Genomic DNA, 40,381 nt, shown 5'->3' on the forward strand with positions numbered 1-40,381 from the left:
TGTCAACCAGCCGAACGCGGCAGCCAATTAGGCTAGTTGCAAGCCCACGACTTTAGCCGTTGGGTAGTTGACTCCTTTAAAGTGGAATATGGTAAAATAAAAACTATAAATTTACCAATGTGATTGAGTGACTATGCGGAAGGAGAATGGTTCATGGAACAAAGACGTTTTCATGTTGCAGTCGTAGGAGCAACTGGCGCAGTTGGCCAACAAATGGTGCAAACGCTCGAAAATAGAAATTTCCCAGTCGGAAAGCTGACATTATTATCATCAGAACGTTCAGCAGGAAAAAAAATGCGCTTTCGTGGCGAAGAAATCGAAGTGCAAGCCGCAAAACCGGAAAGCTTTGAAGGGGTGGATATCGCCCTGTTTAGCGCAGGCGGATCTGTCTCCAAAGCATTGGCACCGGAAGCGGTCAAACGCGGGGCAATCGTGATCGATAACACGAGCGCGTTTCGTATGGAAGAAAACGTCCCGCTCGTTGTCCCTGAAGTGAACGAAAATGATTTAACATGGCATAATGGCATTATCGCCAATCCGAACTGTTCAACGATCCAAATGGTCGTTGCGCTTGAACCGATTCGCCAAGCGTTCGGTCTAAAAAAAGTGATCGTTTCCACGTATCAAGCTGTATCCGGCGCCGGGGTGCAGGCGATTGAGGAATTAAAGGCGCAATCGAAAGCGGTGTTAAACGGTGAGCCGGTGACACCGGAAATTCTGCCAGTAAAATCGGACCGTAAACATTATCAAATTGCTTTTAATGCCATCCCGCAGATTGATAAATTCCAAGAAAACGGCTTTACATTTGAAGAAATGAAAATGATCAATGAAACGAAAAAAATTATGCATATGCCGGAGCTGCAAGTGGCAGCAACATGTGTGCGCATCCCGGTCATTAGCGGCCATTCGGAATCCGTATATATTGAAATTGAAAAAGATGGGGTCAGTGCAGACGACATTAAAGCGGTATTAAAAGATGCTCCGGGTGTCATTTTACAAGATGACCCAAGCGAACAAGTATATCCAATGCCAGTTGATTGTGTTGGCAAATACGATGTGTTTGTCGGACGAATTCGCAAGGATTTAGATCATGACCGGGCGTTCCATTTATGGGTCGTATCTGATAATTTACTAAAAGGCGCGGCATGGAATTCCGTGCAAATTGCGGAAAGTTTAATTAAACTAGGGATTGTAAAATAAATAGAGAAGCGAATTACATCGAGGTGTTAACATGAAAATCATTGTTCAGAAGTTTGGCGGCACATCCGTCCGTGACGGACGCGGGCGTGATTTTGCACGCAAGCATATTGAAAAAGCGCTTGAAGACGGCTATAAAGTAGTTGTTGTCGTCTCGGCGATGGGGCGAAAAGGAGAACCGTATGCGACGGATACGCTCCTTAGCCTCATCGGCGGGGCTAACAATTATGTCACGAAGCGCGAACAAGATATGCTAATGGCGTGCGGTGAAATTATTTCTAGCGTTGTTTTTACGAATCTATTAAATAAGCATGGAATAAAAGCAACTGCGTTTACTGGCGCGCAAGCAGGTTTCCGAACGAACGATGATTATACGAATGCGAAAATTATCGAAATGCGGTGCGAACGCCTGCTTAAAGCATTGAACGAATACGATGTCGTTGTCGTTGCTGGCTTTCAAGGCGCGACAGAAAATGGCGATATTACAACGCTTGGGCGCGGCGGAAGCGATACGTCTGCGGCGGCGCTTGGTGCGGCGTTAAACGCCGAATGGGTCGATATTTTTACCGATGTCGAAGGGGTGATGACTGCAGACCCGCGCATTGTCGAGAACGCCCGTCCGCTCGATGTCGTCACGTATACGGAAATTTGCAATATGGCCTATCAAGGGGCAAAAGTGATTCATCCACGCGCTGTTGAAATTGCGATGCAGGCAAAAGTGCCGTTGCGCGTTCGTTCAACGTATTCCGATTCTTTAGGAACGCTTGTTACATCTGCTATTCGTTCGAAAAAAGGAAGCGATGTAAAAGAGCGGTTAGTCACTGGCATTACTTATGTTTCCAATATTACGCAAATTAAAGTACAGGCGAAAGAGGGACATTATGAATTGCAGTCCGATGTTTTTAAGGCGATGGCGAATGAAGGAATTAGTGTCGACTTCATTAACATCTCGCCAAACGGTGTTGTTTATACGGTTTCTGGTGAAATGACAGAGCGAGCGGTCGCTGCCCTTCGCCGTATTGGTTATGAACCGATCGTTACAACAGGATGTGCGAAAGTATCTACAGTCGGAGCAGGGATTGCTGGAGTCCCTGGAGTGACGGCAAAAATCGTTACGGCTCTTTCTGAGCAAGGAATTCAAATTTTACAATCAGCCGATAGCCATACGACCATTTGGGTATTAGTGAAAGAGGAAGATATGAAAAAAGCGGTGAACGCGTTGCATGATGCATTCCATCTTTCCGAGGAATCGGCAGAAGAGTACGATTTAAAATTGGAGTGAGGAGTGAGGGTATTGATCCAATTTGGCAAAATCGTGACAGCGATGGTAACGCCGTTTGATCATAAAGGAAATATCGATTTTGCAAAAACGACCAAGCTTGTCGATTATTTGCTCGAAAACGGAACAGATTCCCTCGTTGTTGCCGGAACGACAGGCGAATCGCCAACATTAACGACGGAAGAAAAAGTTGCTTTATTCCGTCACGTTGTTTCGGTTGTGAACGGGAGAGTTCCAGTTATTGCTGGGACTGGAAGCAACAATACACACGCATCGATTGTGTTGACGAAGAAAGCGGAAGAAGCTGGCGTCGACGCGGTAATGTTAGTAGCGCCGTATTATAATAAACCGAATCAAGAAGGGTTATATCAACACTTCAAAGCGATTGCCGAAAGCACGTCGCTTCCGGTGATGCTCTATAATATTCCTGGACGTTCTGTTGTGAACATGTCTGTTGACACGGTTGTTCGTTTATCGGAAATTCCAAACATCGTTGCTATAAAAGATGCGAGCGGCAATTTAGATACGATGACGGAAATAATCGCCCGGACGAGAGAGGATTTTCTGCTTTACAGCGGTGACGATAACATCACCCTTCCGGTATTGGCGATTGGCGGTGCCGGCGTTGTGTCTGTTGCCTCTCATATTATTGGCAATGAAATGCAACAAATGATTGCTGCTTTCGAAGCAGGGGAACTTGCCAAAGCGGCAAAACTGCATCAAAAGCTGTTGCCAATTATGAAAGGGTTATTTGCAGCGCCAAATCCTGTACCGGTAAAAACGGCGCTGCAGTTAAAAGGATTAGACGTTGGTTCTGTTCGTCTGCCGCTTGTCCCGCTTACCGAACAAGAGCGCATCGAGCTAATGAATTTATTAAATACATTATAAAAAAAGGAAAACCAATCCGCATAGGCGGATTGGTTTTTTGCTGTTATAAAGCGCTTCATAAATCATCTTGTATTCAAAATCTCCCATCAGTTATAATAAAATCAAGTGACTTTGAGCGGGTTAGTATCATCATAGGAGGACGTGACATTGAAAACGAAACAAGTAGAGAAAATAAGGATTTTTTCCCTTGGGGGAGTCGGGGAAATCGGTAAAAACATGTATGTGGTCGAGCTGGATGACGACATTTTTGTGATCGACGCCGGCGTCATGTTTCCTGAGGACGAGATGCTTGGGATTGACAAAGTGATTCCTGACATTAGCTATCTCATTGAACGCCAAGATCGCATTAAAGCAATTTTTTTAACCCACGGGCATGAGGAACATATTGGAGCCATTGCTTACGTGTTGAAAAAGATTACGGCGGTGCCGGTGTACGGAACAAAGCTTACGTTAGGATTGGCAGAATCGATTTTGAAGGAACAGGGGATTACAAACGCAAAACTAATCGAAATTCGCTCCGATTCGGAAATTTTGTTTGATAAAGCAAAAGTGACGTTTTTCCGAACGATTCATAGCATCCCTGATTCGGTTGGGATTAGCATTCATACATCCCAAGGCGCCATTGTCTATACGAGCGACTTTAAATTTGACCAGACTCCATATGGCAAAAATCGAGCCGATTTAGGGAAAATGGCGCAGATTGGCGAACAAGGAGTGCTTTGCCTATTATCCGATAGTACGAATGCGGAAAGACCGGGTTATACGGGATCGGACACGCTTGTAGCCCAGGAAATTGCCGATGTTATTTATAACGCGAATGGTCGGGTTTTTGTTGCTTGCTATGCGTCGAACATCACCAGAATTCAACAAGTATTACATGCAGCAAAAATGTACGGACGGAAGGTAGCGGTTGTAGGGAAAACGTTGCATAAAGTGATGGATATTGCTGTTCGGCTTGGATATTTACATCTTCCGGAAAAAGTGACTATTTCCATCCATGACATTGACCGCTATGATGACAAGGAACTTATTATTTTAACAACAGGCGGGCATGGCCAACCGATGAGCGCATTGGCCCGTATGGCTAAACAAGTACACAAGCAGGTCAACATAAAAGAAGGAGATACTGTCATTGTTGCGGCATCGGTGATGCCTGGATATGAATTAGTATTTTCAAAAACCATTGATGCACTGTATCGTGCCGGAGCGAACGTCATTTACCGCGAGAGAAAAGTGCACGTGTCTGGACACGCATGCCAAGAAGAATTGAAGCTAATGCTTAATTTAATGAAACCGAAATATTTTATTCCTGTTCATGGCGAATATCGTATGCAAAAAGCACACGCTAATCTTGCAAAAGCGGTTGGCATCTCCGAAGATAGGACGTTTTTGATTGACAAAGGTGATGTCATTGAATTTCGCAATGGAGTAGCGCGTCCTGGAGGAAAAGTTCCGTACGGCAACATTTTGATTGATGGTCTTGGCATAGGCGATGTTGGCAACATTGTTTTAAGAGACCGGCGTCTTCTTTCGCAAGATGGGATTTTAATTGTTGTCGTTACATTGAGCAAAGAGTCAAAAAAAATTATCGCTGGACCGGAAATTATTTCGCGTGGTTTTGTCTATGTCAGAGAATCAGAATCATTGCTTGATGAAGCAACAAAAATCGTTGCAAATATTGTGAATAAATGCTTGCAAACCTATATGATCGAATGGTCGTCATTAAAATCAAACATTCGCGAAGCATTGAGCCAATTTTTATTTGAAAAAACAAAACGAAAACCGATGATTTTACCAATTATTATGGAAGTATAATACAATCATGCTCAAAGTCAACGAACATGCCGATAGGAAATTTCTATCGGCATTTTTCTTTTCCAACTCGAGCATACTATATGTATGACGGAAAGAAAGGAGAATATGCATGGAAAAAGAGCGTTACATACAATCGGAATCAGAAGAAAACCAAGAAACGAAAGAGGAACAAGTAACAGCGGCGATTCAACAGCTAGGTCAAACAAACATTCCGCAAATGACGCCGGATACAAACATTCATTGTTTAACGATTGTCGGGCAAATTGAGGGACATATTCAACTTCCACCGCAAAATAAAGCGACGAAGTACGAACATGTTATTCCACAAATTGTCGCCATTGAACAAAATCAAAATATTGAAGGCCTGCTCGTTATTTTAAATACGGTAGGCGGAGATGTAGAAGCAGGATTAGCGATTGCGGAAATGCTTGCGTCCTTATCGAAACCGACCGTTTCTATCGTATTAGGAGGCGGTCATTCGATTGGTGTGCCGATTGCGGTTTCTTGTGATTATTCATTTATTACCGAAACGGCAACGATGACGATTCACCCTGTTCGATTGACTGGGCTGGTCATTGGCGTTCCGCAAACATTTGAATATTTGGATAAAATGCAAGAGCGAGTTGTTCGCTTTGTTACAAAACATTCCAAAATTACGGAAGAAAAATTTAAGGAACTTATGTTTTCCAAAGGGAATTTAACGCGTGATATCGGCACCAATGTTGTCGGCCCTGATGCGGTAAAATACGGACTTATTGATGAAGTCGGCGGCGTTGCTCAAGCGATGAACAAATTGCGCGAATTAATTGAACTGAACAAATCAGGGGAAAGGAAGATTGTCCAATGATTTTATATACGATCATGCCGGAACATCTTATCTTCCAAACTGCCAAGGAAGAATACGAAAAACGAACAATGGTATACTATGATGGAATTCCATTTCTTGTACAAAAAACGGAAACCAATGAATATGAAATTGTTCAAAATTTAAGTACGAATCCGCTTCATTTTTTAGAACAAAAATATGCACCAGGAACGAGATTTACGATTTCTTCCACAACATCGTAATGAATTCCATGTCCATTCGTGATATAATTAATAAACAAACGGAAAAAAGCAGCCAAGTATGGCTGCTTTTTTCCAATCTTTCAGTTTGTTTATTGGAGTGAATAGTTGTGGCAAAACGGAAACGACAGAAAAAATCAAGACGGTCAAAGCAACATTGGAAAGAAGCATTTCAATTTGAATTGCTTGGTCTTACGATGTTAGCGATTTCCGTCATCGCAATGGCGCGTCTTGGGCTAGTTGGAAAGACGCTCGTATTTATTGCGCGTTTTTTCTTTGGAGAATGGTATATGCTGCTGTTTGTAGCCTTATTTATATTGTCGTTTTATATCATTTGGAAGCGTGCATGGCCTTCGTTTACTCATCGCATTCTTCTCGGTTTATATATTATCGTTTCCGCGCTTTTATTACTAAGTCACGAAACGTTATTCGATTTGTTGTCCCGACGCGGGCAATTTGACCCTAGCATCATTCGAACAACATGGGAGTTGTTTTGGAACGAAGTGCGGGGAGAATCGGCGAATAATGATTTAGGCGGCGGGATGGTCGGGGCGTTTTTCTTCGCGGCAAGCTATCAATTATTTGATGAACTTGGAACAAAATGGATTTGTTTTTTTCTTTTTATCATCGGGGCTGTTTTCATTACCGGAAAATCATTGAGTGAAACAGTGGGAAAAGTGGTGATCATAATCGCTTCTTTTCTCAAGGAGCAATGGCTGGCGTTTGGTGCGGATATAAAACAGTGGGGCGGTAAAAAGCAGGGACGAAAACGGCAAAAAACAAGAACTCCACAACCCGACAAGCAGCATGACAGCACAGAAGAGGAGCCGATCATACAAGAAGGAGAAACGCTCTCTCCTCCGCCGATTATTTCTGATTTTACTGCCGCGCGTTCGAATGAGATAGAACAAGAACGAGAGCAGGAAAACGCAGAAGACATCGAGGAAGAGGCGTCTGGGCCGTTAGCGTTTTCGGAAATGGAAAATATTGATTATCAACTTCCGCCTCTTGAACTGCTCCATCTTCCAAAACAATCAAACCAAGCGAAAGATCATGCAAACATTTATGCAAATGCGCGCAAGCTGGAAAAAACATTTCAAAGCTTCGGTGTAAAGGCGAAAGTAACCCAAGTTCATCTTGGCCCTGCAGTAACGAAATATGAAGTATATCCGGACGTAGGGGTGAAGGTAAGCAAAATTGTTAGTTTGAGCGACGACCTTGCCCTTGCGCTAGCTGCAAAAGACATTCGTATTGAAGCGCCGATTCCCGGAAAATCCGCGATCGGCATTGAAGTTCCAAATGAAGAAATTGCGACCGTTTCTTTAAGAGAAGTGTTAGAAGCGATCGATCATTACAAACATGAAGCGAAACTATTAATTCCGCTAGGCCGTGACATCTCTGGCGAAGTTGTTGCAGCTGAGCTTAACAAAATGCCGCATTTATTAATTGCCGGGGCAACGGGAAGCGGGAAAAGTGTGTGCATTAATGGAATTATCGTAAGCTTGCTTATGCGTACAAAGCCGCATGAAGTAAAATTAATGATGATTGACCCGAAAATGGTAGAATTAAGCGTGTATAACGGAATACCGCATTTGTTGGCTCCGGTTGTGACGAATCCGAAAAAAGCGTCACAAGCGTTAAAAAAGGTTGTTCAAGAAATGGAAAGAAGATATGAATTATTTTCACATACAGGCACACGAAATATCGAAGGGTATAATGAATACGTGCAGCGCCATAATCAAGAATCGGAAGGAAAACAGCCGCTTCTTCCTTATATTGTCGTTATTATTGATGAGCTGGCAGATTTAATGATGGTTGCTTCTTCCGATGTAGAGGATTCGATTACGCGCTTGGCGCAAATGGCGCGCGCGGCAGGAATTCATTTAATTATTGCAACGCAGCGGCCTTCGGTTGACGTCATTACAGGTGTCATTAAAGCAAACATTCCGTCACGGATCGCTTTTAGCGTTTCTTCCCAAACCGATTCGCGGACTATTTTGGATATGGGGGGAGCGGAAAAACTGCTGGGCCGTGGCGATATGCTGTTTTTGCCGATGGGTGCTTCCAAACCGATTCGTGTCCAAGGAGCGTTTGTTTCCGATGAAGAAGTCGAAGAGGTTGTCGATTTTGTTATTTCCCAGCAAAAAGCACAATATTATGAAGAGATGATGGTCAGCGAAGAGAATGGTGAGAGCGAGGAATTTGACGATGAATTGTATGATGAAGCGGTTCGGCTTGTTGTAGAGATGCAAAGTGCTTCGGTTTCCATGCTGCAACGGCGCTTTCGCATCGGTTATAATCGTGCGGCTCGTCTCATAGATGCGATGGAGGCACGTGGAGTTGTTGGCCCCTATGAAGGAAGTAAACCTCGCGCTGTACTTATTCCAAAAGAAAATGTAAAAACATCATAGGGGAGCAGGCAAACTTGTTGCCTGCTCTTTTAAAAAATATATCACATTGAAAACGTTATCAATCGTTTTTTGCTTTTTTCGACAAAATTTTTATTTACTATTTATTTATCCCCAAAAAAATGGTATAGTAATCTCGAAGAGTCTACATGTCTAACGTCAGAGGTCTGATATCTGTTGAAATGAAAAATGGGGGATTTTTTCATGTCCATCAAGTCAGACAACCGTCACCTATATTTACAAGTGATTGATCGAATTAAGCGTGATATTGAAACAGGCGTGTATAAAGAAAAACAAAAGCTCCCATCGGAATTTGAATTAGCGAAACAACTAGGTGTCAGCCGTGCAACATTGCGTGAGGCATTGCGTGTTTTAGAGGAAGAAAACGTGATTATTCGCCGGCATGGTGTTGGAACGTTCGTCAATGCAAGACCGCTGTTTACATCGGGGATCGAGCAGTTAAGCAGCGTTACTGATATGATTCGGCAGGCAGGTCGAAAACCTGGAACGATTTTTTTATCTTCTTCCATTCAACAGCCGACGGAAGATGACATCCGGAGATTTCAATGTTCGGCGGACGATGACATTCTTTTGATTGAACGTGTCCGTACAGCTGACGGGGAGCCTGTTGTATATTGTATAGACAAAATTTTATGTAAATATTTACCAAAAGGAATTTCCTATGAGCAAGAATCCCTTTTTGAAAACTTACACAATCAGGCGAATCGCGATATTGCTTATGCTGTAGCTCGCATTGAACCGCTCGGTTACCATGAGAAAGTGTCGCCGATTTTGCAATGTGAGCCAGAAACTGCGCTTCTTGTGTTAAAGCAAATGCATTTTGATAAAAATGATGAGCCGATTTTTTATTCCATCAACTATTTCCGTTCTGACAAAATCAGCTTTCATGTACTTCGAAAACGCCTTAGTTTTTAAGGAGGTGACATCCATACATAGAAATATAGGGATGATTTTATAATAAGTAAGAAAGCACAACAATTTTTTTATGGATTAGGGGGTATTTTAATGAAAAAACGATTTGGACTCGCCCTTTCCCTTGTTTTAGCAGCAGGTACACTGTTAAGTGCATGCGGTGGACAAGGGGGGAATAATGCTGGTGACAAAGGCAAAGACACGTTTAGTGTTGCGATGGTAACAGACGTTGGCGGTATTGATGACAAATCTTTCAACCAATCTGCTTGGGAAGGTTTGCAAAAATTTGGAAAAGAGAATGGCTTGAAAAAAGGCCGAGGCGGTTATGATTATTTACAATCATCAAGCGATACTGACTATCCGACAAACTTAAATAAGCTTGTGCGCAGCGACTTTGATTTGATTTATGGAATTGGATATTTAATGGGAGATGCAGTAAAAGAAGTTGCTGAACAAAACCCGAAAAAGCATTTTGCGATCGTTGACACGGTTGTTGAACAACCAAACGTAGCTAGCATTACGTTCAAAGAGCATGAAGGTTCATTCCTTGTTGGTGTCGTTGCCGGCTTAACAACAAAAACGAATAAAATCGGATTTATCGGCGGCATGGAAATTCCATTAATTGAGAAGTTTGAAAGCGGATTCCTTGCAGGAGTAAAAGCTGTTAATCCGAAAGCGAAAGTCGAAGTGCAATATGCCGGTGCGTTTGACCAAGCGGATAAAGGAAAAGCGATTGCATCAAGCATGTATGCTTCCGGAGTCGATGTCATTTATCATGCCGCTGGCGGAACAGGAAATGGTTTGTTCTCTGAAGCAAAAGACTTGAAAAAGAAAGATCCGAACCGTGAAATTTGGGTAATCGGTGTGGATAAAGACCAATCGCCTGAAGGTGTTGTGAAAGTTGGCGGCAAAACGTATAACGTTACATTAACATCGATGGTAAAACGTGTCGATGTGGCTGTATATGACTTGGCAAAACGAGCAAAAGATGGCGATTTCTCTGGCGGAAAAACGCTTGAATATGGTCTTCAAGAAGACGGGGTTGGCATTGCGCCTACACAAGACAACATTAAGCCGGAAGTGTTAAAAGCAGTCGATGAATGGAAGCAAAAAATCATCAAAGGCGAAGTAAAAGTTCCAATGACTCGCAAAGAATACAAACAGTTTGAAGCATCCTTAAAATAATTGAATAAAAAGGCTAGTGGTTACGCTAGCCTTTTTATTCGCCAAAAATCATAAAATGAAAGGCTGCAATCGGATATTGCATCCTTCCATTTTATGATTTTACCTTGCTTAAGTAAGGAGTGAATTTATTTGGAATATGTTATTGAAATGTTGAACATTCGAAAGGTGTTTGGCAATTTTGTCGCAAACGATAACATTACATTGCAGTTAAAAAAGGGGGAAATTCATGCGCTCTTAGGGGAAAACGGAGCAGGAAAATCGACGCTCATGAACGTGCTGTTTGGCCTTTATCAGCCGGATGGCGGCGAGATTCGCGTAAAGGGCCAAAAGGTAAACATTACTGATCCAAACGTTGCGAATGAACTTGGGATTGGCATGGTGCATCAACATTTTATGCTTGTTGATACGTTTACAGTCACGGAAAACATTATTTTAGGCAGTGAACCGAAAAAAGGCGGAATCATTGATATAAAGCGCGCAGAACAAGAGGTACGCGAACTGTCGGAACGGTACGGTCTTGCGGTAGACCCGACGGCGAAAATCGCTGATATTTCGGTTGGCATGCAGCAGCGCGTCGAGATTTTAAAAACGCTATATCGCGGGGCGGACATTTTAATTTTTGACGAACCAACGGCAGTGTTGACTCCGCAGGAAATACATGAACTGATTCAAATTATGAAAAAGTTGGTGAAAGAAGGAAAATCGATTATTTTAATTACCCATAAGTTAAAGGAAATAATGGAAGTATGCGATCGTGTCACCGTTATTCGCCGCGGAAAAGGAATCGCTACTTTAAATGTTTCAGAAACAAATCCAAATGAGCTTGCCTCTCTTATGGTCGGCCGCGAAGTGCAGTTTAAAACAGAAAAAAAACCAGCACAGCCAGGCAAACCAGTGCTGGAAATTAAAGATTTAGTCGTAAAAGACGCGCGCGGCGTGGCTGCCGTCAATCATTTAGACTTAACGGTGCATGCTGGAGAAATTGTGGGTATTGCAGGGGTAGACGGCAATGGGCAGACAGAACTGATTGAGGCGCTTACAGGGCTTGTTAAGGTGGAATCGGGATCGATTTTGTTGAACGGCCGCGATATTACGAACCTTCCGCCGCGAAAAATTACCGAAGCAGGCGTCGGCCATATCCCGCAGGATCGCCATAAACATGGCCTTGTTCTGGACTTTCCAATTGGGGAAAATATGGTGCTGCAAACATATTACAAATCCCCATATTCGAAACGCGGAATTTTAAATTTTAAAGCGATTTACGACAAAGCGCGTCAGCTTATTGCCGAATTCGATGTGCGCACGCCGGACGAATTTACGAAAGCGCGCGCCCTGTCTGGCGGGAACCAACAAAAAGCGATTATCGGCCGGGAAGTAGATCGAAATCCAGATTTGCTTATTGCCGCACAGCCAACACGCGGTCTGGATGTTGGGGCAATTGAATTTATTCATAAACGTTTAATTGAACAGCGTGATCAAGGAAAAGCGGTGCTTCTTGTTTCATTTGAGCTAGATGAAGTCATGAATGTAAGTGACCGTATTGCTGTTATTTACGAAGGAAAAATTGTTGCCATCGTTGATCCGAAAGAGACGACAGAGCAAGAACTCGGATTATTAATGGCGGGAAGTAAACGGAAGGAAGCAGGTGTGTCTTCATGAAGTTGAGTGAACTTAAAAAATTTTTTGTTTCCGCATCGTCTGCCTTTGTTGTTCCTGTATTGGCCGTATTGTTAGGGATGATTGTCGGTGCGGTTGTAATGATCGCAAGCGGTTATAATCCGCTCGCCGGATATTCGTCTCTTCTATACGGTGCATTTGGCGATCCATATTACATTGGAGAAACGATTCGACAAACGACACCTTATATTTTAGCAGGTCTTGCAGTTGCCTTTGCGTTCCGCACCGGTTTGTTTAACATCGGTGTAGAAGGTCAGCTTATTGTTGGCTGGCTTGCGGCGGTATGGGTCGGTGTATCGTTTGAACTTCCAAAGGTCATTCACCTGCCGATGGCGATTTTAGCGGCAGCGCTGGCAGGAGCGATATGGGCGCTCATTCCAGGGATTTTAAAGGCGTATTTAAGAGTCCATGAAGTGATTGTTACCATTATGATGAACTATATTGCCCTTCATGTGACAAACGCTATTATTCGCTCTGTTTTATCGGATGAAGGGTTTAAATCAAAGCCTGTGCATGAAAGCGCATCGCTTCGTTCGGAGTTTTTAGAATCCATTACGTATCACTCTTCCGTACATTATGGCATTATTTTCGCGATCATCGGTGCGGTCGTTATGTGGTTTCTTCTTGAAAAAACGACAAAAGGATTTGAACTGCGCGCTGTTGGGTTTAACCAGCATGCTTCTCAATATGCAGGAATGAATGTAAAAGCAAATATTATTTTATCCATGATCATTTCTGGAGCATTCGCTGGAATCGCTGGGGCGATGGAAGGTCTCGGCACTTTCGGAAATATTTCCGTGAAAGCCGGTTTTACCGGTGTAGGATTTGATGGAATTGCTGTGGCGCTGATTGGCGGAAACAACGCATTTGGAATATTGCTATCAGCATTATTATTTGGCGCGTTGAAAGTTGGGGCGCTTGAAATGCCGTCAAGCGCTGGTGTGCCAACAGAACTAGTGGATATTATTATTGCACTCATTATTTTCTTTGTCGCGTCAAGTTATGTCATTCGTTTATTACTATCTCGTTTGAAAAAGGGGGCGGAATAAGTGAGCGTCTATGAAGTATTGCAAGTAATTATTCCTTCTGCCATTTTCTTTGCTGCTCCCCTTATTTTTACAGCGCTTGGCGGCGTATTTAGCGAACGATCCGGCGTTGTGAATATTGGTTTAGAAGGGTTAATGACCATTGGAGCATTTATTGGCATTGTTTTCAATTTAACGTTTGCTGATAAATTTGGAGCGCTTACCCCATGGCTCGCTTTACTCGTTGCGATGGTTGTCGGCACCATTTTTTCGCTGTTTCATGCCGTTGCATCTATTTCGTTTCGCGCTGATCAAGTGGTTAGCGGTGTGGCGATTAACTTTTTAGCACTTGGATTGTCGCTCTTTTTAGTCAAAAAAATATACGGAAAAGGGCAAACCGATCAGATTCAAGTTGGATTTGATAAAATAGACATTCCGGTATTAAGTGATATTCCGGTGATCGGGCCGCTCTTTTTCTCCAATATGTACATTCCATCATATTTGGCGATTATTTTGGCGTTTGTCGTATGGTATGTCATTTACAAAACGCCGTTTGGCCTTCGTCTTCGCGCAGTCGGTGAACATCCGATGGCAGCGGATACGATGGGAATTAATGTGACGAAAATGCGCTATATTGCCGTTATGATCAGCGGAGCGTTAGGTGGGCTTGGCGGTGCGGTGTATGCGATGATCATTTCGCGCGATTTCAGCCATGCGACGATTTCCGGGCACGGCTTTATGGCGCTTGCGGCGATGATTTTCGGAAAATGGCATCCGATTGGGGCGATGGGAGCGGCGTTGTTCTTTGGTTTGGCACAAAGTTTAAGTATAGTTGGAAAAACGCTTCCATTTTTAAAAGATGTACCAACGGTTTATTTGCTGATTGCTCCATATGTGCTAACGATTTTAGCGCTTGCCGGCTTTATCGGGCGCGCGGAAGCACCGAAAGCTTTAGGTACGCCTTATATTAAAGGAAAACGGTAAAAGACGTAATGAAAATCGTGAAAAAAGAACTCGATCGTAAAGTTCGAGTTCTTTTTTGCTTTTATTTGCATTTTATGTTTTGTGAAAGGTATATTGTTGATATGATGAACACAACATAAAAATATCGATAAGTTTACAAAGGAGGAGTTCGATTGATCAATGAAAAAATAACGACAATCCAAAACATGAACGTCCATACAATTCCGACCGATAAATATAAAACAAATACACTTGTATGGAAAATGAAAGCACCGCTTACAAAAGAAACGGTTACGTTACGCGCGCTTTTGCCGTATGTGCTTCAAAGCGGCACGGCGGAGTATCCAAGTGTGAAACAATTGCGCACATATTTAGATGAACTGTATGGCGCAACATTAAATGTGGATTTATCGAAAAAAGGCGAAAGCCATATTATTACGATTCGAATCGATGTGGCAAACGAAGTGTTTTTACAAGAGAAAATTCCGCTTCTTCGCAAAGCGCTCAAGCTGTTAAGCGATATTGTTCTTCGTCCCGCTTTGCAAGACGGCCGGTTTGTCGATCACATTGTCGCGCAAGAAAAGCGAGCGCTTAAGCAGCGTATTCAAGCCGTGTACGATGATAAAATGCGGTATGCCAACTTGCGGCTTATTCAGGAAATGTGCAAAGGAGAACCGTATGCCCTGCACGCGAATGGCGAGCTAGACGATGTGGATCGCATTACTGCAGAGCAGCTGTTTCAATATTATAAAAAAACGCTGGAAGAAGACGAAATCGATTTATACGTCATTGGTGATGTACAAGAAGAGACCGTATTGGAAGCAGTTGCATCGCATTTTTCACTGCCAAACCGCACGGTTCGCGCATCTGTGAGAGAAATAGTTTCAACTAAAACGCGTGATAAAGTAAATGAAGTGATCGAAAAACAAGATGTCAAACAAGGAAAATTGAACATCGGTTATCGGACGAATGTCACGTATGAAGACGATGACTATTACGCGCTCCAAATGTTTAATGGCATTTTTGGCGGTTTTTCTCATTCGAAATTGTTTATCAATGTTCGTGAAAAAGCAAGTTTAGCGTATTACGCCGCTTCGCGTTTAGAAAGCCATAAAGGGTTATTAATGGTGATGTCCGGCATCGCACCGTCCAATTATCAAAAAGCGTTGCAAATTATTGAAAAACAAATGGAAGCGATGAAAAACGGCGATTTTACCGATGAAGAAATCACGCAAACAAAAGCGGTTATTCGCAATCAATTATTAGAAACGATCGATACGCCGCGCGGATTGGTGGAAGTGCTTTACCATAACGTTGTCTCAAAGCGGAAACGGCCAATTGAAGAATGGCTATCAGGTGCAGATCGCGTATCGCGGGAGGAAATCGTGCGCGTTGCGGGCAAGGTCGAGCTCGACACGATTTACTTCCTGACCGGAATGGAGGGAGCGGAATAATTATGGAGAAAATTGTATACGAACAGCTGCAAGAACAACTGTTTTATGAAAAAATGGAAAACGGTTTAGATGTGTACATTTTGCCAAAAAAGGGGTTTCATAAAACGTACGCAACGTTTACGACCAAATATGGATCGGTCGACAATCAATTCATTCCGCTCGGAAAGACCGAGATGAAGCAGGTGCCGGATGGAATCGCTCACTTTTTAGAGCATAAACTGTTTGAAAAAGAAGATGGCGATGTGTTCCAGCAGTTCAGTAAACAAGGAGCATCCGCAAACGCCTTCACCACGTTTACGCGTACGGCCTACTTGTTTTCGAGTACAGCAAATGTGGAAAAAAATTTAGAAACGCTCATCGATTTTGTGCAAAGCCCATATTTTTCCGATCAAACGGTAGAAAAAGAAAAAGGAATTATCGGCCAAGAAATTCGCATGTATGATGACAATCCGGACTGGCGCGTTTATTTCGGCGTCATTGAAAGCTTGTATCAAAACCATCCGGTGAAAATTGATATTGCCGGTACGGTTGAAACCATTTCTCATATTACGAAAGAATTGTTATATGAATGTTACGAAACGTTTTACCATCCGAGCAATATGCTGCTTTTTATCGTCGGGCCGGTCGATGAACAAAAAATAATGCAGCAAATTCGCGATAACCAAGCAAAAAAATCGTTTCCGCAAGCTAGTGAGATTCAGCGCTTTGTGTACGATGAACCGAAAGAGAGAGCGGAAGAAAAGAAAGTCATTCCGATGCACGTGCAAACGAGTAAATGTCTTGTCGGAATCAAGGCGCCAACTGTTCACTCAGCCGGCAAAGAAAAATTAATTCATGAGTTAGCGTTCAATGTTTTGTTAGATTATTTATTCGGAAAAAGTTCGCCGCATTATGAACGGTTGTATCAGCTTGGGCTTATTGATGAAACATTTATGTACGATTATACAGAAGAGCGGGAATTTGGCTTTGCCATGGTCGGCGGGGATACGAGCGATCCAGATCGGCTTAGCGAAGAAGTGAAACAAATATTGTTGTCGTTTTCCGGTGATTCCATGACAGAATCAGAATTAGAGAGAGTGAAAAAGAAAAAAATCGGTGCGTTTTTACGCTCGCTTAACTCTCCAGAATATATCGCCAACCAGTTTACGCGATACGCATTTAACGAAGTAAGCTTGTTTGATGTTATTCCAGTATTACAATCATTAACGATCGAACAGATGGATCAAATTGCAAAACAATGTTTCCGCGAATCCCAAATTGCGGTATGCCAAGTTGTTCCAAAAGAAAGAAAGTAGCATCCTTCATTATGGAGGGTGCTTTTTTAGGGGGATTATCATGAAATATGCGCTTATTACTGGAGCAAGCGGAGGAATTGGGACAAGCATCGCCCGCCAACTTGCTTCTGATGGTTACGGGCTTTTTTTGCATTATCATCGCCGGTATGAACGAGTAGAAAAACTGAAAAACGAGTTAGCAAATGTCCATGTCATTCCTGTCCAAGCGGATCTTTCGGATGAAAATGGAGCAAGCATGCTTCTTTCTCAAATCAATCGTCCCATCGATGTCATTATTCATAATAGCGGAAACAGCTATTACGGTCTCATTACGGATATGAGCGATGAGCTTGTTAGGAAAATGGTTCAGCTTCATGTGACAAGTCCGATTTTATTGACGAAAAAACTACTGCCGCGGATGATTGCGAACAAGCGGGGAAACATCGTTGTTATTTCTTCGATTTGGGGACTTACAGGTGCTTCTTGCGAAGTCGTCTATTCCATGGTCAAAGGCGGACAAAATGCGTTTGTAAAAGCGCTCGCAAAAGAAGTGGCGCCCAGCGGAATTCGTGTGAATGCCGTCGCTCCAGGGGCCATTGATACAGATATGTTGCGCCGGTTCAGTGATGAGGAATTGCAATCCATTGCGGACGATATTCCGATCGGGCGTATTGGCACACCCGATGAGGTTGCGAAAACAGTGTCATTTTTGCTTTCCGATGCTGCTTCATACATAACGGGACAAATTATTTCCGTCAATGGCGGTTGGTACTGTTAAGTATATTTTATCAAAAAGCAGGCAAACTATCCTTGAAACGAAGATGAAGGAGGTTAAACATATGTCTGTATTAGATAACTTTGAACAATGGAAAGACTTCCTGGCAAATCGTCTTGAACAAGCGCAGCAACAAGGATTAAGCCAACAAGTGATTTCAGACATCGCTTATCAAATCGGTGATTACCTAGCAAAACAAGTAGATCCAAAAAACCCGGAAGAACGGTTGCTTGCGGACCTTTGGAAGGTTGCAGACGAACAAGAGCAGCACGCTATCGCCAACATGATGGTAAAATTAGTGCAACAACAATAACGTGTAGAGAGGGGTTCCCTCTCTTTTTTCATTCCAGTCCCTTTTCTGTTGCTTTTCCATTCGATATTATAGTAGTATGAATTTATCATAGGGAGCTTGTGCGGGCATTAAGGATGAGGGAGGAAAGACGGGATGGGGAAGCAAGAGTGGTATTTGGAATATGAGATACATATTAATCGCCCGGGTTTGTTAGGCGATGTTGCTTCATTATTAGGAATGCTGTCTATTAATATCGTTACGATTAACGGTGTCCGCGATTCGCGGCGCGGCATGCTTCTACTTTGTGATAATAACGAACAAATCGAACGATTGTCTACCATTTTGCAAACGATGGATAATATTACAGTGACGAAGCTGCGCCAGCCAAAACTGCTTGATCGCCTTGCCGTCCGCCACGGCCGCTACATTCAGCGGGATGCCGATGACAAAAAAACGTTCCGCTTTGTCCGTGACGAGCTCGGGCTGCTTGTTGATTTTATGGCGGAAATTTTTAAAGAGAAAGGCCATAAACTTATTGGCATCCGCGGAATGCCGCGCGTCGGCAAAACCGAGTCGATCGTTGCGGCAAGTGTTTGTGCGAATAAACGATGGCTTTTTGTATCCTCAACGCTGATTAAGCAGACGGTGCGCAGCCAGCTGATCGAAGGCGAATATAGCGAAGATAATATTTTTATTATTGACGCCATCGTGTCTACTCGGCGGGCAAATGAGAGACATTGGCAACTGATTCGCGAACTGATGCGCCTTGAGGCGACAAAAGTGGTGGAACACCCAGATATTTTTGTCCGCCATACTGAATACACTCTTGATGATTTTGACTATATTATTGAGTTGCGCCATGATCCAAATGAAGAGATTACGTACGATGTCATTGATCAGCCGTCACTGTTTGGAAACGATGTTTTTTCAGAATTTGATTTTTAATCAAAAAATGGAAGGTGTTTGTCGTTGACGGAACTAGGTAAACGTTTGAAGGAAGCAAGAGAAGCGAAAAACATTAGTTTGGACGAGTTGCAAGAGATGACGAAAATTCAAAAGCGCTATTTAATCGGTATTGAAGAAGGAAATTATGCGATTATGCCGGGGAATTTTTATGTTCGGGCGTTCATTAGGCAATACGCCGAAGCAGTTGGGCTTGACCCGGACGAAATATTTGAACAGTACAAACAAGATATTCCACAATCATATGATGAAGAAATCCCTCAGCAATTATCGCGAGTAAAAACGCGGCAACAAATTTCACCGAACAGCACGAAATGGTTAGATTTGCTTCCAAAATTGCTTATTGCTGCAGGGATTGTCGGCATTGCTGTTGTGATTTGGCTGTTTTTGCAACAAAATAACGCAGAGGACAAACCGCAAAATCAAATTGCCGGGGAGACGACGGAGGTAGAACGCTCGAAAAATTCACCGCTTGAAAAAGCGAAAAAAGAAGAAAAAGAGAAAAAACAAGAAGCTGAGGACAAACAACCAAAATCGGAAAAAGAAACGGAAAAATCACCTTCTTCAGCTGCGACGCTTACTGTTGTCGAAACACGCGGTAATTTATCGACAATCGAATTAACAAATACAAACGAATTTGTTATTGAATTGACATCAAAAGGAAACTCTTGGGTAGAGGTATATAATACAAAAGGCCACTCCTTTTTCAAAGGAAATTTAACGAACGGGCAAACGCAAACGTTTGACTTATCAGCAGAGGCGGAAGTGTTTGTAAAAATCGGGAGAACGCTCGATGTTGACATAAAAGTAAATGGACAACCTTTCACCTATCCAATGGACCCAAAAGACGAAGTATATCAAAAAATGAAATTTATCTTTAAAAAATCATAAAGTCATCTTTCCTGTAGATGGCTCTTTTCACATGTTTGCTAGCGGAGGTATTCAGAGTGAATTTACCTAATAAAATAACAGTAGCAAGAATTATGCTAATACCGTTATTTTTGATTGTCATGTTAGTTCCGTTTGGATGGGGCAGCGTGAAAATAGGAACAGACACGCTGCCAATTGCCCATCTGATTGGTGCGCTTATTTTCATTATTGCCTCGACAACTGACTGGATTGACGGATATTATGCCCGTAAATATCAGCTAGTAACTAATTTAGGAAAGTTTTTAGATCCGCTTGCGGATAAACTGCTTGTATCGGCAGCGCTCATTGTACTTGTTGAGCTAAAGGCCGCTCCTTCATGGATGGTGATCATCATCATTAGCCGTGAATTTGCGGTTACGGGGCTTCGGCTTGTGCTTGCAGGAGAAGGGGAAGTAATGGCTGCCAACATGCTTGGTAAAATTAAAACATGGACGCAGATTGTCGCCATTTCCGCCCTTCTTTTACATAATTTCCCTTTTTCTCTTATTTCATTTCCGTTTGCCGATTTAGCGCTTTGGGTTGCAGTCATTTTTACGATTTGGTCCGGATGGGATTACTTTTCGAAAAATAAACATGCTTTTTTGCATTCAAAGTAGAAAGATGTATGCAGTCAAACAAAGGGGGCATTTTCATTGAATGCGGAGATTATTGCTGTCGGCTCTGAGTTATTGCTTGGGCAGATTGCCAACACGAATGCACAGTTTTTATCTGAAAAGCTCGCTGAACTTGGAATCAATGTCTATTTTCATACCGTTGTAGGCGACAATGCCGGCCGGCTCGAACAGGCGGTAAGAGTGGCGCAGGCGCGTGCCGAACTCATTATTTTTACTGGCGGGCTTGGGCCGACGAAAGATGATTTAACGAAAGAAACGATCGCCCGCCTGTTAGGGCGCGAGCTTGTGATCGATGAGGAAGCGCTTCGTTCCATTGAAGCATATTTTGCCCGCACAAACCGGACCATGACAGAAAATAATAAAAAACAGGCGCTTGTATTACAAGGATCTACTATATTGAAAAACGAACACGGAATGGCACCTGGAATGGCAATTACGCTGAATTCAATTACGTATATGCTTCTTCCCGGCCCTCCAAAAGAAATGCAGCCGATGTTTCTCAAATATGGCCGACCGTTTTTAATGGAACAGCTTGGCCGTCATGAGCGCATTGAATCGCGTGTATTACGCTTTTTCGGAATCGGTGAGTCGCAGCTGGAAACAGACATTGAAGATCTTATTGATCAACAATCAAACCCGACGATTGCTCCGCTTGCTGGTGACGGAGAAGTAGCGTTGCGCTTGACCGCGAAACACCATTCCGAAATCGAAGCAAAAAAACTTTTAGATAAAGCGGAACAAGCGATTTTAGAGCGCGTCGGCCGCTATTTTTATGGCTATAATGACGAAACGTTGTTTAAAAAGACCGTGAAGATGTTGAAGGAAAAAAAGAAAACGATCGCGGCGGCAGAAAGCCTCACAGGCGGACTTTTCTTAACCGAATTAACGGCCATTCCCGGCGCTTCTCAAGTTGTCCGCGGCGGAGTTGTCTGCTATGCCAATGAAGTAAAAGAGAAAGTTCTTCACGTTCCTGCTTCTGTTTTGACAACAGATGGAGCAGTAAGCGAACGTTGTGCGCAGCTATTAGCGGAAAATGTCCGCACACTTTGTCATGCTGATATTGGCATCAGTTTTACAGGCGTAGCAGGACCAGACCCGCTTGAAGGAAAGCCAGTCGGCACTGTATATATTGGCATTTCCACCCCTGAAAACGAGACAGAAGTCTATGCCCTTGCATTACCCGGTCAGCGTGATGCGATTCGAATTCGTACCGCGAAATATGGTTGCTCCATTATATTAAAAAAATTGGCGGCTGCATATGAAGGGTAGCTGCCTTTCCTCTTTGATGTTCCCCCGCTTTTTATTTCATCACAAATGGAGAATGTTTCTATTTTCTCCACAAGAAAAACGAATGGACGTTCGATTTTTTTCTTGGCAACATCCCTAAAAAACGGTATAGTATAAGTAGTTGAGAAAAAGGAGGAGTTTGTTAGTGAATCAAGATCGTCAAGCCGCCTTAGAACAGGCGTTAAAACAGATCGAAAAGCAATTTGGAAAAGGCTCGATCATGAGACTTGGAGAACAAACAGACCGGAAAATTTCCACTATATCAAGTGGATCGCTTGCACTGGATATCGCTTTAGGAGTCGGCGGATATCCGCGTGGACGCATTGTTGAAATATATGGGCCTGAATCTTCCGGGAAGACAACAGTTGCGCTTCATGCGATTGCCGAAGTGCAAAAACAGGGGGGACAAGCTGCGTTTATTGATGCGGAGCACGCGCTTGATCCAGTTTATGCACAAAAGCTAGGCGTAAACATCGATGAGTTGTTGCTTTCCCAGCCGGATACAGGAGAACAGGCATTGGAGATTGCCGAGGCATTAGTAAGAAGCGGCGCGGTTGATATTATCGTTATTGACTCTGTTGCGGCGCTTGTACCGAAAGCGGAAATTGAAGGAGAAATGGGCGATGCCCACGTTGGTTTGCAAGCGCGTCTTATGTCACAAGCATTGCGCAAATTATCCGGAGCGATTAATAAATCAAAGGCAATCGCTATTTTCATCAACCAAATTCGCGAAAAAGTCGGAGTGATGTTTGGAAATCCGGAGACGACACCAGGCGGCCGAGCTCTAAAATTTTATGCTTCGGTCCGTTTAGAAGTGCGCCGTGCCGAACAAATTAAACAGGGCAATGACATGGTTGGAAATAAAACAAAAATTAAAGTAGTAAAAAATAAAGTTGCCCCTCCATTTAAAACGGCTGATGTAGATATTATGTACGGAGAGGGAATTTCCCGAGAAGGCGAAATCATCGATATGGCATCAGAGCTGGATATCGTGCAAAAAAGCGGTTCTTGGTATTCGTATAAAGACGAGCGTCTAGGTCAAGGACGTGAAAATGCAAAACAGTTTTTAAAAGAAAATCCGCATATCGCTGAAGAAATTGCACAAGAAATCCGTAGACATTACGGAATTGAATCGCCTTCTGTTTCGAACAACGCAAACGAGACGCAACAAGAGGAGCTTGGATTTTTAGAAGACTAAACCTAGGGAGGAAATGCTGTTTCCTCTCTTTTTTATTTTTTCTGATTTGTGACAGGGAGAAACTTCTATATCTTGACAATAAATTTTGCCACCTTTAAAATTAACATGTATATTTTATACAAAGAATCAGCCACGAAAGTCCGTGACTCCGGCTAAATGAAAGTGGCTCATGCACAAAACATGAATGTATTTTGGATTGAGCCAACTGTATAAAAACACTAATGATGTTTTTTTATTGTCTGTAAACATTTAGCAGAAACTGGAGCGCGTCCGCATGAAAAATGGAAAGAAAGTTCTCGCTTGATCGGCTTTAGCGGCGCATACGTTCGGCTAATGGGCGGATATATGTGTTGCTGATTTCGATGTCAGTAAGTATGGTACTGTATGTTGAAACGTTTGTAACAACGTACATGCCGACAGTTATTTCGAAATAATTTTATAGCAAGAGGAGGTGAAAAAAATGGGGTCAATCATCATCTCCGCTTTGCTTGCCTTAGTTGTCGGTGCCGTTGTCGGCTTTTTTATTCGAAAATCCATTGCAGAAGCGAAAATTGGCGGTGCACAAGCAGCTGCAAACCAAATCATTGAAGATGCGAAACGAGAAGCTGATGCGCTGAAAAAGGAAGCGCTTCTTGAAGCAAAGGATGAAATTCATAAACTTCGTACAGAGGTTGAACGTGAAATTCGCGATCGAAGAAGCGAGTTGCAAAAACAAGAAAACCGATTGCTGCAAAAAGAAGAAAATCTTGACCGAAAAGATGAGGCGCTGAATAAACGAGAAGCGCTCTTAGAATCGAAAGAGGAAGCACTGAATCAAAGACAACAACATATTGAACAGATGGAAAGCAAAGTGGAAGAGCTCGTTCAAAAGGAACAAATGGAATTGGAACGAATTTCTGGTCTAACACGCGAAGAAGCACGCCAAGTTATTTTGGAGCGTGTCGAAAAAGAGCTATCTCATGAAATTGCAATGATGGTGAAAGAAGCCGAGACCCGCGCGAAAGAAGAGGCGGATAAAAGAGCAAAAGCAATTTTATCGCTGGCGATTCAGCGCTGTGCGGCTGACCATGTCGCCGAAACGACCGTATCTGTCGTTAATTTGCCAAACGATGAAATGAAAGGCCGGATCATTGGTCGTGAAGGACGGAATATTCGTACGCTTGAAACGCTCACCGGTATTGATTTAATTATCGATGATACGCCGGAGGCAGTTATTTTATCGGGATTTGATCCAATCCGCCGTGAAACGGCTAGAATTGCTTTAGACAAACTTGTTCAAGATGGACGCATTCACCCGGCAAGAATTGAGGAAATGGTCGAAAAAGCAAGACGTGAAGTGGATGAGCATATTCGTGAAGTCGGCGAACAAACCACCTTTGAAGTTGGCGTTCACGGGTTACATCCGGATTTAATAAAAATTTTAGGACGCCTCAAATTCCGGACAAGCTACGGGCAAAACGTCTTGAAGCATTCAATTGAAGTGGCGTTTTTAGCCGGGTTGATGGCGGCGGAACTTGGCGAAGATGAAATGTTAGCAAGACGTGCTGGCCTCCTGCACGATATTGGCAAGGCGATTGACCATGAAGTGGAAGGAAGCCATGTTGAAATCGGTGTAGAATTGGCGACAAAATATAAAGAACACCCGGTTGTCATTAACAGCATCGCTTCCCATCATGGTGATACGGAGCCAACTTCCGTCATTGCCGTGCTCGTTGCAGCGGCTGATGCACTTTCTGCGGCAAGACCGGGAGCGCGCAGTGAAACATTGGAAAACTATATTCGCCGCCTCGAAAAATTGGAGGAAATCGCTGAATCGTACGAAGGTGTGGAGAAATCATATGCGATTCAAGCAGGTCGAGAAGTGCGTATTATGGTGAAGCCGGATATGATTGATGATTTAGAAGCGCATCGATTGGCGCGGGAAATTCGTAAACGGATCGAGGAGGAACTCGATTATCCGGGACACATTAAGGTTACCGTTATTCGTGAAACAAGAGCGGTAGAATATGCAAAATAAAGTGGCGATATTGCCACTTTATTTTTTTTATATTTTGTGCCAAACTTGAACTAGTTAGATTTCAGCTTAGAAAGGGATATACAATGAAATTTTTGTTTATTGGCGACGTTGTCGGTTCACCGGGAAGAAAAATGATAGAACAATATTTGCCAAAGTTAAAAGAAAAACATAAACCGAACATCATTGTCATTAATGGGGAAAATGCCGCAGGCGGAAAAGGAATTACGGAAAAAATTTATCGTACGTTTCTTGAGCAAGGCGCCCATGTCGTCACGCTTGGCAATCACGCATGGGATCAACGCGATATATTTGAATTTATCGATGATGCAAAGTCATTAATACGGCCGGCTAATTTTCCGGAAGGTGTCCCAGGAAAAGGGATTGTATATGTACAAGTAGAGCAAATGGAAGTAGCTGTTATTAACTTGCAAGGGAGAACGTTTTTGCCCGCCATCGATTGTCCATTTAAAAAAGCAGATGAGCTAATTGAAGAAGCAACCAGGCGCACGCCGATGATTTTGATTGATTTTCACGCGGAGGCAACAAGTGAAAAGCAAGCGATGGGTTGGTATTTGGATGGACGTGTTTCTGCAGTTGTTGGTACACATACGCACGTTCAAACTGCCGACGCTCGTATTTTGCCGAAAGGAACGGCGTATATTACTGATGTTGGGATGACCGGTCCGTATGATGGAATTTTAGGAGTGGATCGTGAGGCGGTGTTGCGGAAATTTTTAACCTCATTACCCGTTCGTTTTGAGGTAAAAGAGGGGAGAAGCCAATTAAACGCTGTGCTCATTGATATTGATGAGAAAACGGGACGAGCAAATAAGATCGAAAGAATTGTGATAAATGATGACAATCCTTATTTAGAATAGTCATTGTTTTAGGAATTTTTAAAAATACTTATAAACTTAGCAGGAATACTCGCTAAAACAGTGAATATAGTAACAGTAGAACTATTTTTGAGGAAATGAGGGAGGAGCTAGAAATGGAAATATTAAAAGTTTCAGCAAAGTCGAATCCTAACTCTGTAGCTGGTGCACTTGCCGGGGTATTGCGCGAACGCGGATCAGCAGAAATTCAAGCAATCGGCGCAGGTGCATTAAACCAAGCCGTTAAGGCAGTAGCTATTGCACGAGGATTTGTGGCACCGAGCGGCATGGACCTTATTTGTATTCCTGCATTTACGGATATTATTATTGATGGGGAAGAACGTACGGCGATTAAATTAATTGTAGAACCTCGTTAATAGTAGTAACGCTTTTATGATAGAAACATAACCTGTTTGTGCCTTCTATTGGAAGGCAGGCAGGTTATTTTACTTTATAAAGGGGGATATGTATGATTTTCGATGCGCATTGTGACGCACTGATGAAATTATGGATGGATCGGTCTTTATCGTTCCAAGATGGCAAAAGTCTTCATGTCACCTTTCCATCACTTCTAGAGGCGAAAATAAAAGTTCAATGTTTTGCCATTTACATACCGGAAACTGTTCCGGAAGAAGCGCGTTTTACGGTTGCGCTAGAAATGATAGACATTTTTTTTGAACAAATGATTGAGCGATTTCCAATGTTGAAATTTGTTCGTTCGAAACGCGATATTGACGCATTGGAAGAAAATGAAATTGGGGCGATGTTAACGCTTGAAGGATGCGATGCGATTGGGACAAGCCTTGTAAAATTAAAAACATTGCTTCGCCTTGGTGTCTCGTCTGTTGGACTGACATGGAATTGGTCCAATGCTGTAGCAGATGGTTCTTGGGAAGTGCGCGGTGCCGGATTAACGGAATTCGGAAAACAAGTGGTGCGGCATCTTAACGAGGCAAAACGTTGGGTCGATGTTTCCCACTTATCGGAAAAAGCATTTTGGGACGTGATGGAAATCGCGCAATTTCCGATTGCTTCTCATTCTAATACATATCGCTTTTGTCCACATCCGCGTAATTTGCGAGATGAGCAAATTCGCGCGTTGATTGAGAAAAATGGGATGATTGGAATTACGTTCGTTCCGTACTTTTTAACGAAAGAAAAAGAAAAAGCGGCGATTTCTGACGTTCTCCGCCATTTGGAACACATTTGTTCACTCGGGGGAGCAAGGCACGTTGGGTTTGGCTCTGATTTTGACGGAATGGAAGAAACGGCAAAAGGACTCGAAAATGCGCGGTGCTATACAAATTTAGTCAACGAGCTGCAAAAACACTACTCAGAAGATGAGGTAGAACGGTTTTTATTTCGCAATTTTTATGACCATTTGCCGCAGTAAAATAAGAGATTGATGGCAATAGAAAAGAGTTTTTATAAGTAAGGTTGCATTTTTTTCATATAGGTCTAGAATGAAATCATTTGATATATTTTTATATGTTTAAATTTTTGTGAAAATCATTGCCTGCAAGTCTAGTGATTTTATTGGAAAAGTGCTACACTTATAATTGTAATTTTGACCGAACTTAAAGGGGTGTAAGAAATGATTAGTCAACTTTCATGGAAAGTTGGAGGACAGCAGGGAGAAGGAATTGAAAGTACCGGTGAAATCTTCTCCATTGCGTTAAATCGCCTAGGCTATTATTTATATGGGTATCGTCATTTTTCTTCACGGATTAAAGGCGGTCATACGAATAATAAAATTCGTGTAAGTACAACACCAATTCGTTCGATTGCCGATGATCTTGATATATTAGTGGCGTTTGACCAAGAATCGATTGACTTTAATTTTCATGAACTTCGTGATGGCGGCATCGTGATCGCTGATGCGAAGTTTAACCCAACGATTCCGGAAGGTCAAAATGTAACGTTATATGCAGTTCCGTTTACAGATATCGCGACAAATTTAGGAACATCGCTTATGAAAAACATGGTCGCTGTTGGTGCGTCAAGCGCAGTTCTTGGCCTTGATATTAACGTATATCAAGAAGTGGTACAAGAAATTTTCGGAAGAAAAGGCCAGCAAGTTGTCGAAAAGAACATGGAAGCGATCCGAGCAGGGGCTCAGTATATGAAAGAACAGCTCGGTGATCATGTTCAAACAATGAAATTAGAAAAAGCGGATGGGAAAAAGCGGATGTTCATGATCGGCAACGACGCGCTTGCATTGGGCGCATTAGCCGGCGGTGCGCGTTTTATGGCGGCATATCCGATTACTCCGGCTTCAGAAATTATGGAATATTTAATTAAAAAACTTCCGGAACTAGGAGGAGCTGTCATTCAAACGGAAGATGAAATCGCCGCATGTACGATGGCGATTGGTGCCAACTATGCTGGCGTGCGGGCATTCACCGCATCAGCAGGTCCAGGTCTTTCTCTTATGATGGAGTCGATCGGGCTTGCTGGAATGACAGAAACACCGCTTGTCATCGTTGATACACAACGTGGCGGTCCAAGTACAGGATTGCCGACAAAACAAGAACAATCTGACTTAATGGCCATGATTTACGGAACGCATGGTGAAATTCCAAAAATTGTTATGGCGCCAAGCACAGTGCAAGAAGCGTTTTACGATATGGTGGAAGCGTTCAACCTTGCCGAAGAATATCAATGTCCGGTGATCGTTTTATCTGATTTGCAACTTTCCCTTGGTAAACAAACGGTTGAACCGTTAGAGTACGATAAAATCGAAATCCGCCGTGGCAAACTAGTAAAAGAAGAACTCCCGCCGTTGGAGAAAAAAGATAATTTTAAACGTTACGAAGTTACCGAAGATGGCATTTCTCCGCGCGTAATTCCGGGAACGCCAAACGGAATTCACCATGTAACAGGAGTAGAACACGCGGAAACAGGAAGACCGTCTGAAGTTGCGGCAAATCGGAATGCACAGATGGATAAGCGTTTGCGCAAATTAAAACATATTCAATTCAACACACCAGTTCATAAAAACGTTAAACACGATGAAGCAGATTTGTTAATTGTTGGTTTTATCTCTACGCGCGGTGCGATCGAAGAAGCGATCGACCGTCTTGAGCAAGACGGCGTGAAAGTCAATCACGCGCACATCCGTCTTCTTCATCCGTTCCCAACGGAGGAAGTGCTGCCGCTTGTCGAATCAGCGAAAAAAGTCGTCGTCGTTGAGCAAAATGCAACAGGCCAACTTGCAAACATTCTTAAAATGAATGTTGGACATGCTGAAAAAATTTCTAGTGTATTGAAATATGACGGTAATCCATTTTTGCCGAACGAAGTTTATACAAAATGCAAGGAGTTGTTATAAATATGGCGACGTTTAAAGACTTTCGTAACGATGTAAAACCGAACTGGTGTCCAGGGTGCGGCGATTTCTCCGTTCAAGCTGCCATTCAGCGCGCCGCGGCAAACGTTGGGCTTGAACCTCATCAATTAGCAGTTATTTCCGGAATTGGCTGCTCGGGACGTATTTCCGGTTATATTCATTCGTACGGCTTTCACGGCACCCATGGCCGCGCGTTGCCGCTCGCCCAAGGAGTGAAAATGGCGAACCGTGATTTAACGGTCATTGCCGCAGGCGGCGACGGAGACGGATTTGCGATCGGCATGGGTCATACCATTCATGCGATTCGCCGCAACATCGATATTACCTACATTGTGATGGACAACCAAATTTACGGTTTGACAAAAGGGCAAACATCACCAAGAAGCGATGTTGGATTTAAAACAAAAAGCACCCCGCAAGGTTCGGTTGAACCGGCTCTTTCGATTATGGAAATCGCGCTAAGCGCCGGTGCGACGTTCGTAGCGCAAAGCTTCTCAAGCGATTTAAAAGAATTAACAAGCTTAATTGAAGAAGGGATTAAACATAAAGGATTCTCGCTTATTAACGTATTCAGTCCATGTGTTACCTATAATAAGGTAAACACATATGACTGGTTTAAAGAAAACCTTGTGAAAGTAAGCGAGATTGAAGGATATGACCCATCGGACCGCGCCATGGCCATGCAGACAGTAATGAAATATAAAGGATTAGTAACAGGGTTAATTTATCAAAACAAAGAGCAAAAATCGTATCAAGAACTGCTTCACGGTTATAGCGAAACACCGCTTGCGGAGGCAGATCTTCAACTAAGCAAAGAAAAATTCGATGAATTAGTTTCTGAATTTATGTAATTTGGAAATGATTCACTCCCAATTAGGTATTGCCTAGTTGGGAGTGATTTTGTTATGATAATTTGTTCAGTGTTAAGCTGAATAAGAAAAGTATTGTTTAAATTTGTGATCAATTATATACTATGATAATGTGTATGATGAAAAGGAAACAATTGTTTTCTATAGCTATAGAAAGGAGATTATTATGAACGAAAAACAACGTTTAGAACAAACAGGACAAATTCAAACAGCTGATCATCCAACGGACAAAAAATCCGCTTTGGATGCGTTAAAGAAAAAAACGAGCAAAGATTACGAAAAATATTTTACTAGCGTATTTATTCCGCCAAATTTAAAAGAAGCGAAAAAACGTGGAAAAGAAGAAGTAAAATATTTTAAAGACTTCACTATACCGGAGCAATTCCGTGGCATGGGCGAAGGCCGCAAGTTTTATATTCGCACGTATGGCTGTCAAATGAACGAACATGATACCGAAGTAATGGCAGGAATTTTTATGGCGCTCGGATATGAGCCGACTGACCGCCCGGAAGATGCGAATGTCATTTTATTGAATACGTGCGCGATCCGCGAAAACGCGGAAAACAAAGTGTTTGGCGAGATCGGCCACTTAAAGCCGCTGAAGCAAAACAATCCGGATTTGCTTCTTGGGGTATGCGGCTGTATGTCGCAAGAAGAATCGGTCGTCAATAAAATTTTGAAACAATATCAATACGTTGACATGATTTTCGGTACGCATAACATTCATCGCCTTCCATACATTTTACATGAAGCATACATGTCAAAAGAAATGGTTGTGGAAGTTTGGTCAAAAGAAGGCGATGTGATCGAAAATCTTCCAAAAGCGCGCAGAGGCAACATTAAAGCATGGGTAAACATTATGTACGGCTGCGATAAGTTCTGTACGTACTGTATCGTTCCGTATACACGAGGGAAAGAACGAAGCCGCCGTCCGGAAGACATTATTCAAGAAGTGCGCCATCTTGCCGCCCAAGGATATAAAGAAATTACGCTTCTTGGCCAAAACGTCAACGCCTACGGGAAAGATTTCACCGACATGAAATACGGTCTTGGCGACTTGATGGACGAACTTCGTAAAATTGATATTCCGCGCATTCGCTTTACGACTAGCCATCCGCGCGATTTTGACGATCGTTTAATCGAAGTGCTCGCCAAACGCGGCAATCTAGTCGAGCATATTCACCTGCCAGTGCAATCCGGCAGCACGGAAATATTGAAATTGATGGGCCGGAAATATACGCGTGAGGAATATTTAGAGCTTGTCCGCAAAATTAAAGCGGCGATTCCAGACGTTGCGTTAACAACGGATATTATTGTCGGCTTCCCGAACGAGACGGAAGAACAGTTTGAAGAAACGCTGTCGCTCTACCGCGAAGTCGAATTTGATTCTGCATACACGTTCATTTATTCGCCACGTGAAGGCACACCGGCGGCGAAAATGGTTGATAACGTATCGATGGAAGTGAAAAAAGAACGCTTGCAGCGGCTAAACGCGCTTGTCAATGAAATTTCAGCGCGAAAAATGAAGGAATATGAAGGGAAAGTTGTCGAAGTATTAGTTGAAGGCGAGAGCAAAAACAACCCGGATGTCCTTGCTGGATACACGCGGAAAAACAAGCTTGTCAACTTCATCGGTCCGAAATCGGCGATTGGCAAACTTGTCAAAGTGCGGATTACCGAAGCGAAAACATGGACATTAAACGGGGAAATGGTAGAAGAAGCGATCGAGGTGAAATGAGATGGCAAAATATACACGTGATGAGATTTTAGCACAGGCGAAGGAACTCGCCAAAATGATTGCCGAGACAGAAGAAGTTGATTTTTTTAAACGCGCGGAAGAAAAAATACACCAAAACGAAAAAGTGCGCGCGATGATCGAGCAAATTAAATCATTGCAAAAACAAGCAGTCAACTTAAAACATTATGGGAAATATAAAGCGCTGAAAAAAGTAGAAGCACAAATTGACGCGATTTACGAAGAGCTTTCGCAAATTCCGATCGTTAGCGAATTCCAGCAATCGCAAACGGAAGTGAATGATCTGCTTCAATTAGTCGCTTCTACCATCTCCAATACGGTGACCGATGAGATTATCGCATCAACAGGCGGCAACGTGTTGCGCGGGGAGACAGGTGCGCAAATACGCTGTAGTGGAAACGGCGGCTGCGGCTGTTATTAAAATTTGACTGACGTCCTTGGTTTTCAAGGGCGTTTTTTTTATTGCGGAAAAAGTAGGCACATCATACGGGGACCCTGCATACAATGAACTATAAGGAATAATTTATAAACTTATGTGCACATTAGGCGAAATCATGCATAGGATGAAATGAAGATTCATTTGAGGAGGGTTTCTTATATGTCTGAATACAGAGAAATTATTACAAAGGCGGTCGTCGGGAAAGGTCGTAAATTTACGCAATCTACTCATACGATTACTGCTCCGAATCGTCCATCAAGCATTTTAGGATGCTGGATTATTAACCATCGTTACGATGCGAAAAAATGTGACAAGACAGTAGAAATCCATGGGAAATATGACGTTAACGTTTGGTATTCATACGACAACAATACAAAAACAGAAGTTGTCACAGAAACAGTAACATATGCGGATGTGGTGAAATTAAAATACCGTGACGATGATGATATTATTAGCGATGATACAGACATTATCGTTCGCGTCATTCAGCAGCCGAACTGCCTAGAATGCACCATTTCGCCAAACGGAAATAAAATTGTGGTCGATGTAGAACGCGAATTTATTTCCGAAGTCATTGGGGAAACGAAAATATGTGTCGCGATCCATCCAGACGGCTGCGGCAATGATGACGATGATTTTGACTACGGTGACCTAGATGAAGAACTAGAAGATTTAAGCCCAGATTTGCTTCTCGGCGATGAAGAGTAAAACTAGGAAGAAAGATCTTCCTAGTTTTTTTTTGGGCTCTTCACCACAAAATGTACTTGACAATCAGGTTGTTTTCTGATCAAGGGTACAAAAAATGCGAAATTTCCTGTATGGTAAAGGTGACCAAACCATCAACCATGGTTTGACCGGTACCTTTTTAGCGACTGTGCCGCCGTACGCAGTATTGCCAAGGCACTCATCACCCGAAGAGACGCAGTGCTTTCTTGCATCGTTTTTTCTTACTCAAATGGTCCAATGGAAGGAATCCACAACAAAATAAAATTGATCAAAAGGCGAGGATATGGGGATCGAAATATCCAGCGTTTTACTTTGCGTGTCCGTCTAGAGACCTCTATCACATTTTAACGTAAAAATCAAGTACATCTTTTGGTGATGAACCTAATAAGTTGAAATGAAGTGAAAATACGGAAAAATACGATAAATACGATCGCAAGACGATAGAGGAATTAATCGACGGTACCATAGATTTTGTCAAATTAAAAGCAATGCTCTCCAATTATAAAGACACTGACCGATTTGACAAATATATTAGCATCCTTCAAGAAAGGGTGCCGTAGGATGATCCGATTTTGCTTCCGGCCGGCCTTCATCTCTATATTGTGCAAAAGCCGGATGGCCGGCGCATCGTAAAATGTGATTGTGGATATGAATTTTGCGAGGCAAGCGACAACTGGAAGCTTCATGCGCTCATCTATGTTCGTGATACAGTAGAAAAAATGGCGGAACTGTATCCGAAATTGATGGCGCCAGATCCGGAATGGCAGGTGCTTCGCGAGTACTATTGCCCTGGCTGCGCAACACAGCTTGAGGTAGAAGCGGTGACACCGTGGTATCCGGTCATCAAAGACTTCGAGCCTGATATCGATACATTCTATAAAGAATGGTTAAAGCGCCCGCTTCCGCAGGCGAAATAAAAATAAAAAACAGACGGCGGCGAAAAGCTGCCGTCTGTTTTTATGCATTGCATTTTCTGAAATGGAATGCAAGGGAGAAGCTCATTATTGGAAAGACGGACATAGGAGCTGCCGGACTGCTTAACGCTTTAGCGATGCCAGAATTTGAACTTTCTCTTTTTCTTCTTTAAAATATGTTATAATGAAACGTGTTGAAACGCAGATGCATTAATGTATTCAAAAAAATCTCCATATTGGTTCGAAACTAGATACATAGAAAACAAGATTTCGCGGAATTAAGCGGCTTTATGTTGATGGCGATACACGGATGGAAACGCCAAAATGACAGGGTGGCCGCTAATTTTATTGGTAAAACGTAAATTTGCAAGGTTGGAGGAGAACGATGGCTACATATACGCCGATGATTCAGCAATACTTGGACATTAAGGCACAATATCCAGATGCCTTTTTATTTTTTCGCCTTGGCGATTTTTACGAAATGTTTTTTGACGACGCGATCAAAGCGGCGCAGGAACTGGAAATTACGCTGACAAGCCGTGATGGCGGCGGCGAAGAACGGGTGCCGATGTGCGGCGTCCCGTATCATTCGGCGCAAGGATATATTGAACAGTTGATTTCAAAAGGATATAAAGTCGCGATTTGCGAACAAGTCGAAGACCCAAAAACGGCAAAAGGGGTCGTCCGCCGCGAAGTCGTTCAGCTCATTACCCCTGGAACAGTGATGGAAGGGAAAGGGCTGTTAGATAAAGAAAACAACTACTTGGCGACGGTGACCATGTTTGATGATGGTACGTATGGTTTTGCTTATACGGATTTATCAACAGGGGAAAATCGCATAACGCTTCTTGCTTCATTGGATGATGTGATGAATGAGCTGTATGCGATCGGTACGAAAGAAATTGTCATTTCTTCTCAATTTCCAGAACAGTATCAGCAGCTATTAAAGGAACGCTATGATGTGACGATTTCATACGAGGATGAGACAGTGATTCCTGAAGGATTTACGTCGATCGTCGAAGCGCTTCAGCAAGATAAGCTAAAAATAACATTCGGCCGCCTGCTTCATTACATTATTCGCACACAAAAACGACGCCTCGATCATATGCAGTCTGTTCAAGTGTATCAAGTCGATCATTATATGAAAATCGATTTGTACTCGAAGCGAAATTTGGAATTAACCGAGACAATTCGCTCCAAAGGGCGGAAAGGCTCGCTATTGTGGCTTCTTGATGAAACAGTGACGGCAATGGGCGGACGGTTGCTGAAACAATGGCTTGATCGCCCGCTTTTGGATCGCAAACAAATCGAACGGCGCTTACATATGGTCGAAACACTGATCCATCATTATTTTGAACGGCAGGAGCTGCGCGAACGTCTTCGCGAAGTGTACGACGTCGAGCGCCTCGCTGGCCGTGTTGCCTACGGAAACGTAAACGCGCGCGATTTAATTCAACTGAAAAAATCGCTTCAGCAAATCCCGGCGTTAAAAGATATTGTTGAAAACCTTTCAGATGATGAAGCGAAGCAGCTTGCCGACAAACTCGATCCATGTTCGGAACTTGTCGATCTGTTAGAGCGGTCGATTCAAGAAAATCCGCCATTGTCCGTCAAAGAAGGAAACATCATTAAAGACGGATATAACGAAACGCTTGATCGTTATCGCGATGCAAGCCGCAATGGGAAAGCATGGATTGCCCAGCTAGAAAGCAAAGAACGGGAATTAACCGGGATTAAATCATTAAAAATTGGCTATAACCGCGTGTTCGGCTATTACATTGAAGTGACGAAGGCGAATCTTCATTTGTTGCCAAAGGGACGTTATGAGCGAAAACAAACACTAGCAAACGCTGAACGTTTTATTACCCAGGAATTAAAAGAAAAAGAAGCGCTCATTTTAGAAGCGGAAGAAAAAAGCATCGAACTAGAATACGAATTGTTTGTGGACATTCGCGAACGCGTAAAACAATATATTCCGCGTTTGCAATCATTAGCGAAAACGATTAGCAAACTCGATGTCTTGCAGTCGTTTGCAACCGTAAGCGAAGAGCGTCATTACGTAAAACCGCAGTTTTCCGATAATCGTGAGCTGATCATTCAAGCGGGCCGCCATCCAGTAGTGGAAAAAGTGCTTGGGGCGCAAACGTATGTACCGAACGATTGTTATATGAATAAAGAACGGGAACTGTTGTTAATTACGGGACCGAATATGTCCGGAAAAAGCACGTACATGCGGCAAATTGCCCTTACTGCCATTATGGCGCAAATTGGCTGCTTTGTACCGGCAGAGAAAGCAGTCCTCCCAATTTTTGACCAAGTGTTTACGAGAATTGGTGCGGCGGATGATTTAGTATCTGGGCAAAGTACGTTTATGGTCGAAATGCTCGAAGCGCGCAATGCGATCGTTCACGCGACACAAAACAGCTTAATTTTGTTTGATGAAATCGGACGCGGCACGTCTACGTATGATGGGATGGCATTGGCGCAAGCGATCATCGAATACATTCATGATCATATTGGCGCGAAAACGTTATTTAGCACACATTATCATGAATTAACGGATCTGGAGCAATCGCTTGCCAAGCTGAAAAACGTTCATGTGAGAGCCGTTGAGGAAAATGGAAAAGTCGTGTTTCTTCATAAAATTGAAGAAGGACCAGCCGACCAAAGTTACGGCATTCATGTCGCCGAGCTTGCTGAGCTTCCGGCTTCTCTCATTCAGCGCGCCAAAGAAATTTTAGCCGAGCTTGAGCAGCAAGAACAGCGAAAAGAACAGCCAAGCGGCAAGAACGAGGCGGTCTTCGAACAGCTCAGCATGTTTGCCGAAGAGCAGCCTTCAAAAGAAGAATCCCATCTATCGAAAAAAGAGAAAAAGGCGCTTGAGGCATTAAAATCGGTCAATTTATTGGAAACAACGCCGCTTGAAGCGTTAAACAAATTATACGAAATTCAAAAACTATTAAAGTAAAGGAGGCATAGCGATGGGAAAAATTCGTAAGCTCGATGACCAATTGTCCAATAAAATCGCCGCAGGGGAAGTCGTCGAGCGCCCTGCCTCCGTCGTTAAAGAGCTTGTTGAAAACGCGATTGACGCCAATAGCACCATTATTGAAATTGAATTAGAAGAAGCAGGACTAGCGAAAATTCGCGTCATCGATAATGGGGACGGAATGGAAGAAGATGATTGCCTCGTTGCTTTTGAAAGACATGCGACAAGCAAAATTAAAGATGAGCACGATTTGTTTCGCATCCGCACGCTTGGCTTTCGCGGCGAAGCGCTGCCGAGCATCGCCTCCGTCTCGGAAGTTGAGATGAAAACAAGCACGGGAGACGGTCCAGGAACGAAAGTGGTTCTAAAAGGCGGAAAACTCGTTGTACACGAACGGACAACAAGCCGCAAGGGAACCGATATTACCGTATCTAACTTGTTTTTCAACACCCCGGCCCGTTTAAAATATATGAAAACGATTCATACTGAGCTTGGTCATGTCACCGATGTCGTCAACCGCCTTGCCATGGCACATCCTGATATTTCGTTTCGCCTGCGCCATCACGGGAAGCAGCTGCTTTACACGAGCGGCAACGGCGATGTGCGCCATGTGCTTGCCGCGATTTACGGCATGGATGTCGCGAAAAAGATGATTCCAATTCAAGCGGAATCGCTCGATTTTACTGTTCAAGGCTACATTTCGCTTCCAGAAGTGACGCGCGCTTCGCGAAATTACATTTCCACGATCGTCAACGGGCGATATGTGCGCAACATTCCGCTCGCAAAAGCGATCGAAGCGGGATATCATACACTGTTGCCGATCGGCCGCTATCCGATTGTATTTTTATCGATTGCGATGGATCCGATTTTAGTCGATGTCAATGTCCACCCGGCGAAATTAGAAGTACGTTTCAGCAAAGAAGCGGAATTAAACGAGCTCGTCACCCAAGCGATTCGCCAGGCGCTTCAAGCGCGGACGCTTATTCCTGAGATGATGATCAAGCAAAAAGAAACTCCAAAACCAAAAGCAGAACAAACGGCTTGGACGTTTGAACATGTCGTTAAAGAACCATTTGTTTCTCCACTCGTTCATGTAGATGAACCAAAACAAGTAGATGAGCCAAAGCAATCAAGTCCAGTGCAAGAACCAAAGGAGGAAATCCCTTCGTTTTTGCCGACAGTAGAATCGAAACAAAATGATGTCGATGATGAACTAGTCGAAATGGACGAGCAAACGGAATCATCAGACGAACAAGAGCATGTGAATGACCGGCTTCCGCCGCTTTATCCAATCGGGCAAATGCACGGAACGTACATTTTGGCGCAAAATGAGAGAGGGCTTTACATCATTGACCAGCATGCCGCCCAAGAGCGCATTAAGTATGAATATTTTCGCGAAAAAGTTGGCGAAGTAATAAACGAAGTGCAGGAATTGCTTGTTCCGCTTACATTTCATTATCCGACAGACGAATATGTGTTAATTGACGCACATCGTGAAGAATTGGCGAAATGCGGCGTCTTTTTAGAACCGTTCGGGCACAATACGTTCATCGTCCGCTCCCACCCATCGTGGTTTCCAAAAGGGGAAGAAGCGGAGATTATTGAAGAAATGATCCAGCAAGTGATCGATATGAAAAAAGTCGATATGAAGCAGCTTCGTGAAAAAGCAGCGATTTTAATGAGCTGCAAACGTTCGATTAAAGCGAACGAGTATTTGCGCGATGACGAAATCTTCGCACTCTTGGAATCACTGCGCAAAACGACTGATCCATTCACCTGCCCGCACGGCCGCCCAATCATCATCCATTTTTCCACGTATGAGCTGGAGAAAATGTTTAAGAGAGTGATGTAAACATAAAAGCGCAACGCCTTGTTCTATCAAGGAGTTGCGCTTTATTTTTTCGTTTGCCCTGTTTGTAAGCCCGAATCACTTTACGGATTGTTGTGTATGCAAACAAAAACACAGTAATTCGTTGTTCCGGAAGGGCGAACAGTAGATTAGGCAACGAAACAAAAGAGTAATTATGTTTCCAAAGAGGTGATAACGAATGAATGATAAAGAGCGGTTGAATGAAATTATAATTCGCTACAAGACTGTTAAACCGTTTGAATTTTATAACGACATCGGTGTTATCGCGATGGATGAAAAGGATAAAGATTGCTGGAGTCTTAAATATATCTTTGTCGGCGGCGGTCGAATTCAACGTGATAAGAAGAAAGAGGTCCATGCCATTACAGAATAAAGGTTGAGCAACATGACATAAGCCGGAGCGCAAGTGCAGCAGCTGCACACGTCGTTCCGGCTTATTCCGTTTCAGTGGAACAACTTCTACTTTTCAATCAATCCACTTCCCCTAGAACGCCAAAAGCAACAAAATGCACAGGGCTAGATTTTGTTAAGCGTTTGACTGCTTTTTCTTTCCGTGCTTGGAAACGTTGCATGACGGGCTTAAAGCAAGGTGTTGCTTGTTCATCCAGCACGATCATTTTTCCGTCAAGGATGCAGTCTGAAGGTAAATTAATATTCTTCATTTCTGGGTACTGGAAAGTACACTCGTTTGGCGGCTAGTACTACCACTCCGGTAGTGTAGTAAGGCTCTGTGGCCGTCAAATCTCGTCCATGACCTATTCAGCTACATCATGGAAGGGGAAATCATGGAGAAATTTCAGGATTTTTTAGCTCATGCACTCTTGTATATTATTGGATTAGAGGTCGCACTTATGCTCATCAAGCACGATATGACACTCGTCATGGATATAATCATTTTTGCCATTGCCCGTAAGATGATCATCTTGAATGTGCATATGTGGGAGATTCTAGTCGGAATCTTAGCCATCTTTATCCTCTACTACCTTAAATGTTACGGACTGAGTTGCCGCTTTTTCCCCAACCGACCTTAATTTTTAAGTAACTATTCACCCCAGTGCTAGTGTATAAAAAAGCCCAGCACAAATAGGGCATTTCGGTCATAGAAAATGCCCTAGGTAGCGGAAAGAACTCGATCGATCGTTTCGCCTGCCAACAGAAGACATAACGAATCCCACACGTTTTTTTCTTTTTTCGTCAGTGTGGAAACGATGCTTCTTGCGATGCAAAACGACTGCGCGAATGTTTCTTCGCGAAACGTACCCGAAATGTTCTCTTTGACTTTGACCATGCGAAGATCGCGTTCGGCTTGGTTGTTATCAAAGGGAACATGTACTTCACGTAAGAAACGCAGCGCT

General features: G+C 43.1%; 35 protein-coding genes and 2 pseudogenes. 36 read left to right on the plus strand and 1 reads right to left on the minus strand.

Going from position 1 to position 40,381, the window contains the following annotated elements:
• Positions 1-153: 153 nt before the first annotated feature.
• The 36 genes and pseudogenes from asd to DCC82_RS18045 all read left to right on the plus strand — a co-directional run bounded on the left by asd (position 154) and on the right by DCC82_RS18045 (position 40,057).
• Complete coding sequence (asd, locus tag DCC82_RS08175) at positions 154-1,200, plus strand: aspartate-semialdehyde dehydrogenase (RefSeq protein ID WP_015863500.1); 1,047 nt, start codon at positions 154-156, stop codon at positions 1,198-1,200.
• A 31-nt stretch (positions 1,201-1,231) separates the two neighbouring features.
• Positions 1,232-2,479, plus strand: coding sequence for an aspartate kinase (dapG, locus tag DCC82_RS08180; RefSeq protein ID WP_015863501.1), 1,248 nt, complete (start codon positions 1,232-1,234; stop codon positions 2,477-2,479).
• Between the two features lie 12 nt (positions 2,480-2,491).
• Complete coding sequence (gene dapA / locus DCC82_RS08185; protein ID WP_108430309.1) at positions 2,492-3,364, plus strand: 4-hydroxy-tetrahydrodipicolinate synthase; 873 nt, start codon at positions 2,492-2,494, stop codon at positions 3,362-3,364.
• Between the two features lie 147 nt (positions 3,365-3,511).
• Positions 3,512-5,179 (plus strand): ribonuclease J, encoded by a 1,668-nt coding sequence (locus DCC82_RS08190; RefSeq protein ID WP_015863503.1) that lies wholly within the window; start codon positions 3,512-3,514, stop codon positions 5,177-5,179.
• Between the two features lie 109 nt (positions 5,180-5,288).
• Positions 5,289-6,026 (plus strand): ClpP family protease, encoded by a 738-nt coding sequence (locus tag DCC82_RS08195; protein WP_015863504.1) that lies wholly within the window; start codon positions 5,289-5,291, stop codon positions 6,024-6,026.
• On the plus strand, positions 6,023-6,247 hold the full coding sequence (locus DCC82_RS08200; protein WP_015863505.1) for a YlzJ-like family protein: 225 nt from the start codon (positions 6,023-6,025) through the stop codon (positions 6,245-6,247). The genes DCC82_RS08195 and DCC82_RS08200 overlap by 4 nt, the downstream gene beginning before the upstream one ends.
• A gap of 107 nt (positions 6,248-6,354) precedes the next feature.
• Positions 6,355-8,655, plus strand: coding sequence for a DNA translocase FtsK (locus tag DCC82_RS08205; RefSeq protein ID WP_108430310.1), 2,301 nt, complete (start codon positions 6,355-6,357; stop codon positions 8,653-8,655).
• A gap of 201 nt (positions 8,656-8,856) precedes the next feature.
• On the plus strand, positions 8,857-9,588 hold the full coding sequence (locus DCC82_RS08210) for a GntR family transcriptional regulator (RefSeq protein ID WP_015863507.1): 732 nt from the start codon (positions 8,857-8,859) through the stop codon (positions 9,586-9,588).
• Between the two features lie 90 nt (positions 9,589-9,678).
• A complete protein-coding gene (locus tag DCC82_RS08215) occupies positions 9,679-10,770 on the plus strand; it encodes a BMP family lipoprotein (RefSeq protein ID WP_108430311.1) in 1,092 nt (363 codons plus the stop codon).
• A gap of 129 nt (positions 10,771-10,899) precedes the next feature.
• Positions 10,900-12,429, plus strand: a complete 1,530-nt coding sequence (locus DCC82_RS08220) for an ABC transporter ATP-binding protein (RefSeq protein WP_062678192.1) — start codon at positions 10,900-10,902, stop codon at positions 12,427-12,429.
• Entirely contained in the window at positions 12,426-13,496 is a 1,071-nt protein-coding gene (locus tag DCC82_RS08225) for an ABC transporter permease (protein ID WP_015863510.1), read from the plus strand. The genes DCC82_RS08220 and DCC82_RS08225 overlap by 4 nt, the downstream gene beginning before the upstream one ends.
• The gene (locus tag DCC82_RS08230; RefSeq protein ID WP_015863511.1) at positions 13,497-14,456 is read left to right on the plus strand and encodes an ABC transporter permease; all 960 of its coding nucleotides are present in this window, start codon (positions 13,497-13,499) and stop codon (positions 14,454-14,456) included.
• 152 nt (positions 14,457-14,608) lie between these two features.
• A complete protein-coding gene (gene yfmF / locus DCC82_RS08235; RefSeq protein ID WP_015863512.1) occupies positions 14,609-15,889 on the plus strand; it encodes an EF-P 5-aminopentanol modification-associated protein YfmF in 1,281 nt (426 codons plus the stop codon).
• Between the two features lie 2 nt (positions 15,890-15,891).
• Complete coding sequence (gene yfmH, locus DCC82_RS08240) at positions 15,892-17,184, plus strand: EF-P 5-aminopentanol modification-associated protein YfmH (RefSeq protein ID WP_108430312.1); 1,293 nt, start codon at positions 15,892-15,894, stop codon at positions 17,182-17,184.
• A gap of 40 nt (positions 17,185-17,224) precedes the next feature.
• The gene (gene ymfI / locus DCC82_RS08245; RefSeq protein WP_015863514.1) at positions 17,225-17,941 is read left to right on the plus strand and encodes an elongation factor P 5-aminopentanone reductase; all 717 of its coding nucleotides are present in this window, start codon (positions 17,225-17,227) and stop codon (positions 17,939-17,941) included.
• Between the two features lie 61 nt (positions 17,942-18,002).
• Positions 18,003-18,251 carry a DUF3243 domain-containing protein gene (locus DCC82_RS08250; RefSeq protein ID WP_062678189.1) on the plus strand — a complete coding sequence of 83 codons (249 nt, stop codon included), beginning with the start codon at positions 18,003-18,005 and terminating at the stop codon, positions 18,249-18,251.
• 132 nt (positions 18,252-18,383) lie between these two features.
• A complete protein-coding gene (locus DCC82_RS08255) occupies positions 18,384-19,175 on the plus strand; it encodes a DUF3388 domain-containing protein (protein ID WP_015863516.1) in 792 nt (263 codons plus the stop codon).
• A 24-nt stretch (positions 19,176-19,199) separates the two neighbouring features.
• The gene (locus tag DCC82_RS08260) at positions 19,200-20,084 is read left to right on the plus strand and encodes a helix-turn-helix domain-containing protein (RefSeq protein WP_108430313.1); all 885 of its coding nucleotides are present in this window, start codon (positions 19,200-19,202) and stop codon (positions 20,082-20,084) included.
• Positions 20,085-20,140: 56 nt separating this feature from the next.
• A complete protein-coding gene (gene pgsA / locus DCC82_RS08265; protein WP_108430314.1) occupies positions 20,141-20,719 on the plus strand; it encodes a CDP-diacylglycerol--glycerol-3-phosphate 3-phosphatidyltransferase in 579 nt (192 codons plus the stop codon).
• A gap of 36 nt (positions 20,720-20,755) precedes the next feature.
• A complete protein-coding gene (locus DCC82_RS08270) occupies positions 20,756-22,006 on the plus strand; it encodes a competence/damage-inducible protein A (RefSeq protein WP_015863519.1) in 1,251 nt (416 codons plus the stop codon).
• 163 nt (positions 22,007-22,169) lie between these two features.
• Positions 22,170-23,222 (plus strand): recombinase RecA, encoded by a 1,053-nt coding sequence (gene recA / locus DCC82_RS08275; protein WP_062678186.1) that lies wholly within the window; start codon positions 22,170-22,172, stop codon positions 23,220-23,222.
• Positions 23,223-23,682: 460 nt separating this feature from the next.
• Positions 23,683-25,239 (plus strand): ribonuclease Y, encoded by a 1,557-nt coding sequence (gene rny / locus DCC82_RS08280; RefSeq protein ID WP_015863523.1) that lies wholly within the window; start codon positions 23,683-23,685, stop codon positions 25,237-25,239.
• Positions 25,240-25,322: 83 nt separating this feature from the next.
• Positions 25,323-26,117 (plus strand): TIGR00282 family metallophosphoesterase, encoded by a 795-nt coding sequence (locus DCC82_RS08285; RefSeq protein ID WP_015863524.1) that lies wholly within the window; start codon positions 25,323-25,325, stop codon positions 26,115-26,117.
• Positions 26,118-26,230: 113 nt separating this feature from the next.
• The gene (gene spoVS, locus DCC82_RS08290) at positions 26,231-26,491 is read left to right on the plus strand and encodes a stage V sporulation protein SpoVS (RefSeq protein WP_015863525.1); all 261 of its coding nucleotides are present in this window, start codon (positions 26,231-26,233) and stop codon (positions 26,489-26,491) included.
• 92 nt (positions 26,492-26,583) lie between these two features.
• Positions 26,584-27,507 (plus strand): dipeptidase, encoded by a 924-nt coding sequence (locus DCC82_RS08295; protein WP_015863526.1) that lies wholly within the window; start codon positions 26,584-26,586, stop codon positions 27,505-27,507.
• A gap of 201 nt (positions 27,508-27,708) precedes the next feature.
• Positions 27,709-29,445, plus strand: coding sequence for a 2-oxoacid:acceptor oxidoreductase subunit alpha (locus DCC82_RS08300; RefSeq protein WP_108430315.1), 1,737 nt, complete (start codon positions 27,709-27,711; stop codon positions 29,443-29,445).
• Positions 29,446-29,447: 2 nt separating this feature from the next.
• Positions 29,448-30,314: a 2-oxoacid:ferredoxin oxidoreductase subunit beta gene (locus DCC82_RS08305; protein WP_108430316.1), complete on the plus strand. Its 867-nt coding sequence runs from the start codon at positions 29,448-29,450 to the stop codon at positions 30,312-30,314.
• A 184-nt stretch (positions 30,315-30,498) separates the two neighbouring features.
• Positions 30,499-32,070 (plus strand): tRNA (N6-isopentenyl adenosine(37)-C2)-methylthiotransferase MiaB, encoded by a 1,572-nt coding sequence (gene miaB / locus DCC82_RS08310; protein WP_108430317.1) that lies wholly within the window; start codon positions 30,499-30,501, stop codon positions 32,068-32,070.
• A 1-nt stretch (position 32,071) separates the two neighbouring features.
• Entirely contained in the window at positions 32,072-32,509 is a 438-nt protein-coding gene (locus DCC82_RS08315; RefSeq protein ID WP_108430318.1) for a YlbF/YmcA family competence regulator, read from the plus strand.
• Positions 32,510-32,686: 177 nt separating this feature from the next.
• Positions 32,687-33,235: an outer spore coat protein CotE gene (locus tag DCC82_RS08320; protein WP_015863531.1), complete on the plus strand. Its 549-nt coding sequence runs from the start codon at positions 32,687-32,689 to the stop codon at positions 33,233-33,235.
• A gap of 138 nt (positions 33,236-33,373) precedes the next feature.
• Positions 33,374-33,601 (plus strand): annotated as a pseudogene (locus DCC82_RS08325) (transposase); the annotation flags it as partial.
• Between the two features lie 92 nt (positions 33,602-33,693).
• Positions 33,694-34,170: pseudogene (locus DCC82_RS08330) on the plus strand (acetone carboxylase subunit gamma).
• A 382-nt stretch (positions 34,171-34,552) separates the two neighbouring features.
• A complete protein-coding gene (gene mutS, locus DCC82_RS08335) occupies positions 34,553-37,135 on the plus strand; it encodes a DNA mismatch repair protein MutS (protein WP_097354346.1) in 2,583 nt (860 codons plus the stop codon).
• 13 nt (positions 37,136-37,148) lie between these two features.
• Positions 37,149-39,008, plus strand: a complete 1,860-nt coding sequence (mutL, locus tag DCC82_RS08340) for a DNA mismatch repair endonuclease MutL (RefSeq protein ID WP_108430319.1) — start codon at positions 37,149-37,151, stop codon at positions 39,006-39,008.
• 196 nt (positions 39,009-39,204) lie between these two features.
• Positions 39,205-39,399 carry a hypothetical protein gene (locus DCC82_RS08345; RefSeq protein WP_097354348.1) on the plus strand — a complete coding sequence of 65 codons (195 nt, stop codon included), beginning with the start codon at positions 39,205-39,207 and terminating at the stop codon, positions 39,397-39,399.
• A 412-nt stretch (positions 39,400-39,811) separates the two neighbouring features.
• A complete protein-coding gene (locus tag DCC82_RS18045; RefSeq protein ID WP_097354350.1) occupies positions 39,812-40,057 on the plus strand; it encodes a hypothetical protein in 246 nt (81 codons plus the stop codon).
• Positions 40,058-40,137: 80 nt separating this feature from the next.
• Here the strand turns inward: DCC82_RS18045 and DCC82_RS08360 are convergent.
• Positions 40,138-40,381: IS66 family transposase (locus DCC82_RS08360; protein WP_146177912.1), on the minus strand; the 244-nt coding region annotated here is incomplete at its 5' end.

This window comes from Geobacillus sp. LYN3 (assembly GCF_003064505.1).
GTDB lineage: Bacteria > Bacillota > Bacilli > Bacillales > Anoxybacillaceae > Parageobacillus_B > Parageobacillus_B toebii.

Coding starts and splice junctions, on each gene's coding strand:
- asd (WP_015863500.1), top strand. CDS start 154: ATGGAACAAAGACGTTTTCATGTTGCAGTCGTAGGAGCAACTGGCGCA.
- dapG (WP_015863501.1), top strand. CDS start 1,232: ATGAAAATCATTGTTCAGAAGTTTGGCGGCACATCCGTCCGTGACGGA.
- DCC82_RS08195 (WP_015863504.1), top strand. CDS start 5,289: ATGGAAAAAGAGCGTTACATACAATCGGAATCAGAAGAAAACCAAGAA.
- DCC82_RS08200 (WP_015863505.1), top strand. CDS start 6,023: ATGATTTTATATACGATCATGCCGGAACATCTTATCTTCCAAACTGCC.
- DCC82_RS08210 (WP_015863507.1), top strand. CDS start 8,857: ATGTCCATCAAGTCAGACAACCGTCACCTATATTTACAAGTGATTGAT.
- DCC82_RS08215 (WP_108430311.1), top strand. CDS start 9,679: ATGAAAAAACGATTTGGACTCGCCCTTTCCCTTGTTTTAGCAGCAGGT.
- DCC82_RS08225 (WP_015863510.1), top strand. CDS start 12,426: ATGAAGTTGAGTGAACTTAAAAAATTTTTTGTTTCCGCATCGTCTGCC.
- yfmH (WP_108430312.1), top strand. CDS start 15,892: ATGGAGAAAATTGTATACGAACAGCTGCAAGAACAACTGTTTTATGAA.
- ymfI (WP_015863514.1), top strand. CDS start 17,225: ATGAAATATGCGCTTATTACTGGAGCAAGCGGAGGAATTGGGACAAGC.
- DCC82_RS08250 (WP_062678189.1), top strand. CDS start 18,003: ATGTCTGTATTAGATAACTTTGAACAATGGAAAGACTTCCTGGCAAAT.
- DCC82_RS08255 (WP_015863516.1), top strand. CDS start 18,384: ATGGGGAAGCAAGAGTGGTATTTGGAATATGAGATACATATTAATCGC.
- rny (WP_015863523.1), top strand. CDS start 23,683: ATGGGGTCAATCATCATCTCCGCTTTGCTTGCCTTAGTTGTCGGTGCC.
- DCC82_RS08285 (WP_015863524.1), top strand. CDS start 25,323: ATGAAATTTTTGTTTATTGGCGACGTTGTCGGTTCACCGGGAAGAAAA.
- spoVS (WP_015863525.1), top strand. CDS start 26,231: ATGGAAATATTAAAAGTTTCAGCAAAGTCGAATCCTAACTCTGTAGCT.
- DCC82_RS08295 (WP_015863526.1), top strand. CDS start 26,584: ATGATTTTCGATGCGCATTGTGACGCACTGATGAAATTATGGATGGAT.
- DCC82_RS08300 (WP_108430315.1), top strand. CDS start 27,709: ATGATTAGTCAACTTTCATGGAAAGTTGGAGGACAGCAGGGAGAAGGA.
- DCC82_RS08305 (WP_108430316.1), top strand. CDS start 29,448: ATGGCGACGTTTAAAGACTTTCGTAACGATGTAAAACCGAACTGGTGT.
- miaB (WP_108430317.1), top strand. CDS start 30,499: ATGAACGAAAAACAACGTTTAGAACAAACAGGACAAATTCAAACAGCT.
- DCC82_RS08315 (WP_108430318.1), top strand. CDS start 32,072: ATGGCAAAATATACACGTGATGAGATTTTAGCACAGGCGAAGGAACTC.
- DCC82_RS08320 (WP_015863531.1), top strand. CDS start 32,687: ATGTCTGAATACAGAGAAATTATTACAAAGGCGGTCGTCGGGAAAGGT.
- mutS (WP_097354346.1), top strand. CDS start 34,553: ATGGCTACATATACGCCGATGATTCAGCAATACTTGGACATTAAGGCA.
- mutL (WP_108430319.1), top strand. CDS start 37,149: ATGGGAAAAATTCGTAAGCTCGATGACCAATTGTCCAATAAAATCGCC.
- DCC82_RS08345 (WP_097354348.1), top strand. CDS start 39,205: ATGAATGATAAAGAGCGGTTGAATGAAATTATAATTCGCTACAAGACT.
- DCC82_RS18045 (WP_097354350.1), top strand. CDS start 39,812: ATGGAGAAATTTCAGGATTTTTTAGCTCATGCACTCTTGTATATTATT.